This window comes from Litorilituus lipolyticus (genome assembly GCF_006439335.1).
Taxonomy (GTDB): Bacteria; Pseudomonadota; Gammaproteobacteria; order Enterobacterales; family Alteromonadaceae; genus Colwellia; species Colwellia lipolytica.
Genome location: NZ_SAWY01000027.1, coordinates 1 through 57,671 on the forward strand (window position 1 = coordinate 1; position 57,671 = coordinate 57,671).

At 36.9% G+C, this 57,671-nt stretch carries 56 protein-coding genes (1 of these 56 running past the window's edge); 35 read left to right on the plus strand and 21 right to left on the minus strand.

Annotated features, from left to right (window positions below; genetic code table 11):
* Positions 1–141: 141 nt before the first annotated feature.
* The 3 genes from EPA86_RS11965 to EPA86_RS11975 form a co-directional block, all read right to left on the minus strand.
* Positions 142–1,272, minus strand: coding sequence for a DUF805 domain-containing protein (locus EPA86_RS11965; RefSeq protein WP_140603925.1), 1,131 nt, complete (start codon positions 1,270–1,272; stop codon positions 142–144).
* A gap of 77 nt (positions 1,273–1,349) precedes the next feature.
* The gene (locus EPA86_RS11970; RefSeq protein ID WP_140603927.1) at positions 1,350–1,649 is read right to left on the minus strand and encodes a DUF3301 domain-containing protein; all 300 of its coding nucleotides are present in this window, start codon (positions 1,647–1,649) and stop codon (positions 1,350–1,352) included.
* A gap of 30 nt (positions 1,650–1,679) precedes the next feature.
* Complete coding sequence (locus EPA86_RS11975; RefSeq protein ID WP_140603929.1) at positions 1,680–2,717, minus strand: DUF3549 family protein; 1,038 nt, start codon at positions 2,715–2,717, stop codon at positions 1,680–1,682.
* Between the two features lie 119 nt (positions 2,718–2,836).
* Between EPA86_RS11975 and EPA86_RS11980 the strand changes: the two genes are divergently transcribed.
* Together EPA86_RS11980 and EPA86_RS11985 are read left to right on the plus strand one after the other, a co-directional pair.
* Positions 2,837–3,163, plus strand: a complete 327-nt coding sequence (locus EPA86_RS11980) for a YqcC family protein (RefSeq protein WP_140603931.1) — start codon at positions 2,837–2,839, stop codon at positions 3,161–3,163.
* Positions 3,164–3,195: 32 nt separating this feature from the next.
* Positions 3,196–4,089, plus strand: a complete 894-nt coding sequence (locus EPA86_RS11985; protein WP_211664932.1) for a pseudouridine synthase — start codon at positions 3,196–3,198, stop codon at positions 4,087–4,089.
* A 76-nt stretch (positions 4,090–4,165) separates the two neighbouring features.
* Here the strand turns inward: EPA86_RS11985 and EPA86_RS11990 are convergent, their stop codons facing one another.
* The 5 genes from EPA86_RS11990 to EPA86_RS12010 form a co-directional block, all read right to left on the minus strand.
* On the minus strand, positions 4,166–4,582 hold the full coding sequence (locus tag EPA86_RS11990; RefSeq protein ID WP_140603934.1) for a hypothetical protein: 417 nt from the start codon (positions 4,580–4,582) through the stop codon (positions 4,166–4,168).
* 388 nt (positions 4,583–4,970) lie between these two features.
* Positions 4,971–5,816, minus strand: coding sequence for a 2,3,4,5-tetrahydropyridine-2,6-dicarboxylate N-succinyltransferase (gene dapD / locus EPA86_RS11995; RefSeq protein WP_140603936.1), 846 nt, complete (start codon positions 5,814–5,816; stop codon positions 4,971–4,973).
* 42 nt (positions 5,817–5,858) lie between these two features.
* On the minus strand, positions 5,859–8,483 hold the full coding sequence (gene glnD / locus EPA86_RS12000; RefSeq protein ID WP_140603938.1) for a [protein-PII] uridylyltransferase: 2,625 nt from the start codon (positions 8,481–8,483) through the stop codon (positions 5,859–5,861).
* A 71-nt stretch (positions 8,484–8,554) separates the two neighbouring features.
* Positions 8,555–9,346 (minus strand): type I methionyl aminopeptidase, encoded by a 792-nt coding sequence (map, locus tag EPA86_RS12005; protein ID WP_140603940.1) that lies wholly within the window; start codon positions 9,344–9,346, stop codon positions 8,555–8,557.
* A 97-nt stretch (positions 9,347–9,443) separates the two neighbouring features.
* Positions 9,444–10,055 (minus strand): thioredoxin domain-containing protein, encoded by a 612-nt coding sequence (locus tag EPA86_RS12010; protein ID WP_140603942.1) that lies wholly within the window; start codon positions 10,053–10,055, stop codon positions 9,444–9,446.
* 378 nt (positions 10,056–10,433) lie between these two features.
* Between EPA86_RS12010 and rpsB the strand changes: the two genes are divergently transcribed.
* The 18 genes from rpsB to tilS all read left to right on the plus strand — a co-directional run bounded on the left by rpsB (position 10,434) and on the right by tilS (position 31,693).
* Positions 10,434–11,162: a 30S ribosomal protein S2 gene (gene rpsB / locus EPA86_RS12015; protein WP_140603944.1), complete on the plus strand. Its 729-nt coding sequence runs from the start codon at positions 10,434–10,436 to the stop codon at positions 11,160–11,162.
* 129 nt (positions 11,163–11,291) lie between these two features.
* Positions 11,292–12,128, plus strand: coding sequence for a translation elongation factor Ts (tsf, locus tag EPA86_RS12020; protein ID WP_140603946.1), 837 nt, complete (start codon positions 11,292–11,294; stop codon positions 12,126–12,128).
* 209 nt (positions 12,129–12,337) lie between these two features.
* Positions 12,338–13,069, plus strand: coding sequence for a UMP kinase (gene pyrH / locus EPA86_RS12025; protein WP_140603947.1), 732 nt, complete (start codon positions 12,338–12,340; stop codon positions 13,067–13,069).
* A gap of 51 nt (positions 13,070–13,120) precedes the next feature.
* Complete coding sequence (gene frr / locus EPA86_RS12030; protein WP_140603948.1) at positions 13,121–13,678, plus strand: ribosome recycling factor; 558 nt, start codon at positions 13,121–13,123, stop codon at positions 13,676–13,678.
* 119 nt (positions 13,679–13,797) lie between these two features.
* Positions 13,798–14,568, plus strand: coding sequence for an undecaprenyl pyrophosphate synthase (locus tag EPA86_RS12035; protein WP_140603949.1), 771 nt, complete (start codon positions 13,798–13,800; stop codon positions 14,566–14,568).
* A 117-nt stretch (positions 14,569–14,685) separates the two neighbouring features.
* On the plus strand, positions 14,686–15,552 hold the full coding sequence (locus EPA86_RS12040) for a phosphatidate cytidylyltransferase (protein ID WP_140603950.1): 867 nt from the start codon (positions 14,686–14,688) through the stop codon (positions 15,550–15,552).
* A 10-nt stretch (positions 15,553–15,562) separates the two neighbouring features.
* Complete coding sequence (ispC, locus tag EPA86_RS12045; RefSeq protein ID WP_170309659.1) at positions 15,563–16,798, plus strand: 1-deoxy-D-xylulose-5-phosphate reductoisomerase; 1,236 nt, start codon at positions 15,563–15,565, stop codon at positions 16,796–16,798.
* Between the two features lie 4 nt (positions 16,799–16,802).
* A complete protein-coding gene (rseP, locus tag EPA86_RS12050) occupies positions 16,803–18,164 on the plus strand; it encodes a sigma E protease regulator RseP (RefSeq protein WP_140603952.1) in 1,362 nt (453 codons plus the stop codon).
* 89 nt (positions 18,165–18,253) lie between these two features.
* Positions 18,254–20,728 carry an outer membrane protein assembly factor BamA gene (bamA, locus tag EPA86_RS12055; RefSeq protein ID WP_140603953.1) on the plus strand — a complete coding sequence of 825 codons (2,475 nt, stop codon included), beginning with the start codon at positions 18,254–18,256 and terminating at the stop codon, positions 20,726–20,728.
* Between the two features lie 83 nt (positions 20,729–20,811).
* Positions 20,812–21,330, plus strand: coding sequence for an OmpH/Skp family outer membrane protein (locus EPA86_RS12060; protein ID WP_140603954.1), 519 nt, complete (start codon positions 20,812–20,814; stop codon positions 21,328–21,330).
* Positions 21,331–21,368: 38 nt separating this feature from the next.
* The gene (lpxD, locus tag EPA86_RS12065; RefSeq protein ID WP_140603955.1) at positions 21,369–22,427 is read left to right on the plus strand and encodes a UDP-3-O-(3-hydroxymyristoyl)glucosamine N-acyltransferase; all 1,059 of its coding nucleotides are present in this window, start codon (positions 21,369–21,371) and stop codon (positions 22,425–22,427) included.
* Positions 22,428–22,531: 104 nt separating this feature from the next.
* Positions 22,532–22,984 (plus strand): 3-hydroxyacyl-ACP dehydratase FabZ, encoded by a 453-nt coding sequence (fabZ, locus tag EPA86_RS12070; protein WP_140603956.1) that lies wholly within the window; start codon positions 22,532–22,534, stop codon positions 22,982–22,984.
* Between the two features lie 38 nt (positions 22,985–23,022).
* Entirely contained in the window at positions 23,023–23,793 is a 771-nt protein-coding gene (gene lpxA / locus EPA86_RS12075; protein WP_140603957.1) for an acyl-ACP--UDP-N-acetylglucosamine O-acyltransferase, read from the plus strand.
* Between the two features lie 78 nt (positions 23,794–23,871).
* Positions 23,872–25,083, plus strand: a complete 1,212-nt coding sequence (gene lpxB / locus EPA86_RS12080; RefSeq protein ID WP_140603958.1) for a lipid-A-disaccharide synthase — start codon at positions 23,872–23,874, stop codon at positions 25,081–25,083.
* Entirely contained in the window at positions 25,070–25,696 is a 627-nt protein-coding gene (gene rnhB / locus EPA86_RS12085) for a ribonuclease HII (protein ID WP_140603960.1), read from the plus strand. The genes lpxB and rnhB overlap by 14 nt, the downstream gene beginning before the upstream one ends.
* Positions 25,689–29,207: a DNA polymerase III subunit alpha gene (gene dnaE / locus EPA86_RS12090; RefSeq protein ID WP_140603962.1), complete on the plus strand. Its 3,519-nt coding sequence runs from the start codon at positions 25,689–25,691 to the stop codon at positions 29,205–29,207. The genes rnhB and dnaE overlap by 8 nt, the downstream gene beginning before the upstream one ends.
* Positions 29,208–29,306: 99 nt before the next feature.
* Positions 29,307–30,263 carry an acetyl-CoA carboxylase carboxyl transferase subunit alpha gene (accA, locus tag EPA86_RS12095; RefSeq protein WP_140603964.1) on the plus strand — a complete coding sequence of 319 codons (957 nt, stop codon included), beginning with the start codon at positions 29,307–29,309 and terminating at the stop codon, positions 30,261–30,263.
* Between the two features lie 35 nt (positions 30,264–30,298).
* Positions 30,299–31,693 (plus strand): tRNA lysidine(34) synthetase TilS, encoded by a 1,395-nt coding sequence (gene tilS, locus EPA86_RS12100; RefSeq protein WP_140603966.1) that lies wholly within the window; start codon positions 30,299–30,301, stop codon positions 31,691–31,693.
* Positions 31,694–31,829: 136 nt separating this feature from the next.
* On the opposite strand, the gene sstT is transcribed toward tilS, so the two are convergent.
* Positions 31,830–33,056 carry a serine/threonine transporter SstT gene (gene sstT, locus EPA86_RS12105; protein ID WP_140603968.1) on the minus strand — a complete coding sequence of 409 codons (1,227 nt, stop codon included), beginning with the start codon at positions 33,054–33,056 and terminating at the stop codon, positions 31,830–31,832.
* Between the two features lie 205 nt (positions 33,057–33,261).
* On the opposite strand from sstT, the gene EPA86_RS12110 reads away from it, so the two are divergent.
* On the plus strand, positions 33,262–33,831 hold the full coding sequence (locus EPA86_RS12110) for a PhnA domain-containing protein (protein ID WP_140603970.1): 570 nt from the start codon (positions 33,262–33,264) through the stop codon (positions 33,829–33,831).
* Between the two features lie 45 nt (positions 33,832–33,876).
* Here the strand turns inward: EPA86_RS12110 and EPA86_RS12115 are convergent, their stop codons facing one another.
* The 6 genes from EPA86_RS12115 to EPA86_RS12140 form a co-directional block, all read right to left on the minus strand.
* Positions 33,877–34,341, minus strand: a complete 465-nt coding sequence (locus EPA86_RS12115; RefSeq protein WP_140603972.1) for a methyltransferase family protein — start codon at positions 34,339–34,341, stop codon at positions 33,877–33,879.
* Positions 34,342–34,456: 115 nt separating this feature from the next.
* Positions 34,457–34,900 carry a ferric iron uptake transcriptional regulator gene (gene fur, locus EPA86_RS12120; RefSeq protein ID WP_140603974.1) on the minus strand — a complete coding sequence of 148 codons (444 nt, stop codon included), beginning with the start codon at positions 34,898–34,900 and terminating at the stop codon, positions 34,457–34,459.
* A 178-nt stretch (positions 34,901–35,078) separates the two neighbouring features.
* Positions 35,079–35,603, minus strand: a complete 525-nt coding sequence (fldA, locus tag EPA86_RS12125) for a flavodoxin FldA (protein WP_140603976.1) — start codon at positions 35,601–35,603, stop codon at positions 35,079–35,081.
* A gap of 32 nt (positions 35,604–35,635) precedes the next feature.
* Positions 35,636–35,917 (minus strand): LexA regulated protein, encoded by a 282-nt coding sequence (gene ybfE / locus EPA86_RS12130; RefSeq protein ID WP_140603977.1) that lies wholly within the window; start codon positions 35,915–35,917, stop codon positions 35,636–35,638.
* Between the two features lie 5 nt (positions 35,918–35,922).
* Positions 35,923–36,144 (minus strand): DUF2788 domain-containing protein, encoded by a 222-nt coding sequence (locus EPA86_RS12135; RefSeq protein WP_118960039.1) that lies wholly within the window; start codon positions 36,142–36,144, stop codon positions 35,923–35,925.
* A 193-nt stretch (positions 36,145–36,337) separates the two neighbouring features.
* Entirely contained in the window at positions 36,338–37,156 is an 819-nt protein-coding gene (locus EPA86_RS12140; protein ID WP_140603979.1) for an alpha/beta fold hydrolase, read from the minus strand.
* A 312-nt stretch (positions 37,157–37,468) separates the two neighbouring features.
* Here EPA86_RS12140 and seqA point away from each other — a divergent pair, with 312 nt between their 5' ends.
* On the plus strand, positions 37,469–38,023 hold the full coding sequence (gene seqA / locus EPA86_RS12145) for a replication initiation negative regulator SeqA (RefSeq protein ID WP_140603981.1): 555 nt from the start codon (positions 37,469–37,471) through the stop codon (positions 38,021–38,023).
* 24 nt (positions 38,024–38,047) lie between these two features.
* The gene (gene pgm / locus EPA86_RS12150) at positions 38,048–39,703 is read left to right on the plus strand and encodes a phosphoglucomutase (alpha-D-glucose-1,6-bisphosphate-dependent) (RefSeq protein ID WP_140603983.1); all 1,656 of its coding nucleotides are present in this window, start codon (positions 38,048–38,050) and stop codon (positions 39,701–39,703) included.
* 62 nt (positions 39,704–39,765) lie between these two features.
* On the opposite strand, the gene EPA86_RS12155 is transcribed toward pgm, so the two are convergent.
* Both EPA86_RS12155 and EPA86_RS12160 read right to left on the minus strand, forming a co-directional pair.
* Entirely contained in the window at positions 39,766–40,548 is a 783-nt protein-coding gene (locus tag EPA86_RS12155; protein ID WP_246058383.1) for a UTP--glucose-1-phosphate uridylyltransferase, read from the minus strand.
* Between the two features lie 347 nt (positions 40,549–40,895).
* Positions 40,896–41,663 carry a PEP-CTERM/exosortase system-associated acyltransferase gene (locus EPA86_RS12160; RefSeq protein WP_140603987.1) on the minus strand — a complete coding sequence of 256 codons (768 nt, stop codon included), beginning with the start codon at positions 41,661–41,663 and terminating at the stop codon, positions 40,896–40,898.
* 453 nt (positions 41,664–42,116) lie between these two features.
* On the opposite strand from EPA86_RS12160, the gene hppD reads away from it, so the two are divergent.
* Entirely contained in the window at positions 42,117–43,172 is a 1,056-nt protein-coding gene (gene hppD / locus EPA86_RS12165; protein ID WP_140603989.1) for a 4-hydroxyphenylpyruvate dioxygenase, read from the plus strand.
* Positions 43,173–43,280: 108 nt separating this feature from the next.
* Here the strand turns inward: hppD and can are convergent, their stop codons facing one another.
* Positions 43,281–43,883, minus strand: a complete 603-nt coding sequence (gene can / locus EPA86_RS12170; RefSeq protein WP_140603991.1) for a carbonate dehydratase — start codon at positions 43,881–43,883, stop codon at positions 43,281–43,283.
* A 184-nt stretch (positions 43,884–44,067) separates the two neighbouring features.
* On the opposite strand from can, the gene ppiC reads away from it, so the two are divergent.
* The gene (ppiC, locus tag EPA86_RS12175) at positions 44,068–44,346 is read left to right on the plus strand and encodes a peptidylprolyl isomerase PpiC (protein ID WP_140603993.1); all 279 of its coding nucleotides are present in this window, start codon (positions 44,068–44,070) and stop codon (positions 44,344–44,346) included.
* Positions 44,347–44,364: 18 nt separating this feature from the next.
* Here ppiC and EPA86_RS12180 read toward each other — a convergent pair whose 3' ends face one another.
* On the minus strand, positions 44,365–44,532 hold the full coding sequence (locus EPA86_RS12180; RefSeq protein WP_140603995.1) for a DUF2897 family protein: 168 nt from the start codon (positions 44,530–44,532) through the stop codon (positions 44,365–44,367).
* Between the two features lie 107 nt (positions 44,533–44,639).
* Between EPA86_RS12180 and EPA86_RS12185 the strand changes: the two genes are divergently transcribed.
* Positions 44,640–45,806 (plus strand): methyl-accepting chemotaxis protein, encoded by a 1,167-nt coding sequence (locus EPA86_RS12185; RefSeq protein WP_140603997.1) that lies wholly within the window; start codon positions 44,640–44,642, stop codon positions 45,804–45,806.
* 85 nt (positions 45,807–45,891) lie between these two features.
* Here EPA86_RS12185 and EPA86_RS12190 read toward each other — a convergent pair whose 3' ends face one another.
* Positions 45,892–46,494 carry a PilZ domain-containing protein gene (locus EPA86_RS12190; protein WP_140603999.1) on the minus strand — a complete coding sequence of 201 codons (603 nt, stop codon included), beginning with the start codon at positions 46,492–46,494 and terminating at the stop codon, positions 45,892–45,894.
* A 177-nt stretch (positions 46,495–46,671) separates the two neighbouring features.
* On the opposite strand from EPA86_RS12190, the gene EPA86_RS12195 reads away from it, so the two are divergent.
* The 3 genes from EPA86_RS12195 to lolE are packed head-to-tail and all read left to right on the plus strand — an operon-like array spanning position 46,672 to position 49,986.
* Entirely contained in the window at positions 46,672–47,913 is a 1,242-nt protein-coding gene (locus tag EPA86_RS12195) for a lipoprotein-releasing ABC transporter permease subunit (protein WP_140604001.1), read from the plus strand.
* A 56-nt stretch (positions 47,914–47,969) separates the two neighbouring features.
* Complete coding sequence (gene lolD / locus EPA86_RS12200; RefSeq protein ID WP_140604004.1) at positions 47,970–48,734, plus strand: lipoprotein-releasing ABC transporter ATP-binding protein LolD; 765 nt, start codon at positions 47,970–47,972, stop codon at positions 48,732–48,734.
* Complete coding sequence (gene lolE / locus EPA86_RS12205) at positions 48,727–49,986, plus strand: lipoprotein-releasing ABC transporter permease subunit LolE (protein WP_140604006.1); 1,260 nt, start codon at positions 48,727–48,729, stop codon at positions 49,984–49,986. The genes lolD and lolE overlap by 8 nt, the downstream gene beginning before the upstream one ends.
* A gap of 651 nt (positions 49,987–50,637) precedes the next feature.
* Here lolE and EPA86_RS12210 read toward each other — a convergent pair.
* Positions 50,638–51,705: a methyltransferase gene (locus tag EPA86_RS12210; protein WP_140604008.1), complete on the minus strand. Its 1,068-nt coding sequence runs from the start codon at positions 51,703–51,705 to the stop codon at positions 50,638–50,640.
* A 242-nt stretch (positions 51,706–51,947) separates the two neighbouring features.
* Between EPA86_RS12210 and EPA86_RS12215 the strand changes: the two genes are divergently transcribed.
* From EPA86_RS12215 to EPA86_RS12240, 6 genes are all read left to right on the plus strand, one after another.
* Positions 51,948–52,826 (plus strand): helix-turn-helix domain-containing protein, encoded by an 879-nt coding sequence (locus tag EPA86_RS12215; RefSeq protein ID WP_246058384.1) that lies wholly within the window; start codon positions 51,948–51,950, stop codon positions 52,824–52,826.
* 117 nt (positions 52,827–52,943) lie between these two features.
* Positions 52,944–54,029 carry a UDP-glucose--hexose-1-phosphate uridylyltransferase gene (locus EPA86_RS12220; protein ID WP_246058385.1) on the plus strand — a complete coding sequence of 362 codons (1,086 nt, stop codon included), beginning with the start codon at positions 52,944–52,946 and terminating at the stop codon, positions 54,027–54,029.
* A gap of 1 nt (position 54,030) precedes the next feature.
* Positions 54,031–55,194 (plus strand): galactokinase, encoded by a 1,164-nt coding sequence (gene galK, locus EPA86_RS12225; protein ID WP_140604010.1) that lies wholly within the window; start codon positions 54,031–54,033, stop codon positions 55,192–55,194.
* 56 nt (positions 55,195–55,250) lie between these two features.
* Positions 55,251–56,810, plus strand: coding sequence for a sodium/sugar symporter (locus EPA86_RS12230; RefSeq protein WP_140604012.1), 1,560 nt, complete (start codon positions 55,251–55,253; stop codon positions 56,808–56,810).
* Positions 56,811–56,957: 147 nt separating this feature from the next.
* Positions 56,958–57,317, plus strand: coding sequence for a DUF2750 domain-containing protein (locus tag EPA86_RS12235; RefSeq protein WP_140604014.1), 360 nt, complete (start codon positions 56,958–56,960; stop codon positions 57,315–57,317).
* A gap of 54 nt (positions 57,318–57,371) precedes the next feature.
* A protein-coding gene (locus EPA86_RS12240) for a Tll0287-like domain-containing protein (protein ID WP_140604016.1) crosses the window boundary here: on the plus strand, positions 57,372–57,671 show its start. The gene runs 471 nt beyond the window's last position; only the first 300 of its 771 coding nucleotides appear in the window; it begins with the start codon at positions 57,372–57,374; the stop codon falls past the right edge of the window.

A 57,671-nucleotide genomic window follows, 5' to 3' on the forward strand; every position in this document is an offset into this window, starting at 1 on the left:
GTAATCTCTTTGAGTTCGTTTAGTGATTGATTTCATAACACTCTCCAATTTAATCGTGGAAAAGTGTCAACCTTATTTAGGACGGGTCAACCTTAATAAAAAAGGATGCGTTAGCATCCTTTTTTATTAACTGTTATTTAGTTAATCGAGTAAATCAGCATAGGCTTTATTTTTCCCTAGTGCTGCTTGGCTACCTTTTAATGAAAAGGTATAACCGCATAAAGAGAAGTTTCCTCTTATCGCTAAGGCTTTCACTAACTCTTGTGAGTCCAAAGGTGAGAAATTTGCGTAATAATCAATATTGTTTTCAATATCAACGGAGACGGTTCTAATAGGCTTGCCTTTGTTAAAACGAATAACTTGGCAGCTCTTATCACCTTTTGCTGTTGCTAGTGCCCATAGTGGGCCATTGACCACTTCATCAGCTTGCCAGTGCACGGTAATACCTTGGTGTATAGTTTGGTATAAATCGAAATTATCAGGCATGTTCAGCGGTTGTTGTAAATCGCCACTTGAAAAGGCAGTGTTGCTTATAGTCTCTAAGGGCTTTGTAATATCTTCAGTTACTTGATTATCAGCTTCATTACTTGGTGACTTTGAGAAAAGTTTATCTGCTACAACAGAAATAATAATAATCACAATTATAATGAGTAAGCCTTTTTGAAGGGCTTTGTTTTGGAGAAACTTGATTCTGACTAATTCGCCAAAATCAAATTGGTTCACACTATTATCAATTGAGCCATCTTCGTAACCTTCTGAAAACGCCTCAGGTGTTGTCTCTAAAATGTGTTGCGATGAGTCTGTGGTGTCGCCATTTAGAATTGGCTCTATTCGTTGGCTCGTATTATGAGTTGCCAAGTGTACGTCCTTAAATGCTGATAAATCGACAGGACCTAAGTAACCAAGAATATACTGATTGTTTCGTTGCTTGCTAGGGTAGGTAAGTAATAAAGCGCAAGGTAAAGTAGGTAATAATAGTAACCAAAAGCTGGAAGTATTGTTTAATAGTAAAATCGTTATACCTGAGACAACAAAAACTACCCCAGGAATATATCGCCAATTTGAATTAAGTTTCGCATCATGTAAACGTCTTATTGTCGATAAAGTTAACATGGCACAGGTAACTATTAGTATTAGCACATTAAGCACAAAATAATCTGAAAATACATTTGCTAATAGGAAAAAGCCAAATAAAGAGCTAAAAGCTATGGTGCTAAAACGGCTACGATTATCTAAGCCTTTTAAACAAATGATAGATTGGAAAAACTGCACAAATACTCCAGTGATATTGTTTGGATATTACTTTAAAATTCGAAAGTTCACGCGATGGTAAATTAAGTTAGGTGCGCTTAAACTCTATAAGCTGGTAACTCAACCTTTTCTAGCTTTAGGCCGAACATAATGAGTTTACCTTGATTAGAAGACTCACCATCACCACTAAATTCAAAATCAAATATTGTTCGTAAAACAAGTCCTTTTCTTTTAGTAAATGTTAGTCGTGTTGATTTTCGAGCTAAAGCAATAAATTGCAACCCTGACTTTTTACAATATGTATTAACGTGTTGTCTACCTGCTTCTGATACTTTTCTCAAGTATGCAAAATACCAGCAGAATAAACAAAAAACTAATAAATAATATATATTTTCCATACATTCAATAACTTTTGCTAAATAGGTGATTTATGCTTGATTAAACAAGTTACCAATGGCTTGTGCTAGCCCTTGTGAACGATTATCAGCCCGCATACATTGAAAGACTACTGGTCTAATTGCTGGTATAGCAACAAGATCTTTAAATATGCTATTGAACAATGCGATATCTTTCGTTATGACTAAGTGCTCGAAAAAGGCCATTAATACATCTGGCTCACTCAAGGACATCCAACATCTGCCCGATAAAGTTATTAATAATTCTGCCGCCACAGCATCTTGTTGCAGTAAACCTTTAATAAAAGCCCTGACTTTAACATGCTCACTGTTACCCGAAAGGCTACGCAACAGGTATTGTGAGACTTGGCTATTACTATTGGACGATTGCAATGAAGTTGTTAACTGAGCTATCAATGCACCTATTAAATCTATGGTTAAATTTTCATTTTCTAAAGCACCACAGATTGGAAGTAAAACCTCCTCTGGCAGGCTAGGAAGTGCCTTAATCAATAATTTACTATGGTTGTCTTGATTGATTCTGGCAACAAAGTCAGTAATACCTTGAACGCCAACATTTTGCCATTCTTGCCAATTACTTTCTGTAGATATGTATTGTAAAAAAGGTGAAAAGTATTCACTGGCATTTTGCTTTAATTCGACTTTAAGCTTACTGTTTAAACTGGCTAATTTATATTGAGCAGGGGTAAACAAATATGGATTGTTTTTTAACAGTTCTTCTTGTTGCTCTGTTGGATCTTTTGTTAAATCAGAGCCTAAGGCTTCTACTATAATGGCAATAAAATGGTTTCTGGCGGCTTGATTAAGTAAGCCACGTTCATCAAGAGGTAATTTCACTAACCATAAATACGGTTCGGGAGACATTTTTTGCCAGAAAGCAATTGCAATAAAGGCGTGCCCTTGAGAAGGTGTTGGATAAGGTAGCTGATTTAATTCAATTTTTTCAAATAGATCTTTTGAAATTTTTTCAATTTTACGTCCCATATCAAAAAGTCGATATTGTGAACCTGATAATTGTAAAAGCTGGGATATGGTTTCGATATTTGTCATAAATACTTTGAGTGCTTATTAAATCAAATTGTAAGCAGTTTTTAGTGAACTTGTGATTGTTTGTCAGCAGTATTATAGAGATAATACTGCTATTAACCTAGCAATAATTTAATGAAGCTATGCTGGCAGAAAAAGAACAACAAACCTTAGTTTTACTTACCTGCTTAGAAAAGCAATTAAAGGCTGGAAACTTGTGGCAAAGAAAGCCTCCCTCACGTGAAGCATTGGCAAGCGAATTACCTTTTTGCTACGACACATTACGTTTTGAACAATGGCTTCAATTTATATTCATTCCCAAAATGGAATTTATTATTTCGAATAAACATGTATTGCCCACTAAAATAGCATTAACACCTATTGCTGAGCAGGCTTTTAATTCTCGAATTATTTTGTCCAAAAGTATTATTAATACACTGTCTGAACTCGAAAACTTACTGTCTGTGTAACTATAATAATTAATCACTTTAAAGTTAATTTTATGTCTTTTAATGAAAAAACAAAAACTACATTAATTCCTCAAGTTGAAGGGGAAGAAAGGCTCTGTGAAAAGCCAATCCTCACCATTTTATATCAAGATGATTATATAGTCGCAGTTGATAAACCTGCGGGATTATTTGTTCATAGAAGCTATATGGATAAAGATGAAATTTATTTTGCTCTGCAATTAGTAAGGGACCAAATAGGTCAATATGTTTATCCTGTTCACCGATTAGATAGGCCCACATCAGGTGTTTTGCTCTTTGCCTTGAGTAAAGAAGTTGCGAGTAAATTAAGTGATGCATTTGCAAATAAAACAGGCGAAGCTTCATTAAATACAGATGGCGAAAATAAGCAGCGCAATGAAGATAATTCCCAAGAACTGTCAATGGCAAAAACTTACTATGCACTTGTTAGAGGCCACCTTAATGCTATTGATGAGCAGGGAAATATAGTAGACAGGGGAGTGATAGATTACCCTCTAAAAGAGAAGCTAGATAAACTCGGTGATAAATACGTTAGTCATCATAAAGAAGCACAGCAAGCTAAAAGCTTCTTTAGTGTTGTTAAGCAAGCAACTCTGCCAATTCCACTGGGTAAATATGACACCATTAGATATTCATTAGTAAAGTTGACTCCTGTTACAGGTCGCCGTCATCAATTACGTCGACATTTAGCCCACTTACGTCATCCTATTATTGGTGATATTAATTATGGAGATAACAAGCAAAATCCATTTTTTATTCAGCATTTTGGTTTTAAAAGATTAATGTTAATTGCTAAATCTTTACAATTTAATCACCCGGTAACTGGTAAGCGGGTAATAATAGAAGTGAAGTTTGATAAGCAGTGGCAGTCTATATTTAACCAATTTAATTGGTCGGTAGTTACGTAAAGCGAATATATAAAGCGAGAAGGTTTAATTTTCTTAACTCATGCGCTTGATGTTTTTATATTTCTGACAGTTAGCCTTAGTTCGGAGCAATAATATGAGTTGCATTAATATCTTGTGCTATCAAATCAGAATAAGGATAAGAAAATCTATCGTTACTCTCATCTTGTTCAACTTGACCTTTAATTTGAATACCATTTGCTAGTTGACTCGGTAAATAACTTGCTCTTTCTTGAGCAAAGGTGAGCATCATTTTTTTATCTTCAGTCATTGGTCTGTTCAGTAAAGATAGCATTAACTGATGATCTGAATTATTTGTTTTTTTTAATGACTTTTGATCACTTGTAGTAAAGTTGCAATGATAAAAATCACTTTGAAAATAGCCGTTATTTAGTTCATTGTTTTGTTCATTACTTGAGTAAGAATTCGATGTAGAACTACACGCACATACCATAGTGCTAACTAATATTATTACCGTTGATTTTAATATATTCATGCTATGGCCTAATAATGAGTGCTTTCGCTATTCTGAAAGCGGAGTTAAATTATTATTAGCAGTAGGGCAAGTGTCATGCCAAAGAAGAAATTATTTAGTTATTAAAAAACTGAAATAAAAAATAGTTCTATAACATTAAGAAATATCAAGTAAAAAATACTAAAATAAAATAGCTATCTCACATAAATTTAGCCCTTTTATTAATTAAATTACAAAAAATAGGAGCTATAATTTAGGAGCGTCAAAATTATAACGCATAGCTTTTTTAGAATTGTCAGCAAATAAAAAAGCCAACCTTTTGGAAAAGTTGGCTTTGATGTTGTTTAAATATACAAAGCTTTTACAGAGAGGCTCTTAACCGAGAGTCTCTGAAGAGATATTGTGATGTTTACTCTTCGTCTACTGAGCGAAGTAACTCATTAATACCTACTTTGGCTCTTGTTTTAGCATCGACTTTTTTAACAATGATAGCGGCGTATAAACTATATTTACCACATTTTGATGGAAGATTACCTGGAACGACAACTGAGCCAGCAGGCACTCTGCCGTAATGCACTTCACCTGTTTCTCTGTCAAAGATGCGAGTACTTTGGCCGATGTATACACCCATTGAAATAACAGAGCCTTCTTCTACCACAACACCTTCAACAATTTCTGAACGCGCGCCAATAAAGCAGTTATCTTCGATAATCGTTGGGCCAGCCTGAAGAGGCTCTAAAACACCCCCTATACCCACGCCGCCTGATAAGTGCACGTTTTTACCAATTTGAGCACACGAACCAACAGTTGCCCAACCATCGACCATACATCCTTCATCAACATATGCACCAATATTTACAAAGCTTGGCATAACAACAACATTCTTACCAATAAAGCTACCAGTACGAACACTTGCTCCAGGTACAACACGTACGCCATCTGCTTCAAACATCTCTTGGTTATATTCGCTATATTTCATTGGTACTTTGTCAAAGAAGCGACTTTCTGCACCGTCAATAACTTCGTTATCCCAAATTCTAAATGACAACAGTACTGCTTTTTTTAACCATTGATGCACATACCATTGGCCATCAATTTTTTCAGCAACCCTGGCTGAGCCATCATTCAATGCAGCTAATGCATCTAATACCGCTTGTTTGGTGCTTTCACTTACGGTTTTTGGGCTAATGTTTGCTCTATCTTCAAATGCTTGCTCAATTATAGCTTGAAGAGGGTGTTGCTTTAATGTGCTCATATGTTTTTCCTATTAAGACTTAAAAACGTTTAACTGGCATTATTAATCTATTTCTTGGCTAAGCTTTTCAGCTAATGCTGCTTTTTCTTTTTTAGTCAACGCATTGCCATTTACTGTTGAAATGGTAAATACGTCATCTGCTTTTTCACCAAAAGTGGTTATTTTTGCTGAGTGTATATTAATTCTTTCTCTTTGAAATATTTGTCCTATTTTTGATAATAATCCAGGTCTATCTAACGCTATTATTTCAACCATAGTGAGGCTCTTAGCATGTAACTTAATAAAGTTGACTTGAATAGGGACTCTAAATTCTTTTATGTGCTTAGATGGCAAATTGATAGATTCAATACAAATGTCATCTTGGCTTAAACGCTGTGTAAGCGTTTTGCTAATTTCATCGATATGATAATTTTCTTTAAGCGGCTTTCCACGACTATCGAGTACGATAAAAGTATTTACCGTGAAACCTGTTTTTGTGGTGATGATTTTTGCATCGTGAATTGAAAGCTTCTTCATGCCCAATAATGTTACTGTGCTAGCAAAAGTATTATTTTTCTCTTTGGTAAAAATGAAAACTTCTGTTCCACCACGGTATGGTTTAGGGCTAATAAGTACTAAAGGCTTAGATCTATCATGGTTAATTATGTGCTGACTATGACGAGCGATTTGCTCCGGCGCATATCGTAAAAAATAATCAACTTTAAATTCATGCCATAATTGTGTGAGCTTTTCATTATTAATGCCGCACTCGTTCAATATAGTGAGAGCTTGCTGCTGATTTTCTCGAATTTTTGACCGTATCTCAACAGGTTTTTCTAAACCATGTCGAAACGCTCGTAAGGTATTAAAGTAAAGGTCTTCAAGCAAGTTTGCCTTCCAACCATTCCATAAACTTTCATTAGTGGCTCGCATGTCTGCGACAGTTAAGCAATAAAGGTAGTTAAGGTGCGCCTCATCTCGCACCACTTCTCCGAAAGTTTTGATCACATTTTCATCTGAAATATCTCGTCGCTGCGCGGTTACTGACATTAATAAATGGTTTTCCACCAGCCATGACACCATATTTGCGTCATGTTTGTTTAAACCATGCGCTAAACAAAAATCTAATGCATCTATTGCGCCTAGTTCCGCATGATCGCCGCCACGGCCTTTGGCTATATCATGAAAAATTCCGGCTAAGTAAAGTACTTCAGGTTTACGGATTTTTTGTACTATTTTGCTACATAGAGGGAATTTATGGTTATGTTCTTTTAAACTAAATTGATATAAATTTTTAATCACTCTGTAACTGTGTTCATCTACAGAGTACGCGTGAAAAAGATCGAATTGCATTTGACCCACAATGCTTCGCCATAGCGGTAAATATGAGCCGATAATGCTATGTTTATGCATCAAATTAAATGCTAAACCTAAACCTCTTGGGTGCCTAATAATGGCCATGAACATTCTACGACATTCTGCATAATCAATAAGCCCTGAAATAAGGCGTCGTCGGGCATTTCTCATTAAGCGTAAGGTATGAGAGTGAATTCCTTTGATACTTGGCTCTTGCGCGATAATTAGAAACATTTCAATCATTTTGATTGGTCGCATAAAAATTCGATCATTGCGGGTGTTAATTAAGGTATCGACTAATTCAAAGTCATCATTGATAACAGTAATACTCGTTTCTTCAGGTTTCTTGATGATCGCTTGTTCAAAATGCTGTAGCAGCATAGTGTTAAGTTCGGCAACTCGGGCAATTATTCTGAAGAAGCGTTTCATCATGCGCTCAACAGGTGCTTTGCCTTCATCACCAAAGCCCATCATTTTTGCGACATCAGTTTGGTAGTCAAACAATAGTCTATTTTCACTTCGTTTGGCGACAAAATGTAAAGCGAAACGCATACGCCATAAATAATCTTGAGCTTCAAGTAGTTCAAACATTTCGTTAGGGTATAAGTAACCATGCTCAACGAGCTCTTCTAATGAGTCTGCTTGGAAATGCCTTTTGGCAACCCATGCAATAGTTTGAATGTCGCGAAGTCCGCCAGGGTTTGCTTTTAAGTTAGGCTCTAAGGTATAAGCAGCACCGTGATATTGTTGATGTCGTTTATTTTGCTCTTGGTATTTAGCTAGGAAAAACTTCTCTGAAGTCCAAAAAACATCTTCATGCAATAAAGGTAATAGCTGTTGTGTTAATGAAGCACTACCCGCTATTTGCCGCATTTCCATTAAGTTTGTTGCGACAGTTACATCTTTAACTGCTTGTTTTAAACATTCCTTAATGCAGCGTACACTATGACCAATATCCAGCTTTATATCCCAAAGTTGGGTAATAAAACTGGATATTTTACTTTCTAAGTCTATATCGATGTCTTCTTGAGTCAATAGTAAGATATCAACATCAGATTGAGGATGTAACTCTCCACGGCCATAACCGCCAACGGCGACTAAGCTAATTTGGTATTCATCAAGGTGATGCTGACACCAAAGCTTTTTCAATATGGCATCGACAAAATAAGCTCTAGCTGCCAGTAAATCACGAATATCCTTTTCAGCAAAAATTTCTTTTAACCAATCATTAAATTCTGCTGTTATGTTGCAAATATCCCTACTAGATAATGAGGGTGAAGTAATCGATAACGTCTCAAAAAAGTGTTCAGGAACTATATTATGCGTAGTCAATTTATTGCCTTTAACAGTTAAGTTTAATGGGGTGTATTTATGCTTACTACCAGTTAATTTCTTATGTTGCTTTAGCTATTATTTAATACTTTAGTTAAGGTTTCTTCCGAACGAAGCGTTAAAATCTCACAGCCAGTTTTAGTCACGACTATAGTATGTTCCCATTGCGCTGATTTTTTACCGTCAATAGTATAAACCGTCCAATTATCTTCTTTATCTAAAATTGTATTGGCTCGACCTAAATTAATCATAGGCTCAATGGTAAAACACATACCTTCTTTCATTTTGGTTTTATCATTGTTCTTATAGTGAACGATTTGCGGCTCTTCGTGAAACTCTTTACCAATACCATGACCACAGTACTCTTTAACAATAGAGTAACGACCTGACTTCTTAATGAACTTTTGAATCGTTGCACCAATTTCACCAAAAGCCACACCAGGTTTTACTTTTTTAAGGGCTAAATAAAGTGCTTCTTGCGTGATTCGGCACAATCTTTTGTCTTCAGGAGAAACATCACCAACTAGAAACATTTTACTCGTATCACCATGGTAGCCGTCTTTGATAACAGTAATATCAATATTAATAATATCGCCATCTTTTAATGGAGTATCATCAGGTATACCGTGACAAACAACATGGTTGACAGATGTACAAATTGATTTTGGAAAGTTATGGTAGTTCAACGGGGCAGAAATAGCCTGCTGTACTTTTTCAGTATACTCAGCACATAGCGTGTTTAATTCATCAGTTGTTACACCTGCTTTAACATGTGGTGCAATCATTTCTAGTACGTCAGCTGCAAGTTTCCCTGCAACACGCATTTTTTCAATTTCATCTTGGCTTTTAATTGTAATGGCCATTATTTTCTCTATTTCTTAATCTTAAGGAATATAACAATAAAAACAGTTTATATTTTTATTGCGTAGGGATTATTTAAAAAGTGTCATGTTTTAGTTATTAACTCAACTTTTCTATTTCCATTTTTACCGCATCAACAATCGCTTCTGGTTGCTGAAGATAAAAATTATGATTGAGTAAAACTAATTCATTATCAACTGCCAATAATAAAGCTGGAATAGCTTGTGTAGCGATGATTTCTTGCAGTGATAATATTTCATGCACCATAGCTTCAGCATCTTTACTCAGTTTATCTTGTCTAAATACTTTTGTTGGAGGCGACATCTTCAATTCACTGATAATATCTGTAAACGCGTCAGCAGTAGTTAATTCATTACCTTGCTCAAAGTGCGCCTTTTGAATTGCATTTAATAAAGCAATGGCTTGTTGAGGTGCCTTATTTTCAGCCCATGCCATTATGTTAGCGCAACAGGTGGCGTCTTTACTTTGGTTTATATTTGCTAAGTAATTTGCACTAAAAGAATGATCCGTGAGACTTTTGATTTCACGAAGCTGCTTTTCATCAACATAAGTATCACCATCATAATAAGCGTTATGCCATAAGTGGATATTCACTTGGGGAAGAGATTGACTTATGGCATTAACAAGAGGAGTTGTCACGTAACTCCAAGGGCAATGGGTGTCGTAGATGAAGAATAATTCAATGGCCATTTTGTACCTTAATGATTAATAAGCCTTCTAAAAAGCTATCAATTAACAATGTTTTCAATTTTATTAGGCTGATTTTAACGCGGCTATGTAAAATATCCCACTATAATCTTGATTTATTTAACTGGCTATAAATTGTTGGTTATGGTATAAAGTGCGCGCTAAATTTTAGCTACGGTCAGTTTCAAATTTATCGTGCACTATTTAGCTTAACTAAATCGATTGGAATGACGATGATGTTATTTCAATTATTAATATAAACTCACATACATCTTTACAAGGTATACCGGGGTGCTCGGCTGAAATTAATCTTTGATTAATTAGCCAAAAGAGTCGTGTATATTGGATGTGTGAACGCTTAACCCCATAAAGGATATAAAAATGCCAAACGTTTCAATGCGCGATATGCTTAAAGCTGGTGTACATTTCGGTCACAAAACTCGTTACTGGAATCCAAAAATGAAATCATACATTTTTGGTGCTCGCGATAAAGTTCATATCATTAACCTTGAACAAACTGTTCCTATGTTCAATGAAGCATTAGCTTTCTTAAACAATGTTTCATCGAAAAAAGGCAAAGTATTATTTGTTGGTACTAAACGTGCTGCAAGTGATGCAATCAAAGATGCTGCAATAAAAAGTGACCAATTCTACGTTAACCACCGTTGGTTAGGTGGTATGTTGACTAACTGGAAAACAGTTCGTCAATCTATCAAACGTTTAAAAGACTTAGAAGCTCAAAGCTCTGATGGTACTTTTGAAGCATTAACGAAAAAAGAAGCATTAATGCGTACTCGTGAAATGGAAAAGCTTGACAAAAGTTTAGGTGGAATCAAGAACATGGGTGGTTTACCTGATGCTCTTTTCATCATCGATGCAGATCACGAACACATTGCTATTAAAGAAGCTAACAACCTAGGTATCCCAGTTATTTCTGTTGTTGATACCAACTCAAGCCCTGACGGTGTTGATTACATCGTACCAGGTAATGATGATGCAATCCGTGCTATCACATTATACTGTGATTCAGCTGCTAACGCAGTAGTTGAAGGTCGTGAGCAAAACATCGTTGTTCAAGCTGAAAAAGATGGTTTTGTTGAAGCTGAATAAGCTTTAACAATTTACTGTTTTTGCATTAGCCATAAGGGCTCTACGTTAAAGTGGGCTTTTATGGCTCTTTATTAATATTTATTCCCATACTATTAAGGTGGGGGTATTTGAGAATTGAGGAATTAACTCATGGCAATTACTGCTGCAATGGTTAAAGAACTTCGTGATCGCACAGCTGCGGGCATGATGGATTGTAAAAAAGCGTTACAAGAAGCTGACGGTGACATGGAACTTGCGATTGAAAATATGCGTAAGAACGGTCAAGCTAAAGCGGCTAAAAAAGCAGGTAACATCGCTGCTGAAGGTCAAATCATCATTAAAGATGGCGTTTTAGTTGAAGTTAACTGTCAAACTGATTTCGTAGCAAAAGATGAGAACTTCTTAGCGTTTGCTAACAAAGTTGCTGACACTGCCGCTGCTGAAAAACTTTCTATTGAAGACTTACAAGTTAAGTTTGAAGAAGAGCGTATTGCATTAGTTACTAAAATTGGTGAAAACATCAATGTACGTCGCGTAGCTTATGTTGAAGGTGCTACTTTAGCTTCATACAAGCACGGTGCTACTATTGGTGTTGTTGTTGCAGGTGAAGGTGATGAAGAATCACTTAAGCATATTGCAATGCACGTTGCAGCGAGCAAGCCAGAATTCTTAACTCCAGATGACGTTCCTGCTGATGTTGTTGCCAATGAAAAACGCATTCAAATCGAAATGGCGATGAACGAAGGTAAGCCTGAAGAAATCGCTGAGAAGATGGTTACTGGCCGTATGAAGAAATTCACAGGTGAAGTATCTTTGACTGGTCAAGCTTTCATCATGGAACCTAAGAAAACTGTTGGTGCTATTCTTGAAGAGAAAGGCATCACCGTTACTAACTTCGTACGTTTAGAAGTTGGTGAAGGTATTGAGAAGAAAGAAGAAGATTTTGCTGCTGAAGTTGAAGCACAAATTGCTGCTGCTAAAGCTTAATTAACGCATTGTCGTTAAAATAAAAACGCCTACTTAGTAGGCGTTTTTTTTGCCCGAAAATTTATAATCTATAGATTAGCCATGATTTTTTAACTTTCTACTTTCGATAGTTCGTTAAACGTATTAAAATAACTGCGCCCAACTTTGGGTGACGCTGTTTTAAAAATAAACTAGCCGTATAATAAACACCAATGAAGGAATGTTCTCCTATGACCACTAATCTTAAACCTACTTATCGTCGCATTCTTCTTAAATTAAGTGGTGAAGCACTTATGGGTGATGAAGGCTTTGGCATCGACCCAAAAATTCTTGACCGTATGGCACAAGAAATTAAAGAGCTTGTTGAGATGGGTATTCAAGTCGGCCTTGTGATTGGCGGTGGTAACCTATTTAGAGGTGCAGGACTTGCCGATGCTGGCATGAACCGAGTTGTTGGTGACCAAATGGGGATGCTTGCAACAGTGATGAATGGACTAGCTATGCGTGACGCGTTGCATCGTGCCTTTGTCAATACGCGCTTAATGTCAGCTATTGATTTAGCAGGTGTTTGTGAAAGATATAACTGGGCTAATGCAATTAGTTTATTAAAGTCAGGTCGTGTGGTTATTTTTTCAGCAGGAACAGGTAATCCATTCTTCACAACTGACTCTGCAGCATGTTTACGCGGTATAGAAATTGAAGCTGATGCAGTATTAAAGGCAACTAAAGTTGACGGTATTTACTCTGAAGATCCAGTAAAAAATCCAAATGCTGAATTGTATTCAGATTTAAGTTACGATGAAGTACTTGATAAAGAATTGAAAGTGATGGATTTAGCCGCATTTACGTTGGCTAGAGACCATAGCATGCCAATTAAAGTGTTTAATATGAATAAACCTGGCGCACTAAAAACAGTTATTATGGGTGGTGATGAAGGTACAACTATCACCCACGCTAAGTAAGCGATAGTAACATTTATATTTATTTAACCTATTAATTTCAGGACAGTTAACGTGATCGATGAAATAAAAGAAGATGCTCAAGAACGTATGGGTAAAAGCATTGAAGCATTAAAAAATAACTTAAACAAAGTGAGAACTGGCCGTGCACACGCCTCATTACTTGATAATATTGTTGTTGAATATTACGGCATGGATACACCATTAAACCAAGTAGGTAATATTTCAGTGCCAGATGCGCGTAACTTATCTATCACAGTGTTTGACAAAGGTATGATTTCTGCTGTTGAAAAAGCCATTATGAAATCTGATTTAGGTCTAAACCCTCAATCTAATGGCACATTGATCCGTATTCCTTTACCGCCACTAACAGAAGAGCGCCGTAAAGATTTAGTGAAGGTTGTTCGTGGTGAAGCAGAGAACGGTAAGGTTGCCATTCGCAATATTCGTCGTGATGCAAATTCTGATATTAAATCACTAAATAAAGAAAAAGAAATTAGTGATGATGAAATGCACCAATCAGAAGATGAAGTTCAAAAAATTACTGATACGTATATTAAGCAAGTCGATGAGTTACTTGCTAAAAAAGAAGCTGAGTTAATGGAAATTTAATTTTGCTTTAAAACAATGATAACGCCACATCGAGTAAATGCTTGATTGGCGTTTTTGTTTTATTCATCTAGCAAACGTGTTTAGGAAGCTAGGTGAAGAATGTTCAGAAAATATAGGAAATTTCATTGGATAACGACCAATCACCTAACTCTTCAAATGAAGAGATTGCAGACAAGATACCTAAGCATGTTGCTATTATAATGGATGGCAATGGTCGTTGGGCTCAACTGCAAGGGAAGGGGAGAGTATTTGGCCATAAAGCTGGTGTTGAATCAGTTAGAGCTGTAGTTACTTCAGCCCGAAAGCTAAATGTTGAAGCGTTAACATTGTTTGCTTTTAGTAGTGAAAATTGGCAAAGACCAGCGAAAGAAGTTAGCGTACTCATGGACTTGTTCATGTACGTACTTACAAAAGAAGTCAAACGTTTACACAAGCATAATATTCGCTTTCAAGTCATTGGCGATACACAAAGATTTTCAGAGAAGCTGCAAAAAAATATTGAAAAATCAGAGACGTTAACCGCTAATAATACCGGAATGGTGTTATCTATTGCAGCAAATTATGGTGGGCGATGGGATATCGCTACAGCGGCTAAAAAATTAGCTGAACAAGTAAAGAGTGATGAGCTTTGCTTAGATGATATAACAGAAGACACATTAAATGAACATACTTGCTTGGCGACGCTACCGGCCTTGGATTTATTAATTCGAACTGGCGGCGATTGTAGAATCAGTAACTTTTTATTATGGCAAGCTGCCTATGCAGAATTGTATTTTACTGATACGTTATGGCCAGACTTTACTGAAGAAGCATTCTTAAAAGCACTTAGCGTATTTGATCAAAGAGAACGCCGTTTTGGTAAAACAGGCGATCAAATAAAAAGCGTTTAATGAAATAGATGCTTACCGCTAGGTTCTAGCATACATGCAAGCGATAAATCTTTCATGTGTTTATTAAGTGAACTAAAGAAAAATAAAAATCACTAGAAATAATTAAAAGGGCAACACTTGTTAAAACAACGAATTATTACTGCACTTATATTAGCTCCTGCCGCAATCAGTGCTATTTTTTATCTCCCATTAACTTACTTTGCTCTGCTACTGTTAGCTGTGGTGGCCATTGGCGCTTGGGAGTGGGGTCCACTTATGGGCTTTGCCAGTAAAACTAAGAGAGTTAGCTTTGTTATTATGACATCGATAATTATTTTGTTTTTATGGATTTTATTCCCCCCACAAGGACTCTGGCTTACTAGCCAACAAATACAGCAACCTATTGAGGTGATATTATGGCTTGCCGTAGCTTGGTGGACAGTTTCAGCATTGCTTATGACAAGTTATCCTCGTTTTAGTAGCTTTTGGTCAGCCCATCGCTCTATTAGAGGCATGTTTGGTTGGTTAACCTTGGTACCTACATGGTTAGCGTTTATGGTGCTAAGAAGTCATGAAAATATTACAGACCCACACCATGGCGCACAGTTATTAATGGTTTTATTTCTCATGGTATGGAGTGCCGATATTGGTGCTTATTTTGTTGGGAAGTCTATGGGTAAACATAAGTTGATGCCTAATGTTAGTCCAGGAAAGACTATAGAGGGCTTTCTTGGCGGTGTCATTTGTGCGTGTATTCTCACTGCGATACTAGGATTTAATTTAGACTGGACGGCTCAACAGTTTATGATAGCTTTAGCCGTAACTGCCTTAATCACAACCATTTCGGTTTTAGGTGATTTAAACGAAAGTATGTTCAAGCGACAAGCTGGTGTTAAAGATAGTGGTTCAATTTTACCTGGCCATGGTGGTATTTTAGATCGCATCGATAGCTTGACGGCAACGGCACCTGTTTTTGCATTATGTTATGTCTATCTAGGCTGGTAATATCGTGACAATTCATCAGTTATGTATTCTTGGTTCAACAGGCTCTATAGGAAAAAGCACCTTAGAGGTTGTTAGGTTACATTGTGATAAATTTAATGTTGTCAGTTTATCTGCGAACTCAAGTGTTGAGTTGCTTGTTGAGCAATGTAAAGAGTTTATGCCCAAAACTGTGGTGTTAGCTTCTATTGAGCATGTACAAAAAATGCAACAACGTCTTCATGATGAAGGTCTTAATGGCATTGATGTGAAATCTGGCGAACACTCATTAGTAGAAGTTGCTCAATCTTCTGATGTAGACACTGTGATGGCTGCGATTGTTGGTGCTTCAGGATTAATGCCTACACTGGCTGCAGTAAAAGCAGGTAAAAGAGTACTACTTGCTAATAAAGAAGCCTTGGTGACCTCAGGTGCAATTTTTATGTCAGCGGTGAAAGAATCAGGTGCTGTGTTATTGCCCATCGATAGCGAGCATAATGCTATCTTTCAATGTTTACCAGAGAAACAGCAAAGTAAAGTAGGTGAGTGTGATTTACTTGAAAACGGAATAAGTAAAATTCTGCTGACCGGATCTGGTGGTCCTTTTAGAACTTTGCCAAACTCAGAGCTTGATCAAGTAACCCCAGATCAAGCTTGCGCCCACCCAAACTGGGATATGGGCCGCAAGATATCTGTAGACTCTGCCACTATGATGAATAAAGGCTTGGAGTTTATTGAAGCAAAGTGGTTATTTAATGTTGAAGCGGATGATATTCAGGTAGTTTTACATCCGCAAAGTACTATTCACTCTATGGTGCAATATAAAGATGGCTCAGTATTAGCCCAAATGGGTAACCCTGATATGCGTACCCCAATAGCGCATGCTCTATCATATCCTGAGCGTATTGATTCAGGTGTCGCGCCATTAAACTTTTTTGATATTACCTCATTTGAATTTCAAGCCCCTGACTTTGAAAAATACCCTAATTTAAAGCTTGCTATTGAAGCTTGTAAAGCTGGTCAAGCAGCTTGTACTGCATTAAACGCTGCTAATGAAATTGCTGTTGATGCATTTTTAAACGAAAAGATAAAATTTACTGATATTTTTAAAATAAATGAAACTTCTGTGAAAAAATTTGTCTCACAGCATGTAGGAAATATAAATGAGGTTATCGCGTTAGATAAAAACGTTCGTAATTTTGCTGCAACGTTAATTGAGAAATTTAGTGAAAATATAAGTGATAGTGTTGTTCAGAAGGTAAGTAAATAGTTATATGTTTGATTTTTTTTGGAACTTAGCTTCTTTTGTTGTTGCTTTAGGTATATTGGTTACTGTACATGAATATGGTCACTTCTGGGTTGCACGTAAAAATGGTGTGAAAGTTGAACGCTTTTCGGTTGGCTTTGGTAAGGCTATTTGGCGAAAAACGGGTAAGGATGGCACTGAATATGTTTTAGCCATGATCCCTTTAGGTGGCTATGTAAAAATGCTTGATGAGCGAGTAGATGAAGTAGCGGCAGATGAAAAAGATAAAACCTTTAATAGTAAGTCTGTATACCAGCGTATTGCCATTATCGCTGCTGGGCCTCTAGCAAACTTTGCTTTTGCTATTTTTGCTTTTTATTTAATGTTCTTAATTGGTGTTCCTAGTATAAAGCCAATAATTGGGCATGTTGATGACCACTCAATAGCTGCACAAGCAAATGTTCCAGCAAATGTTGAAATTGTCAGTGTGGCGGGTCATAGCACATTGGATTGGCAAGCTGTTAATTTGGCGTTAATTGGTGAAATTGGTAGTCAATCCATTGAAGTTAAAGCGCGAGGGAGTGACTCCCAATACATTAGTACCTATGTATTGAATACTAGTGAGTGGCAGTTCTCTCCTGATAAAACATCAGCATTGGCAAGTTTAGGTATTATACCATTTCGACCACAAGTATTTAATGAACTAGCGGTAATAGGTGAATCTAGCCCAGCAGAAAAGGCTGGTTTGCAAGTAGGTGATAAGCTTTTACAAGTCAATGGACAGTCGGTTGAAGGAAATTGGCAGAAATTTTCTGAGTTAATTAAAACCTTTCCGAATGAAGAAGTTAAGTTAACCATTGAAAGAAGTGGTAAAACACAGCAAGTATTTATTACTCCTGAAAAAATTGAACGTGCAGGGAAAAGCCAAGGTTATATTGGTGTTTCACCTAAATTTGATAAATGGCCAGAGCATTACAGAATTAATTTGGCCTACGGTCCTATTGATGCTGTAAGTCACAGTTTAGTTCGTACTTGGGATTTAACACGATTAACATTTAGTATGATTGGCAAACTGATCACGGGTGATGTTTCAGTTAAAAACTTAAGTGGTCCCATAGGTATTGCACAAGGTGCAGGTAACAGCGCAGGCTTTGGAATCGTTTATTTTTTAGGTTTTTTAGCGTTAATTAGTATTAATTTAGGAATTATTAACCTTTTACCCCTTCCAGTACTTGATGGCGGGCACTTACTCTATTATCTTATAGAGCTTTTAACAGGAAAACCTGTCCCTGATAATGTTCAGGAAGCAGGATTTAAGTTTGGTGCTATTGCATTATTGCTATTGATGGCGATTGGTTTATTTAATGATTTTAGTCGAGTTTTAGGGTAGCGAAACCCGTGTGAAGTTAATATCAAAGTGGTATTAATCAATTTGCTGATATTAAGTCAGTTGATATTTTAAGAAGTAAAATAGTTTATATGATAATTAAAAAAATAGCCTTCGCTGTCTTATTAGGTGCGCTGGGAAGTCAAGTTCAAGCAGCTCAAGATTTTCAAGTTGAAGATATTGAGGTCAAAGGCCTACAACGTGTCGCATTAGGTGCTGCTCTTACACATATCCCATTTAATGTGGGAGATTCACTCAATGAATTTCGAATTTCTCAATCGATAAAATCGCTATATAAGTCTGGCCATTTTAATGATATTCGAGTGTATCGAGATGGTAATCGTTTAGTCTATCGTGTACGAGAACGAGAAACGATTAGCGAAATACTTTTTGAAGGCAACAGCGACTTAAAAGACGAGCAATTAACTGAAAGCCTTGATGGCAGTAATATCCGTGTTGGTGAAACACTCGATAGAACAGTTATTTCAGGCATCGAAATGGGCCTAGAAGATTTTTATCACAGTGTTGGTAAATATAATGCTAACGTTACCAGTAAGATTACCCATTTACCTCGTAACCGAGTTAATCTTGAGTTTACCTTTGAAGAAGGTGATGCAGCAGCTATTAAGCAAATTAATATTGTAGGTAATGAAATCTTTTCTGATGCTGAATTACTAGATCGTATCGAACTCACATTTGATTCGCCATGGTGGAATTTCATGGCGCAAGATAGGTATCAAAAGCAAACCCTGCAAGGGGATATGGAAACTATCAATAGTTACTACTTAGACCGTGGTTACTTACGTTTTAAAGTAGACTCCACCCAGGTCTCTATGACACCAGATAAGCAAGGAGTGTATATTGCGCTAAATGTCACTGAAGGTGAAACCTATTCAGTCAGTGGTGTTGATTTTGTTGGCGATATGGCAGGCTTTGAATCAACTATTAAAGCAATTAACCCATTGCAAGCGGGTGAGCTTTATAATGGTGCAGAAGTAACCTATACCGAAGAAGTTATCAGTAAATTCTTGGGCAGATATGGTTATGCTTACCCGAAAGTTGTCACTATCCCTGAAATCAACGATGAAGACCATACCGTTAAACTTAATATATCGATTGATCCTGGTAAGCGAGTATACGTAAATAAAGTAAGTTTTTCAGGTAACCATGTTACATCAGAAGGTGTATTGCGGCGCGAGATGAGACAGCTAGAAGGAGCTTGGTTGTCAAATAGTATGGTCGAACACTCTAAATCGCGTTTATCTCGATTACCTTACCTAGAAAGTGTTGAATTTGAAACGAAGCAAATTCCTGGTGAAGATGATTTAGTCGATATAGATTTTACGGTTAAAGAGCAGCCTTCTGGCTCATTTACTGCGGGTATTGGTTATGGCTCACAGACAAAACTTAGCTTAAATGCGGGTATTCAGCAGAATAACTTTTTAGGCACAGGTAATGTATTAGGCTTTAACGTTAATACAAATACATATTCAAAAAGTGTTAATGTTTCTTATACTGACCCATATTTTACTGTTGATGCGGTTTCCCTAGGTGGGCAAGTCTACTTCAATGAGTATGATGCTGGCCGTGCCAATATGGTTGAGTATAATAATAAAACCTTTGGTCTAGGGCTTAACTGGGGCTTCCCAGTCAATGAGTATTTACGTGTTAATTTTGGTATAGGTTGGAAGTACAACCAGATTTCGCAATTACAAGCTTATGAGCAAATTCAGCAATTTTATGACATATATGCTGACCCAACAGATCCTGATGGTCAGTTAGACTTTAAAACCTTAGATTTAAATGTTGGCTTATCTCGTTCTACGTTAAACCGAGGTACCTTCCCAACGTCAGGTTCACAGCAATCTTTGACCTATAAAATGACGTCGCCAAAGTCTGACCTGCAATACTTCAAATTGAATTTTGATAGTAAATATTACTTCCCGTTAACAAGGGATCAAAAGTGGTCAGTATTAACCCGTTTACAATTAGGTTATGCTAATGGCTACGGTACCGTAAATGGTCATGATCAATTATTACCGTTCTGGGAGAACTTTAGAGCAGGTGGTGCTGATACACTACGTGGTTTTGAGAATAATACCGTTGGTCCTCGTGCAATCTATCGTTACCCTTCACAAATACCTGGAACGCCTGACCCAACAGGTGGCAGTACTGGTTGTTGTTTAGGGCCTGATCATGATGCTATTTCAGTATCGCCAAAATCTGTCGGTGGTAATGCCATTGCTCTTGCGGGTATTGAGCTTATTGTGCCAACACCATTTTTAGATGAGAGCTATGCCAACAGTGTAAGAACAAGTCTTTTTGTTGATATAGGTAATGTTGTAGATACTGAGTTTAACTTAGATAATTACAGCGACTTGGATCCGAATGAATATGACAAGATAGATGACTTTTCAGACTTCAGACGTTATAGAAGCTCGGCAGGTTTATCTATTCAATGGATCTCTCCTATGGGACCAATGATTTTTAGCTTTGCTAAGGCTATAAAAGAAGTAGAGGATGATGATACTTCCTTCTTTAGCTTTAACATTGGTAAAACTTTCTAACATAAATAATAAAATGAGTAACAGTTAATCTGATAAAGTGTTACTTACTAATAAAATGAATAAAATATTAAGAGGAAAAGAAATTGAAACAGTTTATTAAATCAATGGTAATGACGACAGCAGCTTCAGGTATGTTATTAGCAAGTTCTGCAATGGCTGCTGATCAATCAATTGCCGTGGTTAATTTTCAAGAAGTGATGGGTAAAATCCCACAGACAGCAGCGTTAATGCAGTCTCTTGAAGCAGAATTTAAAGATGAGAAAGCGGTTATTACTCAACTTGAAAAAGACATTAAATACTACCAAGAAAAGAAAAAGCGTGACGGTGCTTTAATGAGCGCTAAAGAAAAAGAAGAGTTAGATAAAAAATTGGCGACTCTTTTTCAAGATTACCAAGTAAAGGGCAAAGCATTACAAGAAAAAGCTGGTCAACGCCAAAATGAAGAAACGAATAAAATCATCGCATTAGTACGTCAAGCAGTAGACAATATTGCAGCTAAGAACAAATATGACTTAGTGTTATCTCAACAAGCCGTTGTTTTTGCAAAGCCTGATTTAAGCATTACTGACAAAGTTGTAGAACAAGTAAGTAAGCTTAAATAATTACGTATTGTAATACACCATAGAGAATTGCTTATTTTATGAGTTATACCATAGCAGAAATAGCCAAGGTCATTGATGCACAGATTGTGATCCCTGCTTCACTTCAAGAGAGTCAGGATTTCTATCATCAATGTTCAATCCACTCAATGGCAACGCTTGCCAATGCAGGAGAGGGGCAACTTGCTTTCTTGGCTAATAGTAAATATCGTCAGCAGTTAGCTGATACCTCTGCCACAGCAGTTATTATTTCTTCTGAGGCTGTAGATAATTGTCAAGTAGTGGCTTTAGTTATGGATAACCCTTACATGGGGTATGCCAAAGCCGCAAATTTACTTAATACGACACCAGCCTCTGCTTCTGGGGTTCATAGTTCAGCAATAATAGATGCTTCAGCAACATTAGGTCAAAATGTAAGTGTTGGTGCCAACACGGTCATTGAGTCAGGTGTTATCTTAGCTGACAATGTAACTATTGGTGCAGGTTGCTTTATTGGCAAGAATGCAATTATTGGGCAGTCAACACAATTGTGGTCCAACATAAGTGTTTATCATGATGTTCAAATAGGTGAGCATTGTTTGATTCAAGCAAACACAGTTATTGGCTCAGATGGATTTGGCTATGCACCCGTTTCAGGGCAATACAAATGGCACAAAATACCTCAGCTAGGTAGTGTCATCATTGGTAACCACGTTGAAATTGGTGCCAGTACGACGATTGATAGAGGTGCCCTCGACAATACTGAGATTAGAGATGGCGCTATCTTAGATAACCAAATACAAATCGCTCACAATGTCATTGTTGGCGAGAATACAGCAATGGCAGCATGTAGCGTTATTGCTGGAAGTACTGTTGTCGGCAAAAGCTGTACTCTTGCTGGTCTTGTTGGTGTTAACGGACATATCAATATAACTGATAATGTTGTGTTCACAGGCATGGCGATGGTAACAAAAGATATTTCACAACCTGGTGTATACTCTTCAGGGATGCCAGCGGCTCCTAATAAAGAGTGGAATCGGACAAATGCTCGTGTTAAGCGTCTTGATAGTTTAACTAAACGAGTAAAAGAGCTAGAACAGCAAATTAAAGAATTGGAATAAGTTAGTTACTAATAATTAAAACAAAACTGACTCATTAATTAACGCACATACATCACTTAAGCTTTATTATATTGGCAAAGTGATTGTTAAAAAGGAATAGTCATTTGGATACCGTAAAAAAACCAATCGACCTTAATGAAATTAAAACACTTATCCCACATAGATACCCTATGTTGTTAGTAGATAAAGTTGTTGATCATGAACCGGGTAAATCACTACATGCCATTAAAAATGTAACTATTAATGAGCCCATCTTTACAGGTCACTTCCCTGAAGCGGCTATTTTTCCTGGTGTGCTTATTTTAGAGGCTTTAGCACAAGCAACGGGTATTTTAGGCTTTAAAAGTAGTGAAGTGAGAGATGAAAATGAAATGTATCTTTTTGCTTCAATTGACAATGCTAAATTCAAGAAGCCTGTGTTACCAGGCGATACTATGAATTTACATGTTGAATTTATTAAAGAACGACGTGGTATGTGGAAGTTTTATGGTGAAGCTATTGTTGATGGTAAAGTAGTTTGTAGTGCCGATTTAATGTGTGCGCGAAAAGCGCTTTAGTCATAACATAACAGAATTTTAATATAAGGTAGTACTATATGATTCACCCACAAGCTATTATTGAGCCAGGTGCGGTAATTGGTAAAAACGTATCAATTGGTCCTTGGACATATATTGCTAGTGAAGTGGTTATTGGTGATGACTGTGAAATTAGTTCACATGTTGTCATTAATGGGCCAACTCGTCTTGGTAAAGGAAACCGTATTTTTCAATTTGCCAGTATTGGTGAAGACTGCCAAGATTTAAAGTATGCAGGTGAAATTACCGAGTTAGTCATTGGAGATAATAATATCTTCCGTGAATCTTGTACTATTCATCGAGGCACAGCACAGGATAATGCTCTTACCCAAATAGGGAGCAACAATTTATTTATGGCCTATGCTCATGTAGCTCATGACTGTATGGTTGGTAATAATTGTATTATGGCAAATAATGCTTCAATAGCAGGGCATGTGCATGTTGGTAATCATGTAATTATTGGTGGTATGGCGGGTGTTCATCAGTTTTGTCATATTGGCGATCATAGTTTTGTTGCTGCAAATGCATTAGTGCTTAAAGATATTCCTGCTTATGTCATGGCATCTGGTCAGCCTGCAAAGCCTTTTGGCTTAAATAGTGAAGGGTTAAAACGACGTGGATTTGAACGTGATACTATTATGGCTATCAAACGTGCTTATAAAAGTGTTTACCGAAAAAATCTCTCTGTTGAAGAAGCGTTAGCACAAATTAGCAGCCAAAATGAAGCCTCTGAAGAATTAGATATTTTTACTTCTTCAATTAAACAATCAACTCGCGGTATTATTCGATAATTGCATCATTAGGTTAAAGTATACTAAGAGTTTCTGACAGCGCTATATAGCGCTGTTATTTTTTCAAGTGAATTTACCGTGAATCAATCAACATTATCAAATCAAGAAAAGCAAACCAGTGAAACTTTTACGCCAACCTTTGCTATTGTCGTAGGAGAGCACTCAGGTGATACCTTAGGTGCAGGCTTGATGGTTGCCTTAAGAGGGCAATATCCCAATGCTAAGTTTATTGGTATTGGTGGCCCTAAAATGCTGGCACTCGGCTTTCAAAGCCTATTTGATATGGAAGAGCTTGCTGTAATGGGCATTGTTGAAGTGTTAGGACGTATCAGGCGCTTATTATATGTAAGAAAATCACTGACCCAATACTTTACTGAAAATATCCCTGATGTTTTCATTGGCATTGACGCTCCAGATTTTAATATTGGATTAGAGGCAAGGTTAAAAGCAAAAGCTATTAAAACCGTACATTATGTCAGTCCATCAGTTTGGGCTTGGCGTGAAAAAAGAGTCTTTACCATCGCAAAAGCGACTGATATGGTTTTATCGTTATTGCCATTTGAAAAAGCTTTTTATGATAAGCACCAAGTGCCTTGTACGTTTGTTGGTCACCCCCTTGCTGATGATATCCCTATGGAAAGTGATAAAGTCTCTGCTCGAAATGAACTTGGTTTAGCACTTGATAACAAAGTCTTAGCATTAATGCCGGGCAGTAGAGGAGGTGAGTTATCACGCTTGCTTGCCCCCTTTTTATTATGTGCTGAACAACTATATAAAGAGGATAGCTCACTTACTTTTGTCGCCCCAATGATAAGTGAAAAACGCGCAGAACAATTTAATGCCTTGAAAAGTGAGCTGGCGCCTAATCTACCTGTTAATGTCATTATTAATCAAACTCAAACGGTAATGGCCGCAAGTGATTGTTTATTAACTGCTTCAGGTACTGTGACCCTTGAGGCGGCTTTAATTAAAAGACCAATGGTTATTTGCTATAAGTTCAGCCCGATAACCTATTTATTGGCTAAGTGGTTAGTTAAATTACAGTGGTTTTCTTTGCCTAATTTGCTGGCGAATAAATCTTTAGTGCCAGAGCTTTTGCAAGATGAAGTCTGTTTAGAAAAAATGTTTCCGCTAGTTAAAGAAAGGTTATATCAAGATCAGTCAGACCTGAATGAAAGCTTTAAAGCTATTCATCAACAACTTCGTTGTAATGCAAGTGAGCAAGCAGCCAAAGCCATTGTTCAGTTAATGCCAAAGGTCTCGTTAGAGGACAATCATGACAAAGACTAAAGAACTCCCTGAATTTCAGTATCCTATTGCCTATTGTATCGCAGGTGTTGATGAAGTCGGACGAGGACCGTTGGTCGGTGATGTTGTAACAGCCGCAGTTATTTTGGATAGCGATAATCCAATAGAAGGTTTGATGGACTCTAAAAAACTATCTGAAAAGAAACGTGAAATATTAGCTGAGCAGATAAAAGAGCATGCAATCGCTTGGGCAATTGGTCGAGCAACGCCAGAAGAGATAGACACCCTAAATATTTTGCATGCTACCATGTTAGCTATGCAACGTGCAGTGCAATCACTGGCGGTTGAACCTGATTTTGTTCTAGTGGATGGTAATAGATGTCCCACATTTATCGGCAGCCACGGTGAGTTATCAAGTGAAGCGGTTGTTAAAGGTGATGCGAGAGTTGCAGAAATAAGTGCAGCATCGATATTAGCTAAAGTAGCACGTGATCATGATATGATAGCTCTTGATAAAGAATATCCTGAGTACGGTTTTGCTAAGCATAAAGGTTACCCTACGAAAGCCCATTTAGAAAAAATAATTGAGCATGGTGTATTAGATAATTACCGCCAAAGCTTTAAGCCTGTTGCTAAGGTGCTAGCAAATGACTGATACGGATCTTGAACATAACTTGGAATCACAATCCCCGCCGGCATTTGTCCACTTAAGAGTACATAGTGATTTCTCAATGTGCGATGGACTGAAAAAAGTTAAGCCTATTGTTGCTAAAGCATCAGAATATAAAATGCCCGCTTTGGCAATAACTGATCAAACAAACCTTTGTGGTTTAGTAAAGTTTTATCATGCAACCCACGGCGCTGGTATTAAACCTATTATAGGCTGTGATTTTTGGGTACAAAGTGAAGAGTTAGGAGATGAGCTTTCTCGTCTAGTCGTATTAAGTACTAGCAATGTTGGTTATAAAAATTTAACTGAATTAATCTCTAAAGCTTATCTTCGCGGTCATGTTCAAAATAGAGCGGTCATTGATAAAAACTGGCTGGTGGAGTTTAAAGAAGGGCTAATATTACTCTCTGGAGGCAGAGAAGGTGATATTGGTAAAGCCTTGATTAAAGGTAATCAAAAGCTTGCTGAGCAAATGGTTACTTTTTATCAGCAACATTTCGATGACTGCTACTTTTTAGAGTTAATTCGTACTGGGAGAACTGATGAAGAGAATTACCTTCATTTAGCTGTTGATTTTGCTGAGCAGTTTCAATTACCTGTTGTTGCAACCAATGAAGTGGTTTTTCTTTCACCTGATGATTTTGATGCTCATGAAATTCGTGTGGCAATTCATGATGGTTATACTCTTGATGATAAGCGCAGACCTAAGCGCTATAGCAAGCAACAATACTTACGCAGCGAAGAAGAAATGTGTGAGTTGTTTAGTGATATTCCTGAAGCGCTCGCTAACTCAGTAGAGATTGCTAAACGTTGTAATGTTACGGTAACCCTTGGTGAATATGTTCTGCCAGATTTCCCGACCGAGGGACTGGAAATTAATGATTATTTTATTAAAGTTTCAGAAGAGGGCTTACAAGAGCGCTTAGAGCATCTGTTTGATACTAGTGCAGAAAACTTTGCTGAAATACGTAAACCTTACGATGACCGATTAGCTGTTGAACTAGAGGTTGTTAATAATATGGGTTTCCCTGGCTACTTCCTTATCGTTATGGAATTTATTCAGTGGAGTAAAGACAATAATATTCCTGTAGGTCCAGGTCGTGGATCTGGTGCGGGCTCTCTTATTGCGTACGCACTTAAAATAACCGATTTAGATCCTCTAGAGTTTGATTTACTTTTCGAGCGCTTCTTAAACCCTGAACGTGTATCTATGCCAGATTTCGATGTTGATTTCTGTATGGATAGACGAGATGAAGTTATTGATCATACAGCTGAATTATATGGTCGTGATGCTGTATCACAAATTATTACCTTTGGTACCATGGCTGCGAAAGCAGTGATTCGTGATGTTGGGCGTGTATTAGGTCATCCTTATGGTTTTGTTGATCGCATTTCAAAATTGATACCTCCCACACCGGGCATGACTTTAGATAAAGCGTTTGAAGAAGAGCCGAAGTTACCTGAAGTCTATGCGCAAGATAGTGAAGTAAAAGACTTGATAGATATGTGTCGTATATTAGAAGGTACGACACGAAATGCTGGTAAGCATGCTGGTGGTGTTGTTATATCACCCACCACAATTACTGATTTTGCCCCACTGTATTGTGATGAAGAGGGTAATAACCCAGTTACCCAATTTGATAAAAACGATGTTGAAGATGCAGGTTTAGTTAAGTTTGATTTCTTAGGTTTACGTACCTTAACCATTTTGCAGTGGGCTATTGAAATCGCTGATGAAAAACTGCTTAAAGCTGGTAAGAATCCAATCGATATTGCTGCTATTCCACTCGATGATAAAGCTTCTTTTAAACTTTTGCTGGCATCACAAACCACAGCGGTATTCCAGCTTGAATCCAGTGGTATGAAGTCATTAATTGATAAGCTAAAACCCGATTGTTTTGAAGATATTATCGCACTGGTGGCCTTATTTAGACCAGGTCCTTTGCAATCAGGTATGGTTGATAACTTCATCGAACGTAAACATGGCCGTGAAGAAATAAGTTACCCAGACTCAACTTGGCAACATGAAGACTTAAAGCCGGTATTAGAGCCAACATACGGTATTATTTTGTATCAAGAGCAAGTAATGCAAATTGCACAAGTACTTGCTGGTTATTCCCTCGGTGGAGCGGACATGCTTCGTCGAGCCATGGGTAAGAAAAAACCTGAAGAAATGGCTAAACAGCGTGCAGGCTTTGAGCAAGGAGCGGTTGACCGTGGTGTAGACGGCGAGCTAGCAATGAAAATTTTCGATTTAGTTGAAAAATTCGCTGGCTATGGTTTTAACAAATCTCACTCTGCTGCTTATGCGCTAGTTTCATATCAAACATTATGGATGAAAGCACACTTTCCTGCGCCCTTTATGGCTGCGGTAATGTCTGCAGATATGGATAATACCGATAAAATTGTTACCTTAGTTGATGAATGTAGCAATATGGAACTTGATTTACTGCCACCAGATGTTAATGCTGGACAATATAAATTTACGGTAAATGATGATAATCAAATTGTTTATGGTATTGGTGCGGTTAAAGGCGTAGGTGAGGGTCCTATTGAGGCCATCATTGCCGCGCGAGAAGAAGGCGGACCATTCCTCGATTTATTCGATTTTTGTGCGCGTTTAGATTTAAAGAAAACTAATAAACGTGTGTTAGAGCGTTTGATAAAATCTGGCGCAATGGATAATTTAGGGCCGCACCGTGCAGCCATGTTTGAAAGCTTACCCGAAGCAATCAAAGCGGCCGAGCAACATGCAAAAGCGCAAGCACTTGGGCAAAATGACTTATTTGGTTTAATTAACGAAGAGCCGGAAGATACCCGTCAAGCATTTAAAGAAGTCAAAGAATGGCCAGAAGAGCAATGGCTTGATGGAGAAAAAGAAACGTTAGGCTTATATTTAACGGGTCACCCAATTAATCGTTATCTTAATGAAATTAAAAAGTATGCTTCAGGTCGGTTAGTGTCAATGCAGCCAACAGGTCGAGATAGGCAAGCTGTTGCCGTTGGTTTAGTGATTGGCGTCAGAGTGTTAGTGAATAAAAGAGGCCGTCGTTGGGCACTTGTTACTCTTGATGATAAGAGCGCTCGCATGGATGTTCGCTTATTTCCTGATGATTATGATACCTTTGCAGAACTGCTAGTAAATGATGCAATTTTGGTCTGTAGTGGACAGGTCAGCTTTGATGATTATTCTGGTGGTAATACAATGACGGCTCGGGATATAATGACCATCACTGACGCTAGGGAAAATTACGTTAGTTCGCTTGATGTTATCATTGATAATGAAGTGGTTGATGAGCAGTTTATTGAACAGTTTGAGCAAGTATTGACACCTCATAAAGAGGGGACTTGTCCTGTTCGAGTATTCTATCGCCGAAAAGAAGCATCAGCTATGCTGGAACTGGGTGTCCAGTGGCGAGTTACGCCAGCAGATATGTTATTATACGAATTAAAAGCATTGTTGGGTGAGGAAAGTGTCACCTTGCAATTTAAATAATTAAGCTATTACTGTTAATTATTTAGCAGTAAAGTATCACGATTAAACAGTACCGTTTTTGTAGCGCTACTTAATATTTATATAGGTAAAAGTAAGCATATGTCATTAAATTTCTTGGATTTTGAGCAGCCCATTGCTGAGTTAGATGCTAAAATTGAAGAGCTTCAACTTGTTAATACAGGTCAAGAGCTTGATCTTGATTTAGAAGAGCAAATAGCGCAATTACGTGAAAAAAATAAAGAGCAAATGACAAAAATATTTGCCAATTTAGATCCGTGGCAAACAGCGCGTGTAGCTCGTCATCCTCAGCGTCCTTACACTTTAGATTATATTCCTCGCATATTTACTGAGTTTGATGAATTAGCTGGCGATCGTGCCTATGCTGATGATAGTGCTATTGTTGGTGGTACTGCGCGCTTAGATGGACAACCTGTTGTGGTAATAGGTCACCAAAAAGGTCGCTCAACAGCTGAGAAAGTTAAGCGTAATTTTGGTATGCCAAGACCTGAAGGTTACCGAAAAGCACTTCGTTTAATGGAAATGGCTGAACGTTTCAATATGCCAATTATCACCTTTATTGACACGCCAGGCGCTTACCCTGGTATTGGTGCTGAAGAGCGTGGTCAAAGTGAAGCAATCGCTAGAAACTTAAAAGTGATGGCTCGTTTAACTGTACCTATTGTGTGTACGGTTATTGGTGAAGGTGGATCTGGTGGTGCATTGGCCATTGGTGTTGGTGATCGCGTCAATATGTTGCAATATGCAACGTACTCAGTAATCTCACCAGAAGGTTGTGCGTCAATCTTATGGAAAACAGCTGAAAAAGCTTCAACAGCGGCTGAAGCTATGGGTATTACCGCATCACGTATTAAAGAGTTAGATTTGATCAATAGTATCGTTGAAGAGCCTTTAGGCGGTGCACATCGAGACATGGACCAAATGGCAGCCATGTTAAAGCAAGCGATTAAGACAGATTTGAACGATTTAGATGGCATGTCTAAAGAAGAGCTCATTGAAAAACGTTATGACAGACTAATGTCATTCGGTTACTGTTAAGATAATAAGGCAGCTCAGGCTGCCTTTTTTCATTTATGGACATTAACTCATCTTTAAAGGCTTTCTTTCACTCGAAACCTAATCACCCAATTGTTATTGCATACAGCGGTGGTGTCGATTCTCAAGTTTTACTTCATGCACTATCAAGCTTAAAGCAGCAAAACATATTTGCTAATAATATTATTGTATGTCATGTAAACCATGGCTTAAGTGATAATGCCTTGTATTGGCAATCGTTTGCTGAAACTCAATGCCAACAGTTAAATGTTGAATTGAAAGTATGCGCGGTAAACGTTAAGGAAAAAGCTCAACATTCCTTAGAAGCCTTAGCGCGAGATGCACGATATCAAGCTCTTATTCAGGTTAATCAGCAGCAATCTTATATTGTTACTGGCCATCATAGTGATGATCAGGTCGAAACCTTTTTATTAGCCTTAAAACGGGGCTCAGGATTAAAAGGTTTATCTGCAATGGCTGAGCAAACAAAGCTACAGCAACATATACTTGTTAGACCATTGCTACAATTTACCCGCGAGCAAATTATTGCTTATGCTAAGGAGCATAAGCTTGATTGGGTTGAAGATGAATCTAATCAAGATACCAGTTTTGATCGAAACTTTTTGCGCCAAGATATTATTCCCCAATTAACTCAGCGTTGGTCTAGCTTTAATCAAACGGTTAACCGCAGTGCAGCGCATTGTGCAGAAGGGCAGTTATTGCTTGATGAGTTAGCCGAGCAAGATTTAATTGCAAGTAGGAAAAGTGATTTGAGTTTGCGTTTAGCGGCGTTAAGAAACCTTTCTATAGCAAGGTTTAATAACTTAATTCGTTACTTCTTATCAACTCATCATACTTTGATGCCAACTAGTCAGCAGTTAGGGCAATTAAGACAGCAAATATCAGCTGATGATGATAAAACTCCGCAAGTAAAGTTAGGGGATAAATATCTCCGTCGCTATAAAGGTGCGCTTTATTTAACACCAGAGTTTAATGATATATCATCGTGGAGTGTATTATTAAACCTGAAACCTTTAGTGAATTCACATGTAGAGCTTAGCTTACCTGATGGTTTAGGGAGCCTTTATTTTATTGGGCAGTATATTGATAAGCAAAGTGATGATCAGAAAAGAGAAGAACAAACAGTCGTATTAACAGGCAAAATGCAACAGGTGAAAGCGCCAAAAGATGGCCAAAAAGTTACGATCAAATTTTCTCATAATAATCCTAAATGTTTACCTGACTATCGACAGCACTCAAGGGCGTTGAAAAAAGTACTACAAGAATTAAATTTGCCACCTTGGCAAAGGCAAAGAACACCATTTTTATTTTACGATGAGCAATTAGTTGCGGTAATTGGACATTTTGTTTGCCAAGAGTTTATGGCAAGTCAATCAGAGCAATCAGTTACTGTTTGCTGGCAACAAGATTAGCGGCTACCAAAGTTAGTGCCTTTCATTGCGCGAAATTGTTTTATTAAGTTCTGCTATTTGAATAAAAAAACCGCTTGTGAATTACTTCGCAGGCGGTTTTTATGATTTATGAGCAGCAATAAATGCTTAGTTTAGCTTATTTTGAGGTAATATGATGAGATGCAGCTGCCGAGAAAACCACATCAGTTGAGCTGTTCAGAGCAGTTTCTGCAGAGTCTTGTATCACTCCAATAATAAAACCGATGGCGACGACTTGCATGGCGACATCGTTAGATATACCAAATAAGCTACAAGCTAACGGAATTAATAATAACGAGCCACCAGCAACACCTGATGCACCACAGGCTGAAATGGATGCCACAATGGATAATAAAATGGCTGTCGCAAAGTCCACTTCAATACCTAAGGTATTTGTTGCTGCTAAGGTTAGTACGGTAATGGTGATGGCAGCACCCGCCATATTAATGGTTGCCCCTAAAGGAATCGAGATAGAGTAAGTATCTTCATGTAGATTCAACTTTTTACACAGCGCCATATTGACGGGAATATTTGCAGCAGAGCTACGTGTGAAGAATGCTGTGATACCAGACTCTCTCAAACTTGTAAAAACCAAAGGGTAAGGGTTTTTCCGAGTAACTAAGTAAACAATTAAAGGATTAATTAATATTGCAATGATCAGCATAGCGCTTAGCAAGACAACAAGTAACTGACTGTATTGTGCAATCACGCTAAAGCCTGTTGTTGCTAAGGTATTACTAACTAAACCAAAAATGCCCACAGGGGCAAAACGTATAACAAATCTAACAATATCAGAGATGGCATCACTTAAATCTTGTAACATGCTTTTAGAGCTCTCATTGGCTTTCTTAAAAGAAAAACCTAAGCCTAAACCCCAAGCAAGCACGGCAATAAAATTACCACTTGCAATGGCGGTAATCGGGTTTTCAACTACTTTAAGTAGCACGTTTGATAATACTTCGGTTAAGCCTTGCGGTGGATTAGCACTAGCAGCTGGAATTTCTAAGGTGAGTGTTGTAGGCATCATAAAGCTTAGGGCAACAGCTACAAACGCTGCCGACAATGTGCCAATTAAGTAAAGGCCAATAATAGGCTTTAACTCAGCATCACTGTTTTGTTTTTGATTAGCAATGGAAGAGGCGACTAAAATTAAGACTAAAATCGGAGCTACAGCCTTAAGTGCATTAACGAATAAACTCCCAAGTAATGAAAAGCTTTGTGCAGTATCTGGTGAAAAGAAAGCAAGAATACTAGCAAGTATTATGGCAACGAGGATTTGGCTTACAAGGCTGGTTGAGGTTAGTCTTTTAAAAAGGCCAATTTTTTCAGTAGCTTCAATGGTCATAAGTTTCTAATTTTAATTGTTGTTAAGAATATGAATGAAGATAGTTTTTCTTATTGTGGCTCACTTGTCTAGCCCATTTCGATAAGCCGAGTGAAATATCTGCTGATTAACGACAAAAGAATAGTACATCTAACTTTGTCACTTTTTTTTTGCAAACAGGTGCGTATAATTGCGCCATAAAATTTCACCCGATTAAGGAATACCAATGGCAACTGAACAAGCACTAAAACAACGCAGTAATTCAAGCTGTGAATTATGTGGCTCTACAGAAAACTTATCTGTATACCCTGTGCCACCAACAAGTGATTTAAGTGCGCAACAATCAATCTACACTTGCCAAGGGTGTTTATCACAAATAGAAGGTAAAACTGAGCTAGATGTGAATCACTGGCGCTGTTTAAATGACAGTATGTGGAATCAAGAACCGGCAGTACAAGTCATGTCATATCGCTTGCTACATAAGCTTTCTACAGAAAGCTGGGCGCAAGACGCATTAGACATGATCTATCTTGAAGATGAGGTGAGAACTTGGGCTGAGCAAGGTATAGCGGCAGAGCAAACAAACGGGCCTACTCGTGATAGTAATGGGGCAGAATTACAAGAAGGTGATAACGTTACCCTCATTAAAGATTTAAAAGTTAAAGGTGCTAATTTTACTGCAAAGCAAGGGACAATGGTACGTGGTATTTCTTTAACAGATAACCCTGAACATATTGAAGGTAAAGTTAACGGCACGCGAATTGTTTTAGTAGCTGCCTATTTAAAGAAAGCTTAATACCAACTTATCAGGTACGGCTTTAATCAGTTAAATCCAACTTGGTTAAAGCCAACGTCTTACTCTTTGACAATATTCTTCATACTCCTGGCCAAATAACTTTTTTAGCGCACTCTCTTCTGGCTTGATCTGAAAGCGAGTTATATAAAGTACGAAAACAGGCAAAACGAATATTGATACAGTGTTAGTGGTAAGTAAAGCGATAGCTAGTAAACCAAAAAGCATTGCTAAGTACATAGGGTTTCTTGAAAAGCGATACACGCCAGTGCAGACAACTTTTGATGCTTTTTCAGGAGTATGAGGATGAAACGTAGTACCATGTTTTTTAAAATCAAGTAATGCATGAACAGCCAAATAAATAGCGGATAACAGTAGTATTGCAGGTATATAGAAGTTGTTGAGTAAGGGAAGTTGCTCAGCATAAGAATATTGAGGCAATAGCCAATAGCTTAAGCACATAAGTATAATGGCTATAATACATTGCACAATAGGGATGATCTTGAGGTCCATCTTCAGTACTCCAAACAAAAAAAAGCTAACTAATAATAATTAGTTAGCTTTATTAAAGCAATATAGTGTGTTTTAGTTTTTATTCAGATAAAGCCCTGAAAGAGTGGGCTTATAACTAAAGTGTGCTTTTTCTAAACTCTTCACATGCTACCTTATCTTCACACTCACCGTAGAGGTATAAACTGTGATTAGTTAAGGTAATATTGTGAGAGTCAGCGATGTCTTTTTGCCTTTGTTCGATAACTTCATCTTCAAACTCGACAACTTTACCGCACTTTAAGCAAACTAAGTGATCATGATGGCTTTTATGAGCGAGTTCAAATACAGACTTTCCGCCTTCAAAGTGATGACGAGTTACAATGCCTGCATCATCAAATTGGTTTAATACTCGGTATACTGTAGCCAAACCAATTTCTTCATTTTGATCTAATAATATTTTATAAACATCTTCTGCACTAATGTGTTGGTTATTAGGCTGTTGAAGTATGCTAAGGATTTTTATCCTTGGCAGGGTGATTTTTAACCCAGCTCTTTTTAGCTCTTCGTTTTGATCTGCCATATTATTATTCTCTGAAATGATTAAAATTAAAGTAGGAAAAGTATAGGGGGTTCTTTCTCAAGAGAAAAGCATTACTTTCGATTATGGTATTATTTTATAAATATATTGCGTAAAAAATAATAAAAGCCCAAAAATGGGCTTTTATTTGAACAAACTACAGAGCTTTGTTGAGTATAGTTTATGCAAACTCAGCTAAACACATTTCATCATTTAACTGGGCTAACCATTTATCAACACGTTCTTCAGTTAACTCGGCTTGTCTATCTTCATCGATACATAAACCAATAAAAGTGTTTTCATCAATAAGTGCTTTTGAAGCTTCAAACTCATAACCTTCAGTCGGCCAGTTACCAACCACTATAGCACCGCGTGCTTCAACGATATCGCGCAATGGCTCCATAGCGTCACAGAAATACTCAGCATAGTCTTCTTGATCGCCTAAACCGTATATGGCGACTAATTTATCAGTGAAATCAATTTCTTCTAATTCTGGAAGGAAATCATCCCAATCGCATTGGTTTTCACCGTAATACCATGTCGGTATACCTAAAATTAATAAATCAAATTCTGCGATTTCTTCTTTAGTACATTTTGCGATGTCTTTTACGTCAACCATTTGTTTGCCCAGTTTTTTCTGGATCATTTTACCAATAGCTTCTGTATTGCCTGTATCACTGCCGAAGAATAAACCTACGATTGCCATGAAATTTTACCTTACTTACGAATGATTAATTGTTAGTCTTCTTTAGCTGCTAATGATTCTATTAACAACGACTCGATGAGTTCACTACGGCTCATATCCTGAGCTTTAGCTAATTTTTCTAACTGTTCAAATAAGCTATGATGAACTTTGAATTCAACACGCTTTAACCCTTTATTCTTGTCTCTTTTAACTTGATTTCTTTTGTTTATCTTAATCTGAACACTGCGTGAGTGAGGGTTAGTCTTTGGACGCCCAGGACGCTTTTCGTCATTAAATAAATCAATAGTTGTTAAATCAGATACTTCTTTTGCCATGATGATTAACCAACGCCCTGACTTTCCCAAACGAATTGGATAATGCCTTTAGCGATAAATCCTGCACAACCTAAAAATAAAACGAAGTATACGACTACTCGCCCCATTTTTGGTACGTCATTTTTTGTCATTACATCATGAATAGATAAACCAATAAAACCAAAGATAAATAAGAAAAATAAATTAAGCCCAATAGCTTCAATAAGTTCTAAATGTTCCGCTAACATGTGTGTTTTGTGCCCATGTAATGAAAGAAAAATGGATAGCTAAAAAAAATTGGCCGCATTATAGCATATCCTATTCACCATACCATTGGTGGAGCAAATAAAACTTAGAATTCTTATAGATTAACTTTAGCGGTTATTGCTTAATATGGTTTTGATCTTTATCAAAGCAAACATCCGTTTAAATAATTACCCTTTATTCGCTGTTTAAGAAATTAAGCACTATTTTATTAAAAGCCGTAGTTTTTTCCGCATGGAGCCAATGACCTGCGCCTTGAATAACTTTGGCTTTACTGGCAGGAAAAAGCTTCACAATAGCTGCTTGGTGCTCTGGTAGAATATAATCAGAGTTGCCACCTTTTATGAATAAAGTTGGTTTTTCAAAAGTCTGAGCAAAGTGACTATTATCTTGCTCATCTATAGTATTAGCTTGCATTATCTGGCTATAGCACTGGTCTATGAAAGCTAAGTTACACTTGAAATAAAACTGCTTTTGCTCATTCATTGCGATATTACGCAACAAAAATTGGCGAACACCTGACTCTTGCACATAGTCACTTAGCTGATCGTCGGCATCTTTTCTTTTATGCACTTTAGCTAAATCAATGGCTTTAAGGCCATTGATAATTTGTTGATGGTGATTAGGATATTGAATAGGAGCAATATCAGCGACAACTAATTTATTAATTCTATCACCATGTTCAAGCGCTATTTGCATGGCAATCTTACCGCCCATTGAATGACCAAGAATATGTGCTTTATTAATAGCTAAATAATCAAGTAAATTGATAACATCTCTAGCTAACACTGAATAATCCATGTCATGCGCGTGAAATGATCCCCCGTGATTCCTTACATCAATGCTGGTAACGGTAAAATCATGCGCCAGTGTTTTGGCAACCATATTGAGGTTTTCTAAACTGCCAAATAAACCATGAATGAGAATAATATGTTCGCCTTGACCTACTTGCTGGTAGTTTAGTAATGGCGAGTCTGTTTGTGCAGAAGTAGTCATATTTGTGCTACATAGAGTTTCTTTTAAAGATTTTCTGCATATTACCTCGATTCAAAATGTCGGTCTAGCAAGCTAGGAGGATAAATACAGTACTTAACTTCTATTGCTTTGCAGACGCTTTGAGTTTTTTGGCACTAATTTATTAAGTTTTGCCATGCGTTAGCGAATGAGTCATCGTAATTCTTTGTGTTAAATTTTCACGTATTGGCCGATAAAAGCTAAATAATTAGAATATTTAGCGGTAATTTAGTATGGCAGGATGCGTTAAACCTCAGTATAATTTCGCGCGAAAATTATAAGTTAGGGGTTTTAATGAAAAACATCGAGATAGATGAAGAGCTATATCAATATATTGCGAGTAATACTCAGTATATTGGTGAAAGTGCATCGGCCATTTTACGCAGGTTATTACAATTAGATGTGACAAAAGTTAAAGATGTTACCACTACTAAAATTGTATCAGAACCAAAAGTTGAGCAAGTTACCCCCACTAAAACTGTGCAAGCTGCAACAGAGATAATTGAAGATCAAACCAGTGTTTTTGATTTTATCAATAAAGAAGAACTTGCGATGCAGCGAGGTGCTGTAGGGCGTTTTCTACTAATTTTAGCAGCCCTGTATCGCGCTCACCCTAAAGAATTTGACGTTGTTACTGATATCAGTGGTCGCGATAGATTGTATTTTGCCCACAGCGAAGAAGAATTGGCCGCAAGTGGTAGTAGTACAAAACCAAGACAAATACCTGAAAGTCCTTTCTGGGTAATTACTAACTCAAATACTACGCGTAAAAAGATGATGCTTACTAAAGCGGCTTCATCATTGGGGTATAAAGACGTAGAAGTTGAAAAAATAAGAGAATTACTATAACCGTTTATTAAAGGATTAGTTTCAATGAGCATTCACCCTCATGCAGGAAAACCTGTTCGCCCCGAAGATAGAGTCAATATTGCCCAGCTAGTGAGTCACTATTACTCGCTGACACCAAATGTTGCTATTGAAGAGCAAAAAGTAACTTTTGGTACGTCAGGTCATAGAGGAAATGCCAATAAGCGCAGCTTTAATGAAGCTCACATTGTTGCTATTTGCCAAGCAGTTGTTGAGTATCGTCAAAAACAGGGGATTACGGGCCCGCTGTTTTTAGGTAAAGATACCCATGCATTATCTGAGCCTGCTTTTATTTCAGCACTTTCAGTGCTTGTTGCTAATAACGTAAATGTTGTTATACAAGCAGATGAAGGCTTTACGCCCACCCCCGTTATTTCTCGATTAATAATTAACCATAATAAGCCGCTCGCCAAGGGTGATAAATATGCTGATGGATTAATTATTACACCTTCTCATAATCCACCAAGTGATGGGGGGATTAAGTATAATCCGCCGCATGGAGGGCCAGCAGAGGGGAACATAACTAAAGAAATTGAACAAAGAGCCAATCAATTAATTGCTGGTAAATTAGTTGATGTGAAACAACTCGATATCAGTCAAGCACTACAATCAAGTTATGTTTCTAAACAAAACTTTATTCAGTTTTATGTTGAGCAATTGACCCAAGTGATAGACATGAATGCCATTGCCAAAGCACAGGTTAATATTGGTGTTGATCCGCTCGGTGGTTCGGGTATTGCCTATTGGCCTGAAGTTGCCAAACAATACGGATTAAATTTATCGGTAGTTAACCCAGTGGTTGATTCAAGTTTTGCTTTTATGCCACTAGATAAAGATGGCAAAATTCGTATGGATTGTTCATCGCCTTTTGCGATGTCAGGTCTTATTGAATTAAAAGACAAGTTCGATATCAGTATTGGTAATGATCCTGACTTCGATCGTCATGGCATAGTGACTAAGCAGGGTGGCTTAATGAACCCTAACCACTTCTTAGCTGTAGCCATTCATTATTTAATGACCCATAGAAGTTGGTCTGCGGATTGTAAAATAGGCAAAACTTTAGTGTCTAGTTCATTAATTGATCGAGTAGCAGCAAAGCTTAATAAACCGTTATCAGAAGTACCAGTTGGTTTTAAATGGTTTGTGCAAGGTTTACAGAGCTCTGAATATGCGTTTGGTGGTGAAGAAAGTGCTGGCGCCAGCTTTTCAGCAATGGACGGTAGTACTTGGACCACAGATAAAGATGGCTTTATCATGGGATTATTAGCGGCTGAGATTATTGCTGTTACTGGTAAAGATCCTTATCAATATTACCTTGATTTAGTCGATGAACTAGGTGAGCCATGTTATGGCAGGGTAGAGGCGGTGGCTAATACTGCACAAAAAACCGTATTAACCTCACTAAACCCAGCTGACATTATGATTGAAACCTTAGCAGGCGAGAACATCGAAAATATTTTAACTAATGCGCCGGGTAATAATGCCGCAATAGGCGGAATTAAAGTGGTGACTTCAAATGGTTGGTTTGCCGCGAGGCCTTCAGGTACTGAAGATATCTATAAAATTTATGCAGAAAGCTTTATAGATAAAGCGCACTTAGACACTATTATTGCTCAAGCACAAGAAATAGTCAGTGAAGCATTCAGAAATGCTGGTCTTTAAAAGCTATAATATCACCTAGTGCGAATTTCAAGTTAGCCATGTTGAATATTTTTTAAAATAGGTTAAACAACTAACGTTTTTAAAAACTGTTTAAGTTGTTGCCCTAATTGAGGCTCTAGTAATGAATATTCGATATTGGCTTGAAGATATCCGAGTTTATTACCACAATCATGGCTTCTTCCTGCTATTTTGTATGTTTCCATAGGCTCACTCCGTAATAGATTATGCATAGCATCAGTTAACTGGATTTCTCCTCCGGCACCAGGCGCTGTTCTTTCGAGTATCTCCCATATTTTTTCAGAGAGAACATACCTGCCAGTAATTGCTAAGTTAGAAGGAGCTTTTTCAATATCAGGTTTTTCAACCATTCTTTTAACGTTTGCAAAACCAGTAAGAGAAATATCTTGCCCATTAATATCTACCACACCATAACTACTTACTTCATGTTTTGGTACCTCTTCAACCATCACTTGGCTAGTAGCTGTTTCTTCAAAACGTTGAACCATGCGCGCAAGGTTATCTCGAGTCATATCTGATTGGTATTTATCAACAAGAACATCTGGTAATAATACGGCAAATGGTTTGTCACCAATAATGGGCTTTGCGCATAACACTGCATGGCCTAATCCAAGGGCACTAGATTGACGAACAGAAATAATGGTTGTGCCTTTTGGGGTAATCGAGCGAACTTCTTCTAATAATGATCGCTTTACTCGTTTTTCTAATTGAGCTTCTAGCTCAAAGCTTTTATCAAAGTGGTTTTCTATAGAGTTTTTACTAGCATGCGTTACCAGAATAATATTGTTGATGACTGCTGCTGCTTCTTCTACTACGTTAATATTCAAAGAAGTGATTTACTTTTATATTGATTTATAGTCTTTGCATAAACAATAGCTTGTGCTGTTTCTGTTTAATTTTAAGTTTTGCACCTATGGCGAAGTTAACAATTTATGGGATTGTAATAATCGGATTCTATCCCTTTACCTTATCAATTGCTTACCCTTTAGATGTTGAATAAGTATCTCACTTGAAACAATGTTTACATTTAACTTTTGTGATGAAAGTACTTGGATATTTAACAGACAGATTACAAATTTGTACTCACTTTAAAAACGATAAAAAGCCTGCGATATTGTTTAAGATAAAATGGGAACTGACAAGCTAACTAATTACCTGACTTGTGGGATTAACCTCAAGCAATCTCCTCTACTTTTCGTTCAATAGCATTCATTTGTTGTAAGATATCTTCTTTAATCATGTTGTAAAGATCAGCGGTACCACCAATTAAGCTTTGATGAATATCTTGTGCTTTTAAAAAGTTAAGCTGACGAGTTCCTTTATGTTCTACTTTGTTTAATATTGGTTTGATTGGTGCGCCAAGCCTAGATAGTTTTTTGCTTAAAGCAGGTGCTGCCATTATAAATAATCCTTTATTATTGAGTATGTCGGCGCAGGCAATTACTGAAAGATATAAACCTATACTAATTAACGGGGTTACTCTAATATCTTCAGGATTAAATAATTTAAAAACATCCCCATTGATTGTCTGGCTTAAGTAATCCCTTTTACGCCTTCTAAAATTAGACAAAATAGCTAAGCGGGAAACTTCACCATAACCACTAGAGTATACATTTACTTGATTTATCGCTTTTGCCACATCCTGTTGAGGGTAAAATAGCTCACAGGGTAATGTCTGGTTTAATGATAAAAACTGAGGTGATACTAATCTTACGCAGCCAATGTACTCTATACTTGGTTGGTGTCTTATTAAAAAGTGATAGGAGAAGTCATCGTACTCATCTTGCTCTAAAGCATTTCTACTTATGGTTTCCCAGCCTAATTCTTCACAATAAACTGTGTGACGTATTTTAAATACTTCTTGTTTAAGTTTTAAAGTATTAGCGTAAATCACTTTAAAATACCTTTGAAATACGCAGTTTAAGCTGTTGTCCACCAACATATGTATTTACCTATGAAGTAAATGGCTGCAAATTATCAAACACCAAAAAGCAGTCTTAATGCGCTTTGTTGCTGGTAATTATTACAATGTGACATTGAGTGTTAGGTTTGACTCAATATTTTCACACTGTTCATTTAGTATAGCGGCTATCAGGGATATTACTTTTAAGGACAAAGCTCACTTTTAAAGCAAGAGCTGTAGTATAAAATAAACAGCGAATGATGTTTGTCGGTGTGAATTTTCATTGATTCTTTTATGTGTGCTAATTTCTTTACACCTTGCGACTAGCCATAGTGCAGCTTTGATCGTCGTCGAATATTTTTTGCTGCTTTTTCACGTACATTATCTTTTACATGCAGCTTTCAGCCCTTGTCGGCCTTAGTCTTTTCCTTCGGCGAATTCACCATAATAATAGTTGTATTACTATAACTATATTGCAAAACGAGAGACAAAATGACTGATAGCAAGAACCCACTAAAGTTATGCGGAATTGAATTTACAGAATATGCATCGCCTGATTCTGATTTCATGGAGAAGGCTTTTTATGGTTTTGGTTTTTCAAAAACGAAGAAGTTTAAAGGTAGAGATATAGATTACTTTAATCAAAATGATATCCACTTTTTATTAAATAGAGAGCAGTCAGGTTTTTCTAGAGAATTTGCAAAAAGCCACGGTCCCGCAATTTGTTCTATGGGCTGGCGTGTTGAAGATGCAGGATTTGCCTTTGAAGAAGCGTTAAAACGTGGCGCTAAATCAGCAGCCAATGAAGCTAATAAATTACCATACCCAGCAATTTTTGGTATTGGCGATAGCTTAATTTACTTCATCGATGATTTTGCTAGTGAAGGTGTAAACAAAGGACGTATTTATGATACTGATTTTGAAGCACATGAAGAGCCTGTTATTAAAGAAGATAAAGGTTTCCTTGCGGTAGACCATTTAACAAATAATGTTTATCAAGGCACTATGGAGAAGTGGGCAGATTTTTACAAAGGTGTGTTTGGCTTCACTGAAGTAAGATACTTTGACATCAAGGGCATTAAGAGTGCGCTGGTTTCATATGCACTGCAGTCACCATGTGGAAAATTTTGTATTCCAATTAATGAAGGTAAAGGTACTAATAATAACCAAATTGATGAATATCTTGATGAATATAATGGACCTGGTGTACAACATTTAGCCTTTTTAACAGATGATTTAGTTGATTCGTTAGATAAGCTTGATAGAGATGTCGTTGATACCTTACATATCGTACCTGAATATTACGATGAAATTTTCAAACGTGTACCATGGGTTAAAGAAGATAAAGATAAAATTAGAGAGCATCAAATTTTAGTAGATAGTCAGTCTGAAAATTCTTATTTACTACAAATATTTACTAAAAATTTATTTGGTCCAATTTTTATTGAGATGATTCAACGTGTTGATGATAATGGTTTTGGTGAAGGCAACTTCTCTACATTATTTAAATCTATTGAACTTAATCAGATGGAACGTGGTGTACTTTAATCACTGACATTAGCAGATAATAAAAAGCCAGCACTCATCAGTGCTGGCTTTTGTGTTTTTAGATTATGAAAGCTTTTAAGAAGCTTTTAAGAAGCTTTTAAGAAGCTTTTAAGAAGCTTTACAAGTAGATACTTCAAGATCTTTTAAAATACCATCACGTAAGTTGTAAACAAAACCATGAACCGTAACGTCTTGATTGCTTTTCCATGCGCTACTTAATATTGTTGTGTTGCAAACATTTGCAACTTGTTCAATGACGTTTAATTCACACAATAAACTAATGCGATCTTCTTCATTGGCTACCTTATCCATTTTGTCTTGATGGAACCGATAAACATCTTGAATATGACGCAACCAGTTATCGATGAGTCCGTAGCTTTCATCATGATATGCTGCTGCAACACCACCACAACCGTAATGGCCACAAACAATAATATGTTTAACCTTAAGTACTTCAACAGCATATTGAATTACTGATAAACAGTTTAAATCGGTGTGGATCACTTGGTTAGCTATATTTCGGTGAACAAAGACTTCACCAGGCTGCATGCCGAGAAGTTCATTTGCAGGAACACGAGAGTCTGAGCAACCTATCCAAAGATATTCTGGGGCTTGTTGCAGTGATAAACTTTTAAAAAAGTTTGGGTCTTCTTGGTTAATTTTTTCAGCCCACTCTTTGTTGTTCTTAAATAAATGTTTAATTGTCATGATTTACCTTTATGTCAAACTCGTCGTAAATGTAAGATTGATGACATTTTATGTCACTATGCTATATAGTAAAAGTAATTATTTGTAATGCAAATTACAAATTTTCTTTAGTATGTTCAATATAGCAAATTGATTGAGTTATAATAGCTTGCTATGAGTCACAGACAGTATTTTTAACGAGAATTATATGGCAACAGCAAGTGCAGTACATATTTTAGTAAAAACAGAAAAGCAGGCATTAGAGCTTAAAAAGCAACTGGATAAAGGAGCTGATTTTGCTTTATTGGCAAAAAAACACTCTATATGCCCGTCTAAGAAAAAAGGCGGCGATCTTGGTGAATTCAGAAGAGGCCAAATGGTCAAAGCTTTTGATGATGTCGTATTTAAAAAGCCTATCTTGACGATACATGGCCCGATAAAAACAAAATTTGGTTTCCATTTAATTAAAACGATTTATCGTAGTTAAGGTAATACTTTAAATACTTTAGTCTTGTTCCTTTTCTTCTTGCTCGATTTCTTTATTGCGAGCTTTAATTTTTGTTAATTGTTCGTCGGTTAAATTAAATTTTTTGGCAGACTGTTTTAACAGAAGAACTCCCCCGGCTATAACGCCCACTGCTATAATGATTATCAAAATGGCTATAATTGACATATTTATCCTTATATCCAGTGCTTGTTAAAAAACACTAGAAAAATTAAGCTGGTATAGGTAAGTTATCTTATCAAAAATAATTAGCTAATAACCAATTGGATTTATTTATGTTTAACAAGCTATCAGTAAAATTATTACTACCGTCGCTCATCGTTGGTTTTTTGTTCATTCTGATGTTGCTATTTTCGTCGAATGAACTTAGCAAAAATACGGTAATAGGTATTGTGATTGGTTTACTTGTTATTCAATCCTTAGCCAGTTATGTATTTTCATCACAGCAATTAACCCAAAGAATAAGTGTGCTGAAAGACTATTTAGATGTTGTTGTTAGTACTGAACAAGCCCCTTCAGAACCGTTACAAGATAAGAATAATGATGACTTCGCTCAGGTTGTGAATGAACTCAGTGACTTTATTTCTGATCTGTCTGAAGTGGTTAGTGAAATTAGAAAAGAATCTAATGCATTAAGCCAAGGAGCTAATCAGTTAAGTGCCCAAATGTCTACTTCAGTACGAACGGTTGATGAGTCAGTAAATCAAGTTGAACAGATGGCCAACTCAATTGAAGAAATCGCTAGTACTTCGGCGATGTTAACAACCAATGCTGGACAAGTTAGTGAAACCAGTAGCTCAGTAATGTCAACTTTAGGTCAAGGAGTTAACTCTTCTAATACGAGCCAAAAAACAATTGAATCAGTAGCGAGTGAAGTGGATTCAATGGCCGCAGAGCTTTCATTATTACAAGAGGAGAGTGCACGAATTGGTTCTGTACTTGATGTGATAAGGGGGATTGCAGAGCAAACTAATTTATTGGCATTAAATGCTGCTATCGAAGCGGCAAGAGCTGGAGAGCAGGGCAGAGGCTTTGCGGTAGTTGCAGATGAAGTAAGAGCTCTTGCACATAGAACTCAAGAATCTACCGTTGAAATTCAATCTATGGTAGAAGGGTTACAAGAGAAGTCAACTAATGCTGTGGAGTCTATTGGGCGAGGACAGGCATTAACAAAAGATAGTTTATCTCATTCAGCAGAAGTGGTAGTGGCATTAGAGCAAATTGGTGAGGCCTTCCAAGATTTAGATAATTTAACATCACAAATAGCTCATTCAACGCAAGAGCAGCAAGCCGCAACAGCTTCTATTAATGATAATATGATGGCGGTAGTTTCGTTAAGTAGGGAAATAAATGACGGGCTATCTTCTGTTTCTGCAGATGCTCAGCTGCAACAGAAAACAGCATCAGATGTCGATCAAACACTCGATCGTATTTGCGTTTAATTCATTTAGACGTGCTAAAAAAGCCAGTACTTACAAAGTACTGGTTTTTTGTTTTAGATAATGTAGTAATATTTTTATACCCTAATTACTTTTTATCATGTTCATTGTTGCGTTGCTGAGCGAGTTTTTGTAATTGTTTTGATTGAATATGTAAACTGGTTCTTACTAACGATTCTCTATCTTCTTCTCTAATGAAATGAAAAGTCACTTTTTGGTGGTAAGTATTGTTAATTTTCTGACTTTCAATAACTTCGCCAATACAATACACAGCACAATTCTCATCAAGTAAGAATATTTTCATTTCAATAAGTTGTTCTACCTCAATTGCTTGGTCAGAAATAAACTTTATACCCCCACCACCAAATTCAATCCCTTTGAATCTAGACTCGTCATCGTCTTGTTGGCTCAATATATAACCGATGAGTAAATCAATTTTTTGTGACTGAAGATTAAGGAAGTCGACTAACTGCCCAGCAGAAGAAGATAACCCCTGTAATGGCCTTAAAGCGGCTTGATCAATCGTGGAGACTTCACTTGCGAGTTTAAATGGCATAGGCATATGGGCAATAAACTGCTCATAACTTTTGATGTTAGAAGAAATTGACACTAAATTGATGCTGAAGTTATGCTCAATAGCAAAGAATTCATGATATTGGGCTAGTTTTTCTTCTAAAGATTTTGTAGTCATATGGATGAGTTTATCCCTTTGAACAGCGAATTGTTGAAATTACATAAATATTAACAAATTTATAGCAGATTCGAGCTGCTTTAAGAATCCCTAAAGCTAATTTACTCCGATAATTATTTTGATTGTGTTATGCTAACAGCCACATTTTATTCTAAATTTTTTAAGCAATTCACTTCGATGTTTCAACCTCTTAGTATCTTCATTGGTCTTCGTTATAGTCGAAGCAGAAGTCATACCGGCTTTGTTTCTTTCATTACATTCTTCTCTATTGCAGGTATTTTATTAGGCGTTGCATCATTAATTACTGTTTCTTCAGTTATGAATGGATTTGAAGGGGAGTTGAAAAAACGGATATTAGGTATTATTCCGCATGTTGTGGTATCAACACAAAATATTACTCATTCGCCGCAAAACTTTTCATGGCATGAAAAAAGAGAGGCGTTGCTAAAAGAGCCTCATGTTAAGCAAGTCACACCCTTTATTGAAACCGAAGCGTTAATCCAGTCTCCCACAAGCTTACAAGGTGTAATGCTACAAGGAATTTTACCGGAATATGAGAAAGAGAACATTATTAATACTCATATGGTTTCAGGACAATTATCTGATTTATCTAAGCAACCTTATTCAGTGGTATTAGGAGAATCTCTTGCTAATAATTTACGGATTGGTGTTGGAGAAGAAGTGAGGCTTATTTTACCCAACAAAACGGTATTTACTCCCATGGGACGTGTTCCTGTGCAAAGAGTGTTTACAGTAAGTGGCATTTTTAACGTAGGCTCTCAAGTTGATGACGCTATGATTTATATTCATAGTAATTATGGTGCGAAACTATTACGACGAAAAGGAGATGGTATTGATAGTTTACGTTTGTATTTAGATGATGCATTTAATGAAAAAATAGTGGCGCAGTCTTTATTAAAGAATACAGAATTTCAAAAGATGAATATTACGACTTGGGATCAAACTCAAGGGGTTTTATTTTCAGCGGTTAAAATGGAAAAAAACATGATGTGGTTGATGTTAAGCCTTATTGTTGCCGTTGCTGCATTTAATATCGTATCTGCATTGGTTATGGTCGTTATCGATAAGCAGGGTGAAATCGGCATATTAAGAACCTTAGGTTTGCAAAGAATTGATGTAGTGAAAATTTTTATAACGCAGGGCATGGTGAACGGCTTATGGGGTGTCTTTATAGGTAGTGCTTTAGGTATTTTATTGACGATAAATCTCAATAGTATTTTAGCGTTTCTAGGGGTAAGTTTGCTTGGTGTTGGTGTGCAAACTTTGCCCGTTAACTTGGTAGCTTCTGATGTTATTGTTATTGTGCTTTCTGCTTTAATTATGAGTTTTGTTGCAACCTTATATCCCGCGTATAAAGCCGCTAATACCTTGCCAGTCGAGGTGCTAAGAAATGAATAAGCTTTCTAATAAATGTAAAGTAAATCAGAAAAATTATGCAAAAGAGGAAAGTGTAAATGACTAAGGTATTAGAATGTAGTCAGTTGTCTAAGTCATACAAACAAGGTGAGATAGAAACCCCTGTTTTGCATCAACTGAACTTATCTGTAGAACAGGGAGAATTACTTGCGCTGGTAGGTAGTTCTGGATGTGGAAAAAGTACCTTTTTGCATTTAGCTGGCGCTTTAGATATGCCCAGCGGCGGGCATGTTTATATTAATGGCACGGATATACATAAATTAACTGATGAGCAAAGAGCTAATTTTCGAAATGAGCACATTGGTTTTATTTATCAATTTCACCATCTAATGATGGAGTTTAGTGCCGTTGAAAATGTCGCAATGCCGCTTATGATCAGAGGTGATAGTGCGAAAAGTTCATTAATGAAAGCACAAGAGATGTTAAGTAAAGTTGGTCTTAGTCATAGAGTTCAATATAGACCCTCACAACTATCAGGCGGTGAACGTCAGCGCGTAGCCATTGCAAGAGCATTAGTGACTCAACCCTCTTTGATTTTAGCCGATGAACCTACGGGTAATTTAGACAGTGAAACGGCTGAGCAAATATATCAATTGATTCGTAGTTTAAATGCAGACATTAAAACCAGCTTTGTTGTAGTGACCCATGATTTGAATCTTGCACAACGTATGGATAGGCAAGTGAAGCTAGATAAGGGAAAGCTGGTTAATATTGATTTAAGCAGTGTCAATGAAAATGTAGTAAAAGCTTCAGGTTCGGTGAGTTCTGATATATCACAAGAAGGTGAATCTGTGCATGGCTAAACCGTTAAGTGTCTTTCTTGGCTGGAGGTATGTAAGAAGTCGTCATGGTAGCGGTTTTTCTGCATTTATTTCAGCCTCATCAACTGTGGGCATAGCGCTAGGTGTGATGGTGCTTATTGTTGTTCTAAGTGTAATGAATGGCTTTGAAAGAGAGTTAACAAATAAGTTGCTCTCCATTGTGCCTCACATTGAATTAACAAGTGTAAATGACCCGATTAAAAATTGGCCTAAAAGTGTAAAAAGATTAACAGAGCAAGAAAATGTATTGGCGGTTGCTCCTGTGATAAAAATGGCAGGAATGCTACAACACAAAACGGCATTAAAAGCAGTCGAAGTGAGAGCTGTTGATCCAAAACTGGAGCAACAAGTATCGAGTATTGAACAGTATGTCTCCACAGGCAAGTGGCAATACTTATCAGAGCAAAAGTCAGGCATTGTATTAGGTAATGGCGTCGCTAATAAATTAAACGCTAAATTAGGTGACAAATTACAGCTACTATTACCCGCACCGATACAAAATAATAACTTTAGTGATAGTTTTTCTTCACCTAGAACTCAGCAAGTGGAAGTTGTTGGAATATTCAAATTTGGTGGCACCATAGATGATACTTTAGCTTACATTCCTATTGCTCAGGGACGAGCGGTGATGAATTATCAAGAAGGTGAAACTCATGCTATTCGCATAAAAACCTCTGATGTATTTAATGCCCGTGCATTAGCAAAAAAAATTGCTTACGATTTTAAACATTATGTCTATATCTCAGATTGGACTCGTTCACAGGGGCATGTTTTTAATGACATTCAGTTAGTCAAATTAGTTATGTTTATTGTTTTGGTGTTAGTTATCGCTGTAGCGAGCTTTAACATCGTTTCAACGTTAATCATGGCTGTGAATGAGAAAAAAGGTGATATTGCTATATTAAAAACTATGGGAGCAAAGTCGAGTACGATTATGTTGACCTTTGTCATTCAAGGTGCTGTAAATGGTATTTTAGGCTGTGTCATTGGGACTGCTTTAGGTGTATTAATCGCTCATAATATTTCTAATGCCATGTTTTATATTGAGCAATTTTTTAATGTTGAATTATTATCTAGCGATGTTTACTTTATCAACTATCTTCCAAGTTTGTTACAGGTGAGTGATGTCTATATGACAGTTGCTGTTGCACTGGTATTAAGTTTGATTGCCACCTTATACCCTGCATGGAAAGCTACAAAAGTAGAACCTGCTCAAGTATTAGGTCAAATTTAACGTTAATATTAATTAGATTAGGTTTTCAAAACAATGAATTAGCTTTGAGAACTTTTTTCTTTCTAACTCATATTAGCCAACAGCGCAGATCTTAATAATAAATTTTAGACAAAAAAAAGCCCGCATCAATCTAGTGCGGGCCAACTTAAATATCAAGTTGATAGAAGGAAGTTAAAATTTCCAAGAAACATGTCAGAGAGAAAAGATAGCTACTATCAATTCTAAATTTCTAAGTTAATGGACTCTCGGTGGGAGTTGGAGAAGTCACATTGCGCTAACTCAGAAAACAAGTGCAGTTTAATCAGTTCTTAATATTTTGACAAACTAAAAAAAATATCACCTCGCATTAGAAAAACTAATGCGAAAGTGGTTTTGTGGATGCGTAAGAGGTTGACCTGTTATTGCGTGGTAATAAAGATTGTCTTCTCTGGCCCTATGGAGTGGGTCTTGAGAAATACTTAGAGTAGATTTTTACTTCTGTTACTTTTAATAATCAGATAAGAATTTTGAGGTTGGTTTGAAAGTAAGCAACAAAGACAGCTTGTTGTGCATAACACGGTTATTTCTAGGGAACTTAGGAAAGTAAAAGCTAATCGGGTTCTTCAAAACATATCCGTATAGCGGCATGTTAATGAAGAACCGTCAATTAAATTAAGCACTACAAACTAATAATGTGTGACCTAATCCAACTTGATCTATTTGCTCAGTAATTGTTAAACCAGCACTTTCAATTAATGAAATCATGTCGTTTGACTCATACATGCGGCTGTTACCGTTAGCAAAACAAGTAAAATAAAGAGATGTTGCATTTAAACTAAAGCTTGCCGCTTCGAATTTTTGTCTATCTATGAAAGTTTCCATGATATACAGCTTAGTTTCTGGCTGCATACTGTGTTTAACTTTTAATAAAATATTTGTGATTTCTTTGGGCGAGAAACAATCCAAAAACTGGCTCATCCAAATAGCATCAGCTCCTTGATATAGCTCTTGATTTTCACTGAGCATATTACACGGGTAAGGTGTAAATCGGTTACTAAAGCCTGCTGTTTCGATATTTTTAGTGGCCACTGCAAGTTGTTCCGCTAAGTCCATAATTACAATGTTGACATCTTTATCGTGTGCTAAACATTTTAAAGACCACCGACCAGTGTTGCCACCTATATCAAGGAGAGTGCTAGGTTTATTTTTAAAAACTACTTTTAAAGCTTCATCAAATGCGTGATCTGAATAGTAATGGTCAAAATCAAACCAACTTTTACTTACTTTTTCAGGTAAAGAGGTAAGTGCAGGATAAAGGGTTTGCCATTCTCCGAATACTTTCAATCCTTCGGGCTTACCTTTTTTAATTGCCTCTGAAAGGTGTTCTAAACCTTGATAACAAAAATGTTGGTTAAACTCAAAGTTAACTTTACTCATTTCATCATTTTGTAAAAAATATCCGACTTTACTAAGTAAATAGTTATTTTCTTTTAGACTGATAACGCCAATGCTTAGGGCAAAATCAAGCAAGACTTTTACGCCGTAATCAGACAGCTCACATTTGGTGGCTATTTCGTTTAGTGATATCCCCAATTTACCAGCGTCTTCTATAGTATCTAAAATGTTTAAATCTTTTAATGTGGCTGTTGCTTGAAATATAAAAGGCGAAAAAGCAATGTACTGCGCTTGAGAAAGAGCCTCTACAGCAGAGATATTCTTATTTGAAGAGTAGTTAAACATTTTAAACAGTGTTCCTTACACATAGTAAAAAGTATCTCGATAATACACTATTTTTAAGAAATGTCTTAAAGGAATGCAATATAGTTTTTATTTATAGATGAACTACTGGTTTTAATACTAACTAGTTGTTTAATCAGTTTATTTTTTGTTCAACGCCAAGAGTGGTGGAAAAGTTTAACTATTGCCTTTTATTTATCTTTGTATACAATATAATCTCAATTTTTTGACCTAAGGTAAATTAAGTGGACTGGATAGATAAAATAGCCTTCTCTAACGGTCATGGGCCTTTAGCAGCTCAAGGTCAAGATCATAAATTCGGCTTTCGTCGTATGGCTCCTAAAGTGATGGAACATAGCCATTGGCATGGCCATATCGAAATAAACTATTTGTTTAATTGCTCAGCTGAGTATCTAATTAACGGCCAAAATGTCAGCGTACCTCAAGGGAGAATGTTAATATTTTGGGCGTCTTTCCCTCATCAAATGGTCTCAACTGAAGGGGACGGAGAGCTTGTAAATATATACATACCTTTGCAATCTTTTTTAACTTGGAAGCTTCCTAATGAGTTTGTAAGTAACTTGCTTCATGGCGGAGTTATTGTCTCGAATAACCTTCATGATAGTGATGTAGAGATTACCAAAACTTGGCAAAAGGATATTGATAAAAATATCTCAGCAATCTTGTATCAAGTAATCAGTGAAATACAGGCGAGAGTGAAGCGTTTAGCAATAGAAGAATATAGTACTTTTAATCCATTAGAAAACGGTGAATATAAAGCTAATCGTAGTTTAGTCAGTGGCTTATCGCATATACAAACGATGCTCAGATTTATTGCTGAGCACTATGATGAAAAAATTTCCATAGCAGATGTTGCCCAGTCCACGGGCTTACATCAAAACTATGCCATGAAATTATTTAATCGTGTTATGCATATATCTATAAAACAATATATTAACCAATTAAGGTTACAACATGCTCAAGCACTCTTAATTGACACAGATAAAGCGGTGTTAAATATTGCTCTAGAGGCGGGGTTTGGATCCATTAGTCGTTTTTACGATATTTTTCAGCGTAGCTTTTCAATGTCGCCTTTGGAGTTTAGAAGAAGCTTAGGTTATTAATTGGGAATAACTGTATTGATTTTCGTAAGTTTTGCCTAAAGCTTCATGTTCAAATACTGACATAATAACGTAAGCTAGAAATTGGTATTGCCAACTCTAATTGGAAAGGTCAGTAAATTGTCAAATATAAACGTAGAAAATAGTCAAAGTGAGGCATCAGTAGGCGAGAGCTTTAACCCCGCAGAGCATCCACATCGTCGGTTCAACCCTTTATCTGGAGATTGGGTACTCTTATCTCCACACCGTGCATTACGTCCTTGGCAAGGCCAGGTAGAATCAGAGCAAGCCCAGCAAAATGAAACCTATGATAAAGATTGCTATTTATGTGCTGGAAATGAAAGGGTTAGTGGCGAAAAAAATCCAAGTTATGAAAATACGTATGTTTTTCAAAATGATTTTGCTGCATTAAAGCCTACCACACCTGATGCTATAAATGATGATCCCTTATTCACTATGCAAGCGGTTCAAGGTGAAAGCCGTGTTATTTGTTTTTCACCTGATCACAGTAAAAGTTTACCTGAATTGTCAGTGTCAGCAATTACCGATGTGGTGGATACTTGGCAGCAACAAGTTGAAGATTTATCTAAAAAATATTTATGGGTGCAGGTTTTTGAGAATAAGGGCTCCATTATGGGGTGTTCTAACCCACATCCTCATGGACAAGTATGGGCACAAAATCAGCTGCCTAGTTTGGTGCAAACTAAACATGAAAATTTGCTCAAATATTTTAATACTCACAAACGTAGTTTATTGAGTGATTATGTAGAGCGTGAGATCACTGCCGATGAACGGGTTGTAGTAAAAAATGATGACTGGGTAGTTATTGTACCTTATTGGGCTGCCTGGCCATTTGAGACTTTATTATTACCACGCTTTAAAGTCGCTTCTATGATTGAATTAACTCAGCAGCAAAAACACTCATTAGCAGAGATTCTTAAAGCGATTACAATTCGTTATGATAATTTATTTAACTGCTCATTTCCTTATTCAATGGGGTGGCATGGCGCTCCTCATGATGGAGAGTCACATGAAGAATGGACTTTACATGCGCACTTTTATCCGCCGTTGTTAAGAAATGCCACAATCAAAAAGTTTATGGTGGGTTATGAAATGATGGCAGAAGCTCAGCGAGATATTACACCAGAACAAGCAGCAATGCGCTTAAAAGAAGTATCAGCTATTCATTATAAAAGTGAGCAATAATATGACAAAGCAGCAATCGCTTTTAAAGCAATTTAATACCGCATACGCTAAAGATGCAGAAGTCGTCGCTTATGCACCTGGTCGAGTTAATTTAATTGGTGATCATACGGATTATAATGATGGTTTTGTTTTACCAGCCGCAGTTAATTTTGGTACCCACGTACTCGCTGCTAAAAGAGAAGATGATGTTATTAATGTTACGGCGATAGATATTGATAATCAGCGAGTGAGTTTTAATTTGTCCCAAATTGCTTTTGACGACAAGAATACTTGGAGTAATTATGTTCGGGGTACCATTATAGAGCTGGTTAAGTTCATTCAATCTTCACAGCCAAATACCACAATTGCGGGGGTAGACCTTTTAATCAGTGGCAATGTGCCTCAAGGTGCAGGATTAAGTTCTTCAGCTGCTTTTGAGATAGCATTATTAAAAGCATTATCAGATTTATTTGACATACCGTTACCAGGTATTGATGCCGCTAAATTAGGTCAAAAAGCTGAAAATAACTTTGTCGGTTGTCAATGCGGAATTATGGATCAGTTAATATCTGCCTTAGGCAAAAAATCTCACGCTATGCTGCTTGATTGCAGAGATTTAAGTTACCAGTTTGCGAAAATACCTGAAAATATGGCATTGATGATAGTGAATTCCAATGTAAAGCGAGAGCTGGTTTCAAGTGAATACAACACTCGTAGAGCGCAATGTGAAGCGGTTGCTAAACATTTTAACCGCTCAGCCCTTAGAGATGTTTCCTTAGCAGAGCTAAATGAAGAAAAGCACAATTTAGCGGAAGAATTATATAAAAGAGCTCATCATGTTATTTCAGAAAGTGAGCGAACACTTGAAGCACTAACAGCACTTAATACCAATAATATGGCACGATTAAGTTATTTGATGGCTCAGTCTCATCGTTCATTAAAAGATGATTTTGAGGTAACTACGCCAGAGTTAGACTATTTGGTTGAGATATTAAGTCGTGTTGTAAAAGAAGAAGGTGGCGTTAGAATGACAGGTGGCGGTTTTGGTGGTTGTGTTGTTGCAATTTTGCCTAAAGCTATACAAACGCAAGCTGAGCAAGTTGTTCAAGAGTATTATGTTAAGAAAACAGGGATAGAACCAAGTATTTTTATTTGTACTGCAGAACACGGTGCATTTAGTTTATAGTCTTAATTTCAAATAATTAACAGCAAGATAAATATAACAATAAGAGAATAAAAACGATGTTACATACAGTAGATATTTCTATTTTTATTGCCTATGTCAGTGGTTTGCTTTTGCTTGCCTTGTACATATCACGCAATGAAAAAAACCATGAACGAAACACAGAAGATTACTTTTTAGCGAGCAAATCACTACCCTGGTGGGCAATTGGTGCTTCGCTTATTGCTTCAAATATATCGGCCGAACAAATCATTGGTATGTCTGGTTCTGGTTATGCCATTGGTTTGGCAATTGCCTCCTATGAATGGATGGCGGCGATAACATTAATTTTAGTGGGTAAATATTTACTGCCAATATTTTTGAAGAATGAAATATTCACTATGCCTCAATATTTAGAGCAACGTTTTGATAATAAAGTTAAAACAACGTTAGCGTTATTTTGGTTAGCTGTTTACATCTTTGTTAATTTAACTGCAGTTTTATGGTTAGGTGGTTTAGCGATAGAAACAGTTGCAGGCATAGATTGGATGTTTGGTATGATTTTCTTAGCCATATTCTCAATTGCTTATTCATTATACGGCGGTTTGAAAGCTGTTGCTTATACCGATATTTTACAAGTGGTATTATTAGTATTTGGTGGCTTACTATTAAGTTACTTAGCTTTAGATAAAGTCGCTGATGGTGCAGGTGTTCTTGCAGGCTTTGGTATTTTAACTGATAAATTACCAGGTCACTTTGATATGATTTTATCTAGTGATAATAGTAACTATATGAGTTTACCAGGTATATCAGTATTAATTGGTGGTATGTGGGTTATGAATGTTAGTTATTGGGGGTTCAACCAATATATTATTCAACGTGCATTAGCAGCGAAAAATATTCAAGAAGCTCAAAAAGGTATCGCTTTTGCCGCCTACTTAAAACTTTTAATGCCACTAATTGTCGTTTTGCCTGGTATCGCAGCCGTTGTGTTATACCCTGATTTAACTACACCGGATCAAGCATACCCATCAATGATGTCGTTAATGCCTGTTGGAATTAAGGGATTAGTATTTGCTGCGTTAGTTGCTGCAATTGTTTCTTCACTTGCTTCGATGACTAATAGTATTTCAACAATATTCACCATGGATATTTACAAGCAGATAAAGCCTAATAAGTCACAGACGCATTATGTTTATATCGGTCGTGTAGCAACTTTAGTTAGCTTGATTATCGCACTGTTCATGGCGGAGCCGTTGTTAGGTAAGTTTGATCAAGCGTTCCAATATATTCAAGAATTCACCGGCGTATTTACACCTGGTATCGTGGTGATTTTCTTAACAGGTATGTTTTGGAAAAAAACTACTTCTAAAGGAGCTTTAGCTGCAGCGATTGGTTCTGCGTTATTCTCTTTCGCTTTAAGAGTGCTTTGGCCTGAATTGCCATTTATGGACAGAATAGGTTTAGTGTTCTTGCTTTGTTTAGTGCTTGCAATTGTTGTTTCGAAATTTAGTAAAGCAACCTGTACTGATAACAGTGTTGATGTTGAAAGTGTTAGCTTTGCTACCAACAGTTCATTCAATATAGCAGCACTGGGGGTGACCGTTATTCTTTGTATTTTATACGCTACGTGGTGGTAGTGTAAATTAGTGATAACTACTTTTAACAGTAGTTATCACTGACTATTGTCTTCATATATTCAGAATTGTTTAAATACCTTGTATTTAGCTATGCTGTAGATAAAAATTTTGTCTATAATGATGTAACTTCCTTTTATGAGTTTTACTATGGCAGAACATACGCAAGTATTAGCGACATTTTTAGCTGATGTTAAACCAAATCAAGCCATATGGGCTTTACAAGATAAGTCTAGCGGTGACTGGGTTGTTCTTGATTCTATTAATTATGAAGAATCTGAAGTAATGCCTCTTTGGTCAAGCAGTGAACTTGCTCAAGAGCACTGCTTTGATGAATGGCAAGACTATCAACCAGCCAAAATAACCTTGTCAGATTGGTTAGAGTTTTGGATTGCTGATTTACATGAAGATGGTGTTATTATCGGAGTGAACTGGCAAGATGAAAAAGAGTGCTTAGAAATGGAGTTGGGGGACTTTTCTCAGGCTGTTGCTGAAATTGAAGCGCTTTAATTATTTTATATATTAAGTCTAATTAATTGCTTATGCATTTTTAAGGTTGGTGCGTTGAAAAAAAATACCAGTCAATTTTATCGTATTATACCCTTTCTTTTTTGCTTGGTTACTTTTGCTAGCCAAGCTAACTTATCATTCGAAAAAATCATACTTAACGAAATCACTAAAATGTACATGTCTTCAATGACATTTATTTTTTTAAACCAACCTCTGATAAATCAAAAAGGCGGTAATAAAGAGGCGTTATTTGGTGATAAATTTATAGATAATATCAAGGCAACTTATCAACAAAAGCATAACGAAGAATTTCCTTTATTAGATCATAAGCTTAAGCAATTGCTAGTGCAATCT

What these genes read in the sequence shown, in the direction of transcription:
- galK (WP_140604010.1), top strand. Translation starts at nt 54,031, where the DNA reads ATGACAAAGCAGCAATCGCTTTTAAAGCAATTTAATACCGCATACGCT.
- EPA86_RS12185 (WP_140603997.1), top strand. Translation starts at nt 44,640, where the DNA reads ATGTTTAACAAGCTATCAGTAAAATTATTACTACCGTCGCTCATCGTT.
- rnhB (WP_140603960.1), top strand. Translation starts at nt 25,070, where the DNA reads ATGACAAAGACTAAAGAACTCCCTGAATTTCAGTATCCTATTGCCTAT.
- tsf (WP_140603946.1), top strand. Translation starts at nt 11,292, where the DNA reads ATGGCAATTACTGCTGCAATGGTTAAAGAACTTCGTGATCGCACAGCT.
- lpxD (WP_140603955.1), top strand. Translation starts at nt 21,369, where the DNA reads ATGAGTTATACCATAGCAGAAATAGCCAAGGTCATTGATGCACAGATT.
- accA (WP_140603964.1), top strand. Translation starts at nt 29,307, where the DNA reads ATGTCATTAAATTTCTTGGATTTTGAGCAGCCCATTGCTGAGTTAGAT.
- hppD (WP_140603989.1), top strand. Translation starts at nt 42,117, where the DNA reads ATGACTGATAGCAAGAACCCACTAAAGTTATGCGGAATTGAATTTACA.
- dnaE (WP_140603962.1), top strand. Translation starts at nt 25,689, where the DNA reads ATGACTGATACGGATCTTGAACATAACTTGGAATCACAATCCCCGCCG.
- seqA (WP_140603981.1), top strand. Translation starts at nt 37,469, where the DNA reads ATGAAAAACATCGAGATAGATGAAGAGCTATATCAATATATTGCGAGT.
- EPA86_RS11985 (WP_211664932.1), top strand. Translation starts at nt 3,196, where the DNA reads ATGTCTTTTAATGAAAAAACAAAAACTACATTAATTCCTCAAGTTGAA.
- fur (WP_140603974.1), bottom strand. Translation starts at nt 34,900, where the DNA reads ATGGCAGATCAAAACGAAGAGCTAAAAAGAGCTGGGTTAAAAATCACC.
- EPA86_RS12110 (WP_140603970.1), top strand. Translation starts at nt 33,262, where the DNA reads ATGGCAACTGAACAAGCACTAAAACAACGCAGTAATTCAAGCTGTGAA.
- EPA86_RS12140 (WP_140603979.1), bottom strand. Translation starts at nt 37,156, where the DNA reads ATGACTACTTCTGCACAAACAGACTCGCCATTACTAAACTACCAGCAA.
- EPA86_RS11975 (WP_140603929.1), bottom strand. Translation starts at nt 2,717, where the DNA reads ATGACAAATATCGAAACCATATCCCAGCTTTTACAATTATCAGGTTCA.
- EPA86_RS11970 (WP_140603927.1), bottom strand. Translation starts at nt 1,649, where the DNA reads ATGGAAAATATATATTATTTATTAGTTTTTTGTTTATTCTGCTGGTAT.
- EPA86_RS11980 (WP_140603931.1), top strand. Translation starts at nt 2,837, where the DNA reads ATGCTGGCAGAAAAAGAACAACAAACCTTAGTTTTACTTACCTGCTTA.
- EPA86_RS12190 (WP_140603999.1), bottom strand. Translation starts at nt 46,494, where the DNA reads ATGACTACAAAATCTTTAGAAGAAAAACTAGCCCAATATCATGAATTC.
- fldA (WP_140603976.1), bottom strand. Translation starts at nt 35,603, where the DNA reads ATGGCAATCGTAGGTTTATTCTTCGGCAGTGATACAGGCAATACAGAA.
- map (WP_140603940.1), bottom strand. Translation starts at nt 9,346, where the DNA reads ATGGCCATTACAATTAAAAGCCAAGATGAAATTGAAAAAATGCGTGTT.
- EPA86_RS12010 (WP_140603942.1), bottom strand. Translation starts at nt 10,055, where the DNA reads ATGGCCATTGAATTATTCTTCATCTACGACACCCATTGCCCTTGGAGT.
- ppiC (WP_140603993.1), top strand. Translation starts at nt 44,068, where the DNA reads ATGGCAACAGCAAGTGCAGTACATATTTTAGTAAAAACAGAAAAGCAG.
- EPA86_RS12180 (WP_140603995.1), bottom strand. Translation starts at nt 44,532, where the DNA reads ATGTCAATTATAGCCATTTTGATAATCATTATAGCAGTGGGCGTTATA.
- EPA86_RS12210 (WP_140604008.1), bottom strand. Translation starts at nt 51,705, where the DNA reads ATGTTTAACTACTCTTCAAATAAGAATATCTCTGCTGTAGAGGCTCTT.
- lolD (WP_140604004.1), top strand. Translation starts at nt 47,970, where the DNA reads ATGACTAAGGTATTAGAATGTAGTCAGTTGTCTAAGTCATACAAACAA.
- EPA86_RS12135 (WP_118960039.1), bottom strand. Translation starts at nt 36,144, where the DNA reads ATGTTAGCGGAACATTTAGAACTTATTGAAGCTATTGGGCTTAATTTA.
- EPA86_RS12230 (WP_140604012.1), top strand. Translation starts at nt 55,251, where the DNA reads ATGTTACATACAGTAGATATTTCTATTTTTATTGCCTATGTCAGTGGT.
- rpsB (WP_140603944.1), top strand. Translation starts at nt 10,434, where the DNA reads ATGCCAAACGTTTCAATGCGCGATATGCTTAAAGCTGGTGTACATTTC.
- tilS (WP_140603966.1), top strand. Translation starts at nt 30,299, where the DNA reads ATGGACATTAACTCATCTTTAAAGGCTTTCTTTCACTCGAAACCTAAT.
- EPA86_RS11990 (WP_140603934.1), bottom strand. Translation starts at nt 4,582, where the DNA reads ATGAATATATTAAAATCAACGGTAATAATATTAGTTAGCACTATGGTA.
- pgm (WP_140603983.1), top strand. Translation starts at nt 38,048, where the DNA reads ATGAGCATTCACCCTCATGCAGGAAAACCTGTTCGCCCCGAAGATAGA.
- dapD (WP_140603936.1), bottom strand. Translation starts at nt 5,816, where the DNA reads ATGAGCACATTAAAGCAACACCCTCTTCAAGCTATAATTGAGCAAGCA.
- lolE (WP_140604006.1), top strand. Translation starts at nt 48,727, where the DNA reads ATGGCTAAACCGTTAAGTGTCTTTCTTGGCTGGAGGTATGTAAGAAGT.
- EPA86_RS12160 (WP_140603987.1), bottom strand. Translation starts at nt 41,663, where the DNA reads ATGTTGGTGGACAACAGCTTAAACTGCGTATTTCAAAGGTATTTTAAA.
- EPA86_RS12235 (WP_140604014.1), top strand. Translation starts at nt 56,958, where the DNA reads ATGGCAGAACATACGCAAGTATTAGCGACATTTTTAGCTGATGTTAAA.
- sstT (WP_140603968.1), bottom strand. Translation starts at nt 33,056, where the DNA reads ATGACCATTGAAGCTACTGAAAAAATTGGCCTTTTTAAAAGACTAACC.
- rseP (WP_140603952.1), top strand. Translation starts at nt 16,803, where the DNA reads ATGTTTGATTTTTTTTGGAACTTAGCTTCTTTTGTTGTTGCTTTAGGT.
- ybfE (WP_140603977.1), bottom strand. Translation starts at nt 35,917, where the DNA reads ATGGCAAAAGAAGTATCTGATTTAACAACTATTGATTTATTTAATGAC.
- lpxA (WP_140603957.1), top strand. Translation starts at nt 23,023, where the DNA reads ATGATTCACCCACAAGCTATTATTGAGCCAGGTGCGGTAATTGGTAAA.
- pyrH (WP_140603947.1), top strand. Translation starts at nt 12,338, where the DNA reads ATGACCACTAATCTTAAACCTACTTATCGTCGCATTCTTCTTAAATTA.
- EPA86_RS12115 (WP_140603972.1), bottom strand. Translation starts at nt 34,341, where the DNA reads ATGGACCTCAAGATCATCCCTATTGTGCAATGTATTATAGCCATTATA.
- EPA86_RS12195 (WP_140604001.1), top strand. Translation starts at nt 46,672, where the DNA reads ATGTTTCAACCTCTTAGTATCTTCATTGGTCTTCGTTATAGTCGAAGC.
- bamA (WP_140603953.1), top strand. Translation starts at nt 18,254, where the DNA reads ATGATAATTAAAAAAATAGCCTTCGCTGTCTTATTAGGTGCGCTGGGA.